Source organism: Magnetospira sp. QH-2 (assembly GCF_000968135.1).
Lineage (GTDB): Bacteria > Pseudomonadota > Alphaproteobacteria > Rhodospirillales > Magnetospiraceae > Magnetospira.
Genome location: NZ_FO538765.1, coordinates 3,409,207 through 3,464,158 on the forward strand (window position 1 = coordinate 3,409,207; position 54,952 = coordinate 3,464,158).

At 59.9% G+C, this 54,952-nt stretch carries 60 protein-coding genes (2 of these 60 running past the window's edge); 27 read left to right on the forward strand and 33 right to left on the reverse strand.

Going from position 1 to position 54,952, the window contains the following annotated elements; all coding sequences use genetic code 11:
- From MGMAQ_RS15990 to MGMAQ_RS16025, 8 genes are all read left to right on the forward strand, one after another.
- Nucleotides 1–170 carry the 3' end of a ChaN family lipoprotein gene (locus MGMAQ_RS15990; protein WP_046022336.1) on the forward strand. Its footprint begins 1,057 nt before the window's first position, so 170 of the gene's 1,227 nt are visible here — the last part of the coding sequence; the start codon falls outside the window, past its left edge; the stop codon is at nucleotides 168–170.
- A complete protein-coding gene (locus MGMAQ_RS15995) occupies nucleotides 167–2,248 on the forward strand; it encodes a M1 family metallopeptidase (RefSeq protein ID WP_052716468.1) in 2,082 nt (693 codons plus the stop codon). The genes MGMAQ_RS15990 and MGMAQ_RS15995 overlap by 4 nt, the downstream gene beginning before the upstream one ends.
- A gap of 56 nt (nucleotides 2,249–2,304) precedes the next feature.
- Nucleotides 2,305–2,895, forward strand: coding sequence for a hypothetical protein (locus MGMAQ_RS16000; protein WP_046022337.1), 591 nt, complete (start codon nucleotides 2,305–2,307; stop codon nucleotides 2,893–2,895).
- Nucleotides 2,895–3,362, forward strand: coding sequence for a thermonuclease family protein (locus MGMAQ_RS16005; protein ID WP_046022338.1), 468 nt, complete (start codon nucleotides 2,895–2,897; stop codon nucleotides 3,360–3,362). Before MGMAQ_RS16000 ends, MGMAQ_RS16005 begins: the two co-directional genes overlap by 1 nt.
- Before the next feature lie 73 nt (nucleotides 3,363–3,435).
- The gene (locus MGMAQ_RS16010; RefSeq protein WP_046022339.1) at nucleotides 3,436–4,611 is read left to right on the forward strand and encodes an ATP phosphoribosyltransferase regulatory subunit; all 1,176 of its coding nucleotides are present in this window, start codon (nucleotides 3,436–3,438) and stop codon (nucleotides 4,609–4,611) included.
- A gap of 25 nt (nucleotides 4,612–4,636) precedes the next feature.
- On the forward strand, nucleotides 4,637–5,929 hold the full coding sequence (locus MGMAQ_RS16015; protein ID WP_046022340.1) for an adenylosuccinate synthase: 1,293 nt from the start codon (nucleotides 4,637–4,639) through the stop codon (nucleotides 5,927–5,929).
- A gap of 91 nt (nucleotides 5,930–6,020) precedes the next feature.
- Nucleotides 6,021–8,072: a hypothetical protein gene (locus MGMAQ_RS16020; RefSeq protein ID WP_046022341.1), complete on the forward strand. Its 2,052-nt coding sequence runs from the start codon at nucleotides 6,021–6,023 to the stop codon at nucleotides 8,070–8,072.
- 18 nt (nucleotides 8,073–8,090) lie between these two features.
- Entirely contained in the window at nucleotides 8,091–8,606 is a 516-nt protein-coding gene (locus tag MGMAQ_RS16025) for a hypothetical protein (protein WP_052716469.1), read from the forward strand.
- 23 nt (nucleotides 8,607–8,629) lie between these two features.
- Here MGMAQ_RS16025 and MGMAQ_RS16030 read toward each other — a convergent pair whose 3' ends face one another.
- The 11 genes from MGMAQ_RS16030 to MGMAQ_RS16090 form a co-directional block, all read right to left on the reverse strand.
- A complete protein-coding gene (locus tag MGMAQ_RS16030) occupies nucleotides 8,630–9,928 on the reverse strand; it encodes an NAD(P)/FAD-dependent oxidoreductase (RefSeq protein ID WP_046022342.1) in 1,299 nt (432 codons plus the stop codon).
- A 74-nt stretch (nucleotides 9,929–10,002) separates the two neighbouring features.
- The gene (locus MGMAQ_RS16035) at nucleotides 10,003–11,541 is read right to left on the reverse strand and encodes a dynamin family protein (protein ID WP_046022343.1); all 1,539 of its coding nucleotides are present in this window, start codon (nucleotides 11,539–11,541) and stop codon (nucleotides 10,003–10,005) included.
- Nucleotides 11,542–11,583: 42 nt separating this feature from the next.
- The gene (locus MGMAQ_RS19845; protein ID WP_052716470.1) at nucleotides 11,584–12,513 is read right to left on the reverse strand and encodes a tol-pal system YbgF family protein; all 930 of its coding nucleotides are present in this window, start codon (nucleotides 12,511–12,513) and stop codon (nucleotides 11,584–11,586) included.
- Between the two features lie 50 nt (nucleotides 12,514–12,563).
- Nucleotides 12,564–13,169 carry an AAA family ATPase gene (locus MGMAQ_RS16050; protein ID WP_046022346.1) on the reverse strand — a complete coding sequence of 202 codons (606 nt, stop codon included), beginning with the start codon at nucleotides 13,167–13,169 and terminating at the stop codon, nucleotides 12,564–12,566.
- An 18-nt stretch (nucleotides 13,170–13,187) separates the two neighbouring features.
- Nucleotides 13,188–14,051, reverse strand: coding sequence for a hypothetical protein (locus tag MGMAQ_RS16055; RefSeq protein ID WP_046022347.1), 864 nt, complete (start codon nucleotides 14,049–14,051; stop codon nucleotides 13,188–13,190).
- 107 nt (nucleotides 14,052–14,158) lie between these two features.
- Entirely contained in the window at nucleotides 14,159–14,551 is a 393-nt protein-coding gene (locus tag MGMAQ_RS16060; protein WP_046022348.1) for a sulfur globule family protein, read from the reverse strand.
- Nucleotides 14,552–14,675: 124 nt separating this feature from the next.
- Nucleotides 14,676–15,242, reverse strand: coding sequence for a hypothetical protein (locus MGMAQ_RS20795; protein WP_148560996.1), 567 nt, complete (start codon nucleotides 15,240–15,242; stop codon nucleotides 14,676–14,678).
- Between the two features lie 24 nt (nucleotides 15,243–15,266).
- Complete coding sequence (locus MGMAQ_RS16075; protein ID WP_046022351.1) at nucleotides 15,267–15,797, reverse strand: hypothetical protein; 531 nt, start codon at nucleotides 15,795–15,797, stop codon at nucleotides 15,267–15,269.
- 10 nt (nucleotides 15,798–15,807) lie between these two features.
- Nucleotides 15,808–20,151, reverse strand: a complete 4,344-nt coding sequence (locus MGMAQ_RS16080; protein WP_046022352.1) for an efflux RND transporter permease subunit — start codon at nucleotides 20,149–20,151, stop codon at nucleotides 15,808–15,810.
- Nucleotides 20,152–20,196: 45 nt separating this feature from the next.
- Nucleotides 20,197–21,330: an efflux RND transporter periplasmic adaptor subunit gene (locus MGMAQ_RS16085; protein ID WP_082085484.1), complete on the reverse strand. Its 1,134-nt coding sequence runs from the start codon at nucleotides 21,328–21,330 to the stop codon at nucleotides 20,197–20,199.
- 11 nt (nucleotides 21,331–21,341) lie between these two features.
- Nucleotides 21,342–21,737, reverse strand: coding sequence for a hypothetical protein (locus MGMAQ_RS16090; RefSeq protein WP_046022353.1), 396 nt, complete (start codon nucleotides 21,735–21,737; stop codon nucleotides 21,342–21,344).
- A gap of 300 nt (nucleotides 21,738–22,037) precedes the next feature.
- Between MGMAQ_RS16090 and MGMAQ_RS16095 the strand changes: the two genes are divergently transcribed.
- Nucleotides 22,038–22,697, forward strand: a complete 660-nt coding sequence (locus MGMAQ_RS16095; RefSeq protein WP_046022354.1) for a hypothetical protein — start codon at nucleotides 22,038–22,040, stop codon at nucleotides 22,695–22,697.
- Between the two features lie 112 nt (nucleotides 22,698–22,809).
- Here the strand turns inward: MGMAQ_RS16095 and MGMAQ_RS16100 are convergent, their stop codons facing one another.
- The 3 genes from MGMAQ_RS16100 to MGMAQ_RS16110 all read right to left on the reverse strand — a co-directional run bounded on the left by MGMAQ_RS16100 (nucleotide 22,810) and on the right by MGMAQ_RS16110 (nucleotide 27,777).
- Nucleotides 22,810–23,256 (reverse strand): hypothetical protein, encoded by a 447-nt coding sequence (locus tag MGMAQ_RS16100; protein ID WP_046022355.1) that lies wholly within the window; start codon nucleotides 23,254–23,256, stop codon nucleotides 22,810–22,812.
- Nucleotides 23,257–23,419: 163 nt separating this feature from the next.
- Complete coding sequence (locus MGMAQ_RS16105; RefSeq protein ID WP_046022356.1) at nucleotides 23,420–26,782, reverse strand: efflux RND transporter permease subunit; 3,363 nt, start codon at nucleotides 26,780–26,782, stop codon at nucleotides 23,420–23,422.
- Nucleotides 26,779–27,777, reverse strand: coding sequence for an efflux RND transporter periplasmic adaptor subunit (locus MGMAQ_RS16110; RefSeq protein ID WP_052716471.1), 999 nt, complete (start codon nucleotides 27,775–27,777; stop codon nucleotides 26,779–26,781). Before MGMAQ_RS16110 ends, MGMAQ_RS16105 begins: the two co-directional genes overlap by 4 nt.
- A 116-nt stretch (nucleotides 27,778–27,893) precedes the next feature.
- Between MGMAQ_RS16110 and MGMAQ_RS16115 the strand changes: the two genes are divergently transcribed.
- Complete coding sequence (locus tag MGMAQ_RS16115) at nucleotides 27,894–28,208, forward strand: ArsR/SmtB family transcription factor (RefSeq protein ID WP_371258363.1); 315 nt, start codon at nucleotides 27,894–27,896, stop codon at nucleotides 28,206–28,208.
- A gap of 124 nt (nucleotides 28,209–28,332) precedes the next feature.
- On the opposite strand, the gene MGMAQ_RS16120 is transcribed toward MGMAQ_RS16115, so the two are convergent.
- Together MGMAQ_RS16120 and MGMAQ_RS19850 are read right to left on the reverse strand one after the other, a co-directional pair.
- Complete coding sequence (locus tag MGMAQ_RS16120; protein WP_052716472.1) at nucleotides 28,333–29,235, reverse strand: DMT family transporter; 903 nt, start codon at nucleotides 29,233–29,235, stop codon at nucleotides 28,333–28,335.
- A gap of 110 nt (nucleotides 29,236–29,345) precedes the next feature.
- Entirely contained in the window at nucleotides 29,346–30,116 is a 771-nt protein-coding gene (locus tag MGMAQ_RS19850) for a metallophosphoesterase (protein WP_052716473.1), read from the reverse strand.
- A gap of 94 nt (nucleotides 30,117–30,210) precedes the next feature.
- On the opposite strand from MGMAQ_RS19850, the gene MGMAQ_RS16130 reads away from it, so the two are divergent.
- From MGMAQ_RS16130 to rquA, 6 genes are all read left to right on the forward strand, one after another.
- On the forward strand, nucleotides 30,211–30,399 hold the full coding sequence (locus tag MGMAQ_RS16130; protein ID WP_148560997.1) for a hypothetical protein: 189 nt from the start codon (nucleotides 30,211–30,213) through the stop codon (nucleotides 30,397–30,399).
- A gap of 403 nt (nucleotides 30,400–30,802) precedes the next feature.
- Nucleotides 30,803–32,551, forward strand: a complete 1,749-nt coding sequence (gene frdA, locus MGMAQ_RS16135; protein ID WP_046022358.1) for a fumarate reductase (quinol) flavoprotein subunit — start codon at nucleotides 30,803–30,805, stop codon at nucleotides 32,549–32,551.
- Entirely contained in the window at nucleotides 32,548–33,321 is a 774-nt protein-coding gene (locus MGMAQ_RS16140; RefSeq protein ID WP_065814701.1) for a succinate dehydrogenase/fumarate reductase iron-sulfur subunit, read from the forward strand. The genes frdA and MGMAQ_RS16140 overlap by 4 nt, the downstream gene beginning before the upstream one ends.
- Nucleotides 33,318–33,710: a hypothetical protein gene (locus MGMAQ_RS16145; RefSeq protein WP_046022359.1), complete on the forward strand. Its 393-nt coding sequence runs from the start codon at nucleotides 33,318–33,320 to the stop codon at nucleotides 33,708–33,710. The genes MGMAQ_RS16140 and MGMAQ_RS16145 overlap by 4 nt, the downstream gene beginning before the upstream one ends.
- 1 nt (nucleotide 33,711) lies before the next feature.
- Nucleotides 33,712–34,059: a fumarate reductase subunit FrdD gene (frdD, locus tag MGMAQ_RS16150; RefSeq protein WP_046022360.1), complete on the forward strand. Its 348-nt coding sequence runs from the start codon at nucleotides 33,712–33,714 to the stop codon at nucleotides 34,057–34,059.
- Nucleotides 34,060–34,092: 33 nt separating this feature from the next.
- Complete coding sequence (gene rquA / locus MGMAQ_RS16155; RefSeq protein ID WP_046022361.1) at nucleotides 34,093–34,821, forward strand: rhodoquinone biosynthesis methyltransferase RquA; 729 nt, start codon at nucleotides 34,093–34,095, stop codon at nucleotides 34,819–34,821.
- Between the two features lie 27 nt (nucleotides 34,822–34,848).
- Here rquA and ettA read toward each other — a convergent pair whose 3' ends face one another.
- Nucleotides 34,849–36,528, reverse strand: coding sequence for an energy-dependent translational throttle protein EttA (gene ettA, locus MGMAQ_RS16160; protein WP_046022362.1), 1,680 nt, complete (start codon nucleotides 36,526–36,528; stop codon nucleotides 34,849–34,851).
- Between the two features lie 196 nt (nucleotides 36,529–36,724).
- On the opposite strand from ettA, the gene MGMAQ_RS16165 reads away from it, so the two are divergent.
- The 3 genes from MGMAQ_RS16165 to MGMAQ_RS16175 are packed head-to-tail and all read left to right on the forward strand — an operon-like array spanning nucleotide 36,725 to nucleotide 38,326.
- Nucleotides 36,725–37,540 carry a sterol desaturase family protein gene (locus MGMAQ_RS16165; protein ID WP_052716475.1) on the forward strand — a complete coding sequence of 272 codons (816 nt, stop codon included), beginning with the start codon at nucleotides 36,725–36,727 and terminating at the stop codon, nucleotides 37,538–37,540.
- Between the two features lie 52 nt (nucleotides 37,541–37,592).
- Nucleotides 37,593–37,856, forward strand: a complete 264-nt coding sequence (locus MGMAQ_RS16170) for a hypothetical protein (protein WP_046022363.1) — start codon at nucleotides 37,593–37,595, stop codon at nucleotides 37,854–37,856.
- An 11-nt stretch (nucleotides 37,857–37,867) separates the two neighbouring features.
- Entirely contained in the window at nucleotides 37,868–38,326 is a 459-nt protein-coding gene (locus MGMAQ_RS16175; protein WP_052716476.1) for a hypothetical protein, read from the forward strand.
- Between the two features lie 138 nt (nucleotides 38,327–38,464).
- Here MGMAQ_RS16175 and MGMAQ_RS16180 read toward each other — a convergent pair whose 3' ends face one another.
- Nucleotides 38,465–38,896 carry a co-chaperone YbbN gene (locus tag MGMAQ_RS16180; protein ID WP_046022364.1) on the reverse strand — a complete coding sequence of 144 codons (432 nt, stop codon included), beginning with the start codon at nucleotides 38,894–38,896 and terminating at the stop codon, nucleotides 38,465–38,467.
- A gap of 100 nt (nucleotides 38,897–38,996) precedes the next feature.
- Between MGMAQ_RS16180 and MGMAQ_RS16185 the strand changes: the two genes are divergently transcribed.
- Genes MGMAQ_RS16185 through MGMAQ_RS16195 form a run of 3 tightly spaced genes read left to right on the forward strand, consistent with a single transcriptional unit; the run spans nucleotide 38,997 to nucleotide 40,247 of the window.
- On the forward strand, nucleotides 38,997–39,308 hold the full coding sequence (locus MGMAQ_RS16185; protein WP_046022365.1) for an antibiotic biosynthesis monooxygenase: 312 nt from the start codon (nucleotides 38,997–38,999) through the stop codon (nucleotides 39,306–39,308).
- Nucleotides 39,305–39,784, forward strand: a complete 480-nt coding sequence (locus tag MGMAQ_RS16190; protein WP_046022366.1) for a class I SAM-dependent methyltransferase — start codon at nucleotides 39,305–39,307, stop codon at nucleotides 39,782–39,784. Before MGMAQ_RS16185 ends, MGMAQ_RS16190 begins: the two co-directional genes overlap by 4 nt.
- A 10-nt stretch (nucleotides 39,785–39,794) precedes the next feature.
- On the forward strand, nucleotides 39,795–40,247 hold the full coding sequence (locus MGMAQ_RS16195) for a hypothetical protein (protein WP_046022367.1): 453 nt from the start codon (nucleotides 39,795–39,797) through the stop codon (nucleotides 40,245–40,247).
- Between the two features lies 1 nt (nucleotide 40,248).
- On the opposite strand, the gene MGMAQ_RS16200 is transcribed toward MGMAQ_RS16195, so the two are convergent.
- Entirely contained in the window at nucleotides 40,249–40,458 is a 210-nt protein-coding gene (locus tag MGMAQ_RS16200; RefSeq protein ID WP_046022368.1) for a hypothetical protein, read from the reverse strand.
- Between MGMAQ_RS16200 and MGMAQ_RS16205 the strand changes: the two genes are divergently transcribed.
- Entirely contained in the window at nucleotides 40,457–41,143 is a 687-nt protein-coding gene (locus MGMAQ_RS16205) for an RluA family pseudouridine synthase (protein ID WP_046022369.1), read from the forward strand. The genes MGMAQ_RS16200 and MGMAQ_RS16205 overlap by 2 nt on opposite strands.
- On the opposite strand, the gene MGMAQ_RS19855 is transcribed toward MGMAQ_RS16205, so the two are convergent.
- Nucleotides 41,138–42,202: a response regulator gene (locus MGMAQ_RS19855; RefSeq protein ID WP_148560998.1), complete on the reverse strand. Its 1,065-nt coding sequence runs from the start codon at nucleotides 42,200–42,202 to the stop codon at nucleotides 41,138–41,140. The genes MGMAQ_RS16205 and MGMAQ_RS19855 overlap by 6 nt on opposite strands.
- Before the next feature lie 172 nt (nucleotides 42,203–42,374).
- Between MGMAQ_RS19855 and MGMAQ_RS16215 the strand changes: the two genes are divergently transcribed.
- A complete protein-coding gene (locus MGMAQ_RS16215) occupies nucleotides 42,375–42,620 on the forward strand; it encodes a DUF2312 domain-containing protein (protein ID WP_046022370.1) in 246 nt (81 codons plus the stop codon).
- 3 nt (nucleotides 42,621–42,623) lie between these two features.
- On the opposite strand, the gene MGMAQ_RS16220 is transcribed toward MGMAQ_RS16215, so the two are convergent.
- Both MGMAQ_RS16220 and MGMAQ_RS16225 read right to left on the reverse strand, forming a co-directional pair.
- Nucleotides 42,624–43,214, reverse strand: coding sequence for a YqgE/AlgH family protein (locus MGMAQ_RS16220; RefSeq protein WP_046022371.1), 591 nt, complete (start codon nucleotides 43,212–43,214; stop codon nucleotides 42,624–42,626).
- 40 nt (nucleotides 43,215–43,254) lie between these two features.
- Nucleotides 43,255–44,151 carry a LysR family transcriptional regulator gene (locus MGMAQ_RS16225; protein WP_046022372.1) on the reverse strand — a complete coding sequence of 299 codons (897 nt, stop codon included), beginning with the start codon at nucleotides 44,149–44,151 and terminating at the stop codon, nucleotides 43,255–43,257.
- Between the two features lie 299 nt (nucleotides 44,152–44,450).
- Between MGMAQ_RS16225 and MGMAQ_RS16230 the strand changes: the two genes are divergently transcribed.
- The 3 genes from MGMAQ_RS16230 (at nucleotide 44,451) to MGMAQ_RS16240 (ending at nucleotide 46,785) form a co-directional block, all read left to right on the forward strand.
- The gene (locus MGMAQ_RS16230) at nucleotides 44,451–44,684 is read left to right on the forward strand and encodes a hypothetical protein (protein WP_158498880.1); all 234 of its coding nucleotides are present in this window, start codon (nucleotides 44,451–44,453) and stop codon (nucleotides 44,682–44,684) included.
- A 4-nt stretch (nucleotides 44,685–44,688) separates the two neighbouring features.
- Nucleotides 44,689–45,576, forward strand: coding sequence for a universal stress protein (locus MGMAQ_RS16235; protein WP_046022374.1), 888 nt, complete (start codon nucleotides 44,689–44,691; stop codon nucleotides 45,574–45,576).
- Nucleotides 45,577–45,696: 120 nt separating this feature from the next.
- Nucleotides 45,697–46,785 (forward strand): sulfite exporter TauE/SafE family protein, encoded by a 1,089-nt coding sequence (locus tag MGMAQ_RS16240; RefSeq protein WP_046022375.1) that lies wholly within the window; start codon nucleotides 45,697–45,699, stop codon nucleotides 46,783–46,785.
- A 16-nt stretch (nucleotides 46,786–46,801) separates the two neighbouring features.
- Here the strand turns inward: MGMAQ_RS16240 and MGMAQ_RS21130 are convergent, their stop codons facing one another.
- The 11 genes from MGMAQ_RS21130 to MGMAQ_RS19860 form a co-directional block, all read right to left on the reverse strand.
- On the reverse strand, nucleotides 46,802–46,978 hold the full coding sequence (locus MGMAQ_RS21130) for a hypothetical protein (protein WP_158498881.1): 177 nt from the start codon (nucleotides 46,976–46,978) through the stop codon (nucleotides 46,802–46,804).
- A gap of 62 nt (nucleotides 46,979–47,040) precedes the next feature.
- Entirely contained in the window at nucleotides 47,041–48,696 is a 1,656-nt protein-coding gene (locus MGMAQ_RS16245; protein ID WP_046022376.1) for a hydrogenase maturation protein, read from the reverse strand.
- Entirely contained in the window at nucleotides 48,696–49,757 is a 1,062-nt protein-coding gene (hypE, locus tag MGMAQ_RS16250; RefSeq protein ID WP_046022377.1) for a hydrogenase expression/formation protein HypE, read from the reverse strand. Before hypE ends, MGMAQ_RS16245 begins: the two co-directional genes overlap by 1 nt.
- The gene (locus MGMAQ_RS16255) at nucleotides 49,754–50,107 is read right to left on the reverse strand and encodes a DUF86 domain-containing protein (protein ID WP_046022378.1); all 354 of its coding nucleotides are present in this window, start codon (nucleotides 50,105–50,107) and stop codon (nucleotides 49,754–49,756) included. Before MGMAQ_RS16255 ends, hypE begins: the two co-directional genes overlap by 4 nt.
- The gene (locus tag MGMAQ_RS16260) at nucleotides 50,107–50,403 is read right to left on the reverse strand and encodes a nucleotidyltransferase family protein (RefSeq protein ID WP_046023441.1); all 297 of its coding nucleotides are present in this window, start codon (nucleotides 50,401–50,403) and stop codon (nucleotides 50,107–50,109) included. Before MGMAQ_RS16260 ends, MGMAQ_RS16255 begins: the two co-directional genes overlap by 1 nt.
- A 4-nt stretch (nucleotides 50,404–50,407) precedes the next feature.
- Complete coding sequence (gene hypD / locus MGMAQ_RS16265) at nucleotides 50,408–51,535, reverse strand: hydrogenase formation protein HypD (RefSeq protein ID WP_046022379.1); 1,128 nt, start codon at nucleotides 51,533–51,535, stop codon at nucleotides 50,408–50,410.
- On the reverse strand, nucleotides 51,532–51,765 hold the full coding sequence (locus tag MGMAQ_RS16270) for a HypC/HybG/HupF family hydrogenase formation chaperone (RefSeq protein WP_046022380.1): 234 nt from the start codon (nucleotides 51,763–51,765) through the stop codon (nucleotides 51,532–51,534). The genes hypD and MGMAQ_RS16270 overlap by 4 nt, the downstream gene beginning before the upstream one ends.
- 19 nt (nucleotides 51,766–51,784) lie before the next feature.
- Nucleotides 51,785–52,591, reverse strand: a complete 807-nt coding sequence (gene hypB, locus MGMAQ_RS16275) for a hydrogenase nickel incorporation protein HypB (RefSeq protein ID WP_046022381.1) — start codon at nucleotides 52,589–52,591, stop codon at nucleotides 51,785–51,787.
- A gap of 224 nt (nucleotides 52,592–52,815) precedes the next feature.
- A complete protein-coding gene (locus MGMAQ_RS16280) occupies nucleotides 52,816–53,178 on the reverse strand; it encodes a response regulator (RefSeq protein WP_046022382.1) in 363 nt (120 codons plus the stop codon).
- 68 nt (nucleotides 53,179–53,246) lie between these two features.
- Nucleotides 53,247–54,152, reverse strand: a complete 906-nt coding sequence (locus MGMAQ_RS21565) for a diguanylate cyclase domain-containing protein (protein WP_046022383.1) — start codon at nucleotides 54,150–54,152, stop codon at nucleotides 53,247–53,249.
- A gap of 71 nt (nucleotides 54,153–54,223) precedes the next feature.
- Nucleotides 54,224–54,952, reverse strand: partial view of a transporter substrate-binding domain-containing protein gene (locus tag MGMAQ_RS19860; RefSeq protein ID WP_158498882.1) — the 3' end only. The gene runs 5,292 nt beyond the window's last position; the window shows 729 of its 6,021 coding nt (coding positions 5,293–6,021); the start codon falls outside the window, past its right edge — the gene reads right to left on this strand; its stop codon occupies nucleotides 54,224–54,226.

Sequence of the window (54,952 nt, forward strand, 5' to 3'; positions counted from 1 at the left end):
GCATTCTGGCCAAAGACGTGATCACCAAGGCCGCTGGACAGACCGTCCGCAAGGCCAAGGACCTGAAAGAGATTATTACCAGCCTGATCCCCGGCGTCTGGTTGCCGCTGGAAGTCAAACGCGGCGACGAAACCCTCCATATGATAGCGAAATTTCCTGCACAGCCATGATTTCAAAGACTTTACGAGCGGTCGCCTTTGTCGCGGCCGTCATCCTGCCCGACCTTGCCAATGCCCTGGAAGTCCGCGAGCATGATCTATCGGTTTCCATTGACCCGGAATCCCGGCTGATCTCGGCCCAGGACCGCCTGATCATTAATGGCAGCGGCACGGCAACATTTACGCTCGCCGATACCTTCTCCCCCGGCATTTTGATGGTGGACGGCAATCCCGGCGTTCTGCGCCGCGACGGTGAAAACTGGTCATTCGACCTGGGATCCGAGGGCTCTCACAAGGTCATCATCGGCTTTCGCGGCACTGCCCACCCCATGGACCAGCGCTCCAAAGGAGCCGTACCCCGCTCGGGCATGGCGGGGTCTCTCTTGTCGGCGGGCACCGGCTGGTATCCGGAATTCATCGATGGCGGTCTGTTCACCTATCGGGTGGAAGTGGATGTGCCCGCCCCGCACAAAGTGGTCGGCTCGGGCAAGCTGGTGGAGGAACGGGAACTGGGAAGCCGCTATCTGGCGACCTTTGAGTTCGACCATCCCACCGACGAGATTTCCCTGTTCACCGGCCCCTGGACCATCACCGAGAAGATGCATCGTGGAATCCGCCTGCGCACCTACCTGGATGCCTCGGTGGCGGGCATGGCCGATACCTACCTGGATGCGGTCGGGCGCTATCTGGACCTCTACAGCGAGCGCCTGGGCCCCTATCCCTTCTCCGCCTTTCATATTGTCGCCGGTCCCTTGCCGGTGGGCTGGGGCTTTCCCGGCCTGACCTATATCGGCTCGCGGGTTTTGAAGCTGCCCTATGTGCTGCAACGTTCCTTGGGTCACGAGATCCTGCACAACTGGCTGGGTAATGGCGTCTACACCGACTACGACCAAGGGAATTGGGCCGAGGGCCTGACCACTTATCTGGCGGATTATCTTTATGCGGAACAGGCCAATGGCGCCGCGGCCCGCGCCATGCGGCAGGGCTGGCTGCGCGACTATGCCGCCCTGCCCGCCGAACGGGACATGCCGTTGACGGACTTCCGGTCCAAGCTGCATGCCGCCTCCCAGGTCATCGGCTACAACAAGTCGGCCTTCGTTTTCCATATGCTGCGCGGCGAAATCGGCGATGCGGCGTTTGACGCGGGCCTGAAGAAATTCTGGGCCGACAACAAGTTTGCCATCGCTGGATGGGACCATCTTCGCGATGCCTTCGAAGCGACGTCAGACAAGGACCTGACCGGCTTCTTCACCCAATGGCTAACCCGATCCGGCGCACCCTCCTTACGTTTGATCGAGGCCCACGCGGAGCCCCCCCGGGATGGACGCTATCCGTTGAGGATCACCGTGGCTCAGGAAGGCGGCTATGCCTTGATCGCGCCGCTGGTGGTCACCACCGAAAAAGGTATCCAACGGCATCGCTTGACCCTTGGCTCAGAACCGGAGACCACCGTTTTAACCCTCGACAGCAAGCCGGAAAGCCTGGCCGTGGATCCGGATTTCGATCTGTTCCGCCGTCTCGATTCTTCGGAATCGCCGCCCATTCTGCGCGATGTCACCCTCGACAAGCAGACTCGCGTGGTGCTGCTCACCGAGGGTGAGGAGGGCCAACGCAATGCCTTGCAACTGGCCTGGCGGATGATGGAAGGCTCACCGAAGCTCATGCCGTCCAAAGGCGATGGATCAACCAGTACCGACCCCTTGATGGTCATTGCCATCGGACGCGGCCAGGCCGCCGCCTATTTGCAAAAGGCCAAGCTGCCGCCCATGCCCGAAAAGCTCACCGACAAGGGTACGGCCCGGGTCTGGGTATCGCGCAGTGACAAGGGGCTGCCGGTCATGAGCATTGAAGCCGACGATGCCACGGCCCTGGCCTCGTTGCTGAGGCCCCTGCCCCACTACGGACGACGCAGTTTTCTTGTATTTGAAGGGGCGAAGGCGGTGGAAAAGGGCATCTGGCCCGCCGACAAGGGCCCCTTGTTCCGGGACTTCACCACCGCTGATCCGGTCATCGATCCGGCGCCGCCGCCAACCGATGCAGGTGCCACACCCGAACCTCCGAAGAGCGGCGCAACCGAGGGCACGCATTGACAAGGCCTCGGGGAGTGCTCATCATCCCCTTATCCGGCCTAATCAAAGGATCTGCCATGCGTTTTTCCGTGCTCTTACTGGCCGTCGCGGTCACCCTTTTCCTGACGGGAACGGTGCGGGCGGAAGGCTTGATCAACAGCCAATCCTATCGGCAGATTCCCTATGCCACCCCCATCGAGGTGCGCATGGCCGACGATTCGGGCGACAATCCGATGCTACGCGAGGAATTCATCCACCATCTTCAATCCACGGGCCATCGGGTGGCCAACGGCGCACCGATGGTATTGACCTTTGGACGCCATGGGGCGCTGGGTACCTGGGGTTCGAATAAACGGTACTTGGTGGAAATGCATGCGCGCGGTGGCGAGGAAGGCGGCGAGGATGCCGCTGTCCGCCTCAACCTGTTCAATAGTGCCAAGGGCGGGCTGTTCAACGAAGGCAAAGGGGATTCTTCCGGCTCCCCGACCCGCTACCGCCTGGACGCGGTCCTTGAAGACCGCAACACCGGTAAACGGCTCTGGCACGGCTGGGCCACAGCCAGTCTCAAACGGGCCGACCAAACGGCGCTAACCCTTTCCATGGTGCCGCCGCTGGTTTCCGCCTTGGGGCAAACCGTCCGCAAGCAGGCCTTCGAGACTCCGCAGTAATGCCATTTCGTCTCGTTATTTTGCTGGCGGTTTTGCTATTGGCGACAACGACGTCGGCACAGGCCAATGACATTTCCGGGCGGGCCGAGGTGATCTCCAGCAATATGTTACGCATCGGTCAGGCAAAAATCGTCCTATGGGGCATAAAGGCCCCGGAAAAAGGACAGGTTTGCACGCCCTTTGCCGGGGGTCGAAAGATCCCCTGCGGCAACATGGCTTTTCAGGCTCTGAAGGCATTGGTTCCCGATGCGCCCATCACCTGCACCCCGAAAAGCAAGACAAAGACCAAGAAACGCCTCGTGGCCCATTGCCGCTATCAACAAAAAGACATCAACAAAATGATGGTCGAGGGTGGCTTTGCCCGGGCTATTCCCGGCGAGAGCATGAGCTATGTCCGACTGGAACGCATGGCGGCAGAGAAGCGGGCCGGACTGTGGCGTCTGTTGATCGCCGCCCCCGGAAAATGACGATTTCCTTTGCCCGACGGCCCAATTCTCGGTACTAACGGCAGGTTTTTTCTTCGATTTGGCGAACCATTCCATGAACCAGAGCGTCAACAAGGCCCTGCTGCCCGCCGGTCTGCGGGACATCCTGCCGCCCAACGCGGCCCACGAAGCACGCGTGGTGGAGACCCTGGTCTCGACCCTGGAAAGTCATGGCTATGACCGGGTCAAGCCACCGCTGATCGAGTTCGAAGACAATTTGCTGGACGGCAGCGGCGCGGCCCTGGCCGAACGCAGCTTTCGGCTCATGGATCCGGCCTCCCATCGTATGCTGGCCGTGCGCCCGGACATGACCCTGCAAATCGCTCGCATTGCCGCCTCGCGCCTGGGCAAGGAACCGCGCCCACTGCGTCTGGCCTATGCCGGGGAGATTCTCCGTATCCACGGCTCGCAACTGCGCCCCGAACGGCAGTTCGGCCAAGTGGGAGCGGAATTGATCGGTGCCGATGGTCCGCAAGCCGACGCGGAAATGATTTTGATGGCCGTCGAAGCCCTACAGTCCGTGGGGGTCACGGATCTATCGGTGGATCTGGGTCTGCCGACTCTGGTGCCGCTGCTGGGTCGCCATTTCGGACTCGATGAACAAACCACCGATGCCCTACGCTTCGCCCTAGACCGTAAGGATGCCGGAGAGGTCGCGGATTTGGTGCCGTCTTTGGGCCAAACCCTGGAGCCGGTGCTGCAAGGCCTGCTGACCGCCGCCGGACCGGCCCACCGTGCGCTGGAAATCCTCAACGCCCTGGACCTGCCCGATGAGGCCGCCGAGGCGCGCGCGGCCCTATCCCAGGTCGTGGAACGCCTGCAAGCCGGGGCACCGGATCTGACGGTAACCATCGACCCGGTGGAAAACCGGGGATTTGAATACCATACGGGCGTCACCTTTGCCTTTTTCGCCCGCCAGGGGCGCGGCGAGTTGGGGCGCGGTGGCCGCTATATTGCCGCCGGAGCACCGGATGGAAATGGAGAACCGGCCACGGGCTTGACCCTGTTCATGAACGCGGTGCTGCGGGTGCTGCCGGACCCGGAGATGGACCGACGGATCTATGTGCCCTTGGGCACCGATGCCGCCACGGGACACGACCTAAGGGCAACCGGCTGGATCACCATCGACGGCCTGGAAGATACGGGGGATGTCCACGGCGAGGCTCGGCGACTGCGTTGTAGCCACGCCTGGACCAACGGGCGGGCAACCGCCCTGGACAACAATGAATGAATGATTTGAGTAGAGGGGAAACATCATGGCCAACGTAGTTGTCGTCGGATCCCAATGGGGTGACGAAGGAAAAGGTAAGATCGTTGACTGGCTGTCGCGCCGGGCCAATGTGGTGGTGCGCTTTCAAGGTGGCCATAACGCTGGACACACGCTGGTCATCGACGGCGTTACCTACAAGCTGCACATGCTGCCGTCCGGCGTGGTGCGGCCCGGCACCCTGTCGATCATCGGCAATGGCGTGGTCCTCGACCCTTGGAACCTGTTGAAGGAAATCGACGCTCTGCGCCAACAGGGTATTGAGCTGGGTCCGGACAACCTGAAGGTTGCCGAGAACGCGCCGCTGATCCTGCCTTTGCACCAGAACCTGGACATGGCCCGCGAGGAAGCCCTGGGCAAAGCCAAGATCGGCACCACCGGTCGCGGCATCGGCCCCGCCTACGAGGACAAGGTGGCCCGCCGCGCCATCCGAGTCGGCGACTTGGCCGAAGATTCGGTGATCGAGGAAAAAGTCGACCGGCTGCTGTTCCATCACAACACCTTGCTGCGGGGCTGGGGCTTCCCGGAACTGGAAGGGGATCAACTGATCGCCGACCTGAAGGAACTGGCGCCGAAGATCCTGCCCTATGCCGATACGGTGTGGAAGCGTCTGGATGAAGCCCGCAAGGCAGGCAAGCGGATCCTGTTCGAGGGCGCCCAGGGCATCTTGCTGGACATCGATCATGGCACCTATCCGTTCGTCACCTCGTCCAACGTGGTGGCGGCTCAGGCGGCCAGCGGATCGGGCCAGGGCCCCAACGCCATTGACTATGTGCTGGGCATCACCAAGGCCTATACCACCCGCGTTGGCTCCGGCCCCTTTCCCACTGAATTGGAAGACGAGGACGGCAAGCGCCTGGGGGAACGGGGCCATGAATTCGGCACCACCACCGGGCGGCCGCGGCGTTGCGGCTGGTTTGATGCCACCCTGGTCCGCCAAACGGTCAAGGTCTCCGGCATTACCGGCATCGCCCTGACCAAACTGGACGTGCTTGACGGATTCGAGCAGCTCAAGGTCTGCGTCGGCTACACCATCGACGGCGAACCTTACGACCACCTGCCTGCCTGTCAGATCAAGCAGGCCAAGGCCAAGCCGGTCTTCGAGACCATCGAAGGCTGGTCTGAAAGCACTCAGGGGGCCCGTTCCTGGGCCGATCTACCGGCGCAGGCGATCAAGTACATCCGCCGCATCGAAGAGCTGATCGAGGCGCCCGTGGCCATGCTTTCGACCAGTCCGGAGCGGGAAGACACCATCTTGGTCCATGACCCCTTCGCAGATTAATCCGAGGGCGCATATCCCGCCGATTGCATCCGGGCGCGCTGCCGGATAGGATCGGTAAGCATTTTGCGCCTTCCGGAGAACTGTGAACCGCATGGCCGCCGAAGACCTTGAATCTGAAGACGATGGCGTCATTGACGTGGAGGCTCAGCCCTCCGGCGGCGGCGGCGGCGGCGGCGCGCCTAGTCTCCTCAAGGGGCAGTATCTCGTTCACCACAACAATCCGGCGCCGGAGTACAACTGTCCGACGGCCAAGGCCTACAATGTGGAAGACCGGCGTGAGCCGGACCGGACCCTCTTTGCCCTAATCTCTCCCCCCAACCTGCCAGACCGGGTGGCCCGGGCCGAGAGTCTGCGCGTTTCCGGATTGACTGGCGTTCTCAAGCCCGTGGATTGGGGCGTCATTCATTGGCCCCCCATCGGCGAAGACACCATGGCCATCGTCTATGCCGTACCCACGGGGGGGCGGGTTATTCCCCTGGGCGAAACCGTCGACCCCATTCAGGAAGTCCAGACACTTCAAGACCTGGTGATCGCCCCGCTGCTCAATACCATCCGCGAGCTGAATGCCATGGGATTCACCCACCGGACCATCCGCCCGGACAATATGTACTGGTCCGACCCAACCAAAAAAGTCATTTTGCTGGGAGACTGCCTGACCACCCCTCCCGGGCATGATCAGCCGGTTTTGTTCGAGACCATCGAACGGAGCATGTGCCAACCGGAGGGCAGGGGTATCGGCGATATCCGCGATGACCTTTATGCCCTCGGCGTATCCTTGGTCATGATGCTTCTGGGGTACGATCCCACGGTCCGCTATTCGGATAATGAACTGATCGAGCGCAAGATCTGTGACGGCACCTATGCCACGCTGTGCGGGAATGAGCGGGTCCCCATGGGTCTGGTGGAAGTGCTGCGGGGACTCCTCAGCGACGATCCCACCGAGGCATGGGGTCTCGACGAGTTGCAAGCCTGGATCGACGGCCGCCGCCAAAGTCCCATTCAGCGTAAGGCAGCCAAAAAAGCCGACCGGGGATTCGTGTTCGAAAACCATGAGTACGACAATCTGCGCACCCTGGCCCATGCCTTTGCCCGGAATCAGGAAGCCGCCCTGAAAGCCCTGAAGGAAGGCCATGTTATCCGGTGGATCAAACGCAGCTTGGAAGACTCCGAAATGGCCGGCTACCTGGAACGCTCCATGGAGGACCTGGAGGCGACCAAGGGTAATCGACAGCGCGCCGAGGATGCCTTGATGGCCAATATCTGCATCGCCCTGGATCCGGAAGGGCCGATCCGCTATCGGGGATTGTCGTTCGTGCCCGAAGGCATTGGTCCGGTCTATGCGAAAGAAATGATCGATGGCGATATCAACAAGGTCATTCAGGTTATCGCCCGTGGTATTCATCGCAATTGGTTCCATGCTCAACCGGGGTCTTCAGCCTTCGAAACCCGCATGAAAGCCATGGAAAAATGGCTGGCCTCCACCGATGCCGGGATGGGGTCGGAACGGTGCCTCTACGAATTCAATTTCACCTTGCCTTGCCAGAGTCCCTTGTTGAAAGGCAAGCATGTCACGGACCTGCCCATGCTCATGCGGGCCCTGGACGATGTGGCGAAGGAAAAGAACCCGGGCGGGACCCCCGCCGATCGCCATATCATCGCCTTCATCGCCACTCACTTGGGCGAAAAGGCCGAGGCCCATTTGGACGTGATGAATGATGAAACGGCAGACCGCAACGTGCTCGGCACCCTGTCCCTGTTTGCCCAGGTACAATGGCGGACCGGCATCGAAACCCTGTACGGACTGACCCGCTGGATGGGAACGACCGTTGGTCCGGCCCTGGAAGCCTATCACAGCCGTAAGGTCCGCAAGGATATTGAGCGGGACCTGCCGAAATTGGTTCGCAAGGGCAGCCTCACCGAACTCTATAACCGGATCGAGGACCCCGAGGCCTTGTTGCAAGACGGCAAAGCCTTCGAAGAAGCGCAGAAGAAATTCATGGTTGCCGAGGAAGAAGTCAATCGATTGGAGAGCAAATCCGTGGACCGCAAGGCCATGGAGGAGGCCGCCCAAAGAGTAGCCGCGGTGACCGCTGTTGTGGCGACGATCTTCATTTCAGTTATGATCTTCATATCCAACTTGTAACGGAGTCACAGCCCCGTCATGGCCAAGACCGCCGCCCCCAGGAAAAAAGGACCCAACCTCATCGTCATGGCCGGGCTGGCCGTGGTGCTGTTGGCCGTGGCATTGCCGCAGGTGTTGATCTTGTTCTTCGGCATGCTGCCCACCTGGGTGGCCATATTTTTGATTGATCGTTCCAAGGAGAAGTACGCCTCGTTCTGCGTCGGCGGACTGAACTTCTGCGGCACGCTACCCTATGTTTTGGATTCGTGGTTTGGAACCAACACGCCGGTAGCGGCTTTCAAAATTCTGACCAATGCTTTTTCCCTGCTGGTTATGTACGGTTCGGCCGCTCTCGGCTGGGTGATTTTCATGGTGGTTCCGCCGGTGGTCGCGGTGTTTCTTCAAGTACTCAACGAGCGCCGCGTTCAACAGCTCAGATCCGAACAGAAAAAGCTGGTCGATGACTGGGGCGAAGAGGTCACGGATACCGCTGATGCCCAAAAAGCGTCTTCAGACGGCGAAACGCCGTCGGCACCCGAGGCACCGGCGGCGTAATCACATTAAAGTATCCTTCTTGATCAATCGTGCACGGTCGGTTCCGTGTACTTGTCTTTCAGCTTGGTCACGCCCAGGGCTTTCAAGGTGTACTTTTCATAGATGGGCTCGGAGGTGCCCTTCTTGATTTTGCGAATGAAGTACTTCTCAAAGGCGACTTTGGCCAGATGCACCCATTTGCCGCCGGCGAACCAATTGACGTTGCGCGGCGGGATCTGCGGCAAGGCCACGAAGGCGGCGCCCCGATCACCGAAATCGGCGAGACAGATGGCATTCCAGGTGGCCTCCTGATCGGGTGATTTGCCATCAATCATATTGCGCACGTTATGGGCGGTGGCCGTCACCATGGACTCGATCATGTACCCAGTCTTGGGCGCGCCGACCGGCAAGGCACAGGCTTCCACCGGCGGAATGGCCACCACGACGCCAACCGCATAGATATTCTTGAACTTTTCGTTTTGCTGGAACTTGTTGACGGTCACGAAACCGCGCGGATTGACGAGGCCCTCGATGCCTTGAACCGCCTCGATGCCTTTGAAGGCGGGCAGCATCATGGAGTATTTGAAGTCGACCTCATGCTTCTGCTTTTCGCTTCCGTCGGGGTTCATCTCGGCCACATGCATCTTGCCGTCTTCGACTTTTTCGACCTTGGCATTGCAGATCCATTTGACGTGGGCGCCGCGGAACTCGGATTCCAGCAACCCCTTTGAGTCGCCGACACCGCCCAGGCCCAGATGGCCCACGTAGGGTTCCGCCGTGACAAATGTCATCGGTACCTTGTCGCGGATCTTGCGGCGACGCAGGTCCGTATCCATGATCATGGCCATCTCATAGGCTGGTCCGTAGCAAGAAGCACCTTGCACCGCACCGACCACGATGGGACCGGGATTCTTGCAGAATTCTTCCCACTTCTCATAAGCCTTCACCGCATGGTCCACATGACAGACCGACTGGGTGAAGCCATTGGGGCCCAGACCTTCCACTTCCTCGAAGGCCAAATGCGGGCCCGACGCGACCACCAGGTAGTCGTAGTCCATGGACTGACCATCGGCCAGTTCAACCTTGCTATCATCGGGATGAACTTTTTTGACCGGGACCGGGACAAAGTCGATACCTTTTTTATTCAGGTATTTCTCGACCGGGACCACCACATCCTTGCGCTTGCGCCAGCCCACCAAGACCCAGGGGTTGGAGGGCGTAAACTGGAAATCGGGGCCATTGCCGATGACCGTGATCTTGTCTTCCTTGCGCAGGGCGTCGCGCATTTCATAAGCCATCGGCATGCCGCCGACGCCCGCCCCGATAATCACCACATGTGCCATTTTTCTCTCTCCCAAGTGTGAAATAGGCCAGTGGCATATTTTTTACCGCTTCACCGCCCTTTGTTTGTGGATGGTTACTTCTCCACCATGACTGGCGGCACCTCTTCCGGGGCCGGGACCGTTGGCGGTGCCATTTCCTGTACGGCTGCCAGCTTTGGCGGTTCCGGTTGATTGAGGCGCCCCGACGGATCGGCATAACAGTCGTTCAGACGCTGTACATGCTGGGCCGCGGTTTCGCGCAGAGCCTGGAACTTGCGCAGGGCTCGCTTACCCCATCCCGCCGGATCCTTGGCAAAAATACTGCGATAGAATTTGGTGTTTCGAAGAAAAGCCTGCTTGAGGTTCAATTCCACCTGACCGACCACTTCAGGCAGTTTGGCGGCAACCCTTCGGGCCATCACCCCGCGCAGCCAGAAATGGAAGCCCAGGCCCATGGCAACCACCGCGCCGACCCCGACACCGATATCCAGACTATGGGCTCCCAGCCAGGCCAACAGGCCGTCCTCGGGGCCGGGCAGCCAATCCATGCCGATGACCAAGGCAAGGGCCCCAATGATCAATAAGGCATAGGCCACCAGATCACCAATCACCACACCCCGGCGCCATTTATCCACCGCCGCGCGCAGTTTCGGAACAATCTCCGTTTCCACCTCATTGACGACGGTTTCCAAGACCCCGACGATGCGGTAGCTGCGTTGAATTTCCACCTCGCCCATCCGACCAAGGATGGCCCGCATGTCTTCGTCGCGCTTGCTTTCGAAACGCTGTCGAAGCGCGGCATCCTCGATGGGAACGGCGGCTTCCGGATTGTAGATGCAATAGAACCGCCCGGTGGTCAGCCCGGCCTGCGCGATGGCTCGTTGCCAGGCGCCCACGACGGCTTCGGGGTTGTCCTCCTTGGCCGTCGTATCGATCTGATTGAGGATATAGAGGAACTTGCTGGCATCGGTGCGCTGCCGGGTGGTGGTCACCAGATGCTTGAGGGTATCTTGCATGGCGCCCGGCTCTGGATGACGGGCATCGAAAAACACCAGGACCAGATCCGACAAATCAATAATATGGTCGGTGATGCGCAAGGTTGAACGGCGCTGATCATCGGCATCGAAGCCAGGGGAATCGATGACGATCTTGCCGCGCAGGTTCTCCTCCGAGGTGGTCTTGAGCTGTAGATAGCTCTCGATATGCTTGCCTTCGCCCTCGTGGACTTTTTCGATTTCCCGGCTCATGCGGAAGAACGGAAAACGCGGGTCGGCATCCAGGGCCGTTCCCGGCAGGGTCAAATTCTGACCCTGGGTCGGGGTGCGATAGCAAACCACGGTGAATTTGTCGTCCACGGCCTGATTGCCGGTTTCTTGAAGCTTGTCGCCAATATAGGCATTGATAAAGGTGGACTTGCCGGAAGAGAACGTGCCCAGCACCGCCACCACCGGCCACCACGAAATGCGGGTGGCCAGGGATGAATCCCGGTCCAAAAGCCCCATCCGGTGCAGCATCTTGTCGAGCCGGTAGAACGTCGGCAGAAACTCGACCAAAATCGGGTTCTCGCCTTGCAGATGTTCTTCCAGGCTGCGGAGCCGCTTGGACAGAAATTTCGGGCTATGGGTCTGTAGCATGCTTACTCTCTTTCTCTTCCGGCACCGTGATGGTGAGCGGGATCAACGACCGTGGTTCTGTAGTTCCTTACGCAGCTTGGCGGCCATGTCCGGTGCCAAGCGTTGCAGAGCCCCAATCAACGACGAGGCGAGCCCCAGCTGGTTGCTTTTCAGCGCCCGCATACCGGTTTCCAAGTAGGCCTCCGCTGCTTTGTCGTGTTGCTGTTGGTAGTAGTAGAGGTTGCCCAATTCACCCATCACGTCCGGGAGGTCGGGATTGGCCTCGGCCAGGCTTTTATACTGGGCTTCAGCCTTTTCGTAATCCCCTTCATAGAAAGCGAGACGGGCGGCAATCCATCCGTCGCGCACTTCAGGCGCCAAATCGGCTTCCGAAATGGGTCCCCGGCGATGATGCTCGGGCAGCTTGCGCGGTTCCGGACGCTTCGGCGGCTCCATACGGGCAGGGGCGGCCTGGTTGGCGGGAGCTGCTTGCGGCGCCGGAGCGGCGCCGGGATGGCGGGCCATGGACATTTCCCGCATGGTCATCTGGGCGGGCGCGGGAGCCGCGTTTGGCGCGGGCGCGTCCTGGGCGGCAGGCTTCGGCGTCGGCGCGGGTTGTGGTTTGGCTTCGGGGGCGGCCTCGACCGGCGCGGCGGGTGTCTCGGCGGCCGCTGCGGCGGGTGCATCCGCCTTGGGCTCTGAAACAGGCTCAGGCGTTGGTGCCGGTTGCGGTTTGGCTTCGGCGACGGCTGGCGCCGGGTCCTCGGCTTTGTTGTTGCCCTCGGCCTTGTCGTCGCCCTCGGCTTTCGCCTCCTCGGCTTCATCCTTGTCGTCTTCTTCGCTCAGCCCGACCTCGCGACTCAGGTCCTCGGCGGTCTCCTCGATATCGTGCCAGGCCCCGTTCAACATGGGCATCACTTCATCTCGCTTGAAGTATCCGTAAATCCCCAAGCCGACCAGTGCGTAAAGCACCAACAAACGCATCAAAGCCATGACTTCTATTCCCCTCTTGAATCTCTTGACGACAGGCTTCCCCCGGTAACTTAGGAGAAGATTTCCTTCCCAAGCGCGTTCAGTTCCTTGGCCCCCTTTCCTGAGGGCTCCAATTCAAAAACACCCAGCCCCTCGGAGAACGAGCGGCGGAAGACCATGCGTTGCGTCAGCCGGGAAGACAGGAACTCGATCTGTGGCAGCGACTGAAGCGCCTCCAGAGTTTCCCTGTTCTCGTGCGACAGCGGATGCGGGTCGGCGCGGTTGATGAAAGCCCGCATACGCGGCTTTTTCCGGCCGGCATGTTTCTTGACTAATTCAATGAATCGCTGGGTTGCCCAGACATCCGCCTGGCTCGGCGCCACCGGAATAATGATCTGATGGGCGCGCTTGATCCCTTCATGCACGCCAATCATGTCCGATGTTCCCACATCAACAATGACCTCGCCGGTTGCCCGGTCTGGGAGATCCCGTTCGTTCTTTAGCTGCGGCTCGTAGCCTTCGTCGCCGCGCAGCTCGAGCACATCGCGCAAGGTCGCCTGCGGATCCAGATCGCAGACGGTGACCTTGTCGCCCCGGGCAGCCAGCCAAAGAGCCAGATTGAAGGCCGCGGTGCTTTTACCCGTGCCACCTTTGAGATTGCCGACCAATGTAATCATTCAGCGTCTCCTTGTTTTTTAACGGCCGTAGGGAGAGGGATAGCGATACTGCCCACCTTGGGCCGGGTATTGCTGTCGTTGCGGCATTTGCCGGGCTCCCCCTTGCGGCGCCCCCCCTTGTCGCATCCCGGCTGAGGGTGCCTGTTGCGGCTCCACTTTGCGATACCCTTGCGGGACTTGGAATAGATTCGTGTCCACCGGTCCCACGGCCAGATTCCGCAATTCGCGCAATTCGCCATTGGGCAGCTGTTCCCGGATACGGACTCCCAGGTCGGGATCCAACCACCATTCGCCAATCTGCGGCTGTTGTTCGGGCTCGGTATAGGTGGCTTTCCAGTGCAGGGTATCGCGACCAAGCACGGTTTCCTTTGCAACAAATTCCACCTGCATGACTTTGCCGTCGCTGCTTTCCCGCCGAACCACCTGCTTGCTTTTCGGGTCCCAGTAAACGGTCATGGTCCCCTGGGTCTTGCCCCCGCTGATCCGATAGGCTTCGGCGTTGATGGTCCCAGCCATCTTGGCCCCCAACGGCGTGCATGTCATCCCCGAGGGCGGTGCCGCACAGGGATTGGCCTGGGTTCCCGCACCCTGTGCGGGGGGAACCTTGCCTTTGAACTGCAAAAAGGTTTTGGTCGCGGGATCCAATACCAGCATTTCGCCCGACTTGGGTTTCATGATCTGGATCAACTGCTTTCCCTGCCGCGCATACTCCAAACGAATGGCGTCCTGGTCGCGCAGAATTCGGGCTTTCTGGATCACTTCCCCGCCAAGCTGACTGACCGCATCGGCAGAAAATGGCAACTCGGCGGCTTTGGCCCCCGTCACCGTCCAGACCATGGGCACTGTCAACAGGGCCGCCAAAGCCATGAACCCGAATCTCATTTCTTTCCCCCTACGCTGAGTCTCAGCGGTATTCCCCCAGAACGCGCGGAGCCGACACCGTCGCCCAATGGCGAACGGTGCCGACATCCATACGTCTAGGTCCAGTCTTACTGGGCCGGAGCCGGAGCAGCCGGAGCCGGAGCAACCGGGGCGCCATAGGGAACGCCATACGGGGCACCATACGGAGCACCATAGGGAGCGCCATAGCCGTAACCCGGGTGACCCCACGGGCCGCCGCCGTAGCCGTTGTAGCCATTGTAGCCGTTATAGCCGTTGTAGCCATTCCAGCTATTGTTGCCACGACCGCTGCCGCTCATACCGAAATTGAAGCTGCCGGAGCCATCACCAAAGCCGGAACCGGAGCCATCGCCCCAACCGTTGTTGTTGCCCCAGCCGTTGTTGTTCCACGGACCGCCGCCCCACCAAGCGGAAGCGTCGGAAACCGCGATACCGGTGCCCAGGGCCAAAGCCAGGGCAGAGGTCAAAAGAACTTTCTTCATGAACGTCGTCTCCTATGCATAGTCAGGTCCCTTGATTAAAAGGGCCGAATACCGGTCTAAGGGACCATTACCTGCATTCGACTAGTTCCGTTCAACCTCGTTGGGTCGAGCGAAATTCTCTATATTACCAATTCGAGTACCCCGGCCAGACCTGACCAGCCCCGCCATTATACGGCCAAGCGCCAAAGCCAAGTCCTTGGCTACCACCGCCATAGGGGGAGAATTCATGAGGTCCGAAGTAATTATCAACCGTCGGGTTGTCCCAATATCGGCGCGCGGGCTGTTCATAGACATAGCCGCTTGAGGATGATCGAGGATCAGGCTGATAGCGGGGGTAGGCGGGAGCCTGTTGTTGCCCATAGCTGCCGGGACCAAAGCGCCGGTTATTCTGATCATCAAGCCGATCTTCAAGGTCGTCAGGCGGATACTCCAGACCCTGAGGTGCCACCGGATAGGCTGGCTGTTGGTGAAATCCACCTTGATGTTGCATCAATGGCGCTTTCGGCAGGTTCTCCATGTACGGCGTCTGGGACAGGGGGGCCGATGGCTGCTGCTGTTGATAGTTTTGCTGAGCGGGTGGCTGCTGCTGCCATCCCGGATTGCTTCTCCAGGGATTGTCACCAACCGCACCTCGCTCCGAAAGGAGGAGGATGGCGGCGGTCCCGAGAAGGCATACCGTGATGGTTTTCATGGAGTGGTTTAGGTCCTTGCCTGGTTAACGCGGATAGCCGTACGGCGCGCCATAGGGCGGCGGCGCATAGCCGTAGCCGGGCGCCGCATACCCATACCCATAGGGCTGTGGCCATGCCGGACGCCATATGGCCCGGGGTGGCGCTGCCGGAGCCGGCGCTTCGCTCGTGGTTGCCGGTTCCTTGGGCTGCGGTGCCATCGCTTCATATGGGGTGGCTGGCTGCCCAACGCTACCCTGCCAATAGGGTTGCTGCGGCATGGCCCCATAAGGCGCCGCATAGGATGTTGCCGGGGCGTTTGAAGTCGGCGCGGCAGGGGCCTGTTCCGGTTGCGCCGCAAACGAGGGCAGCGGCGCGGCAGGCGCGGTCGATGCCTTGGGCATTTCCGGCTGTCCTGGACGGGCCATCAGCACCGTGGAATGAAACAATCCCGGTGGTTCCGGCGGAACTTCCTTGGTCAAGTCAAGCCGGGCACCCGTCTGGGCAGCCTGCTGGGCCATGGCCGGAACAGCCAACATCAAACATGTCAGGGCAAGAAAGCTATGGATCACGCGCATGGTCGGGACCTCACGTCTGGTCGTCCGAAGATTCGTTTATGGATGTCTTCAATCGGATGCCTCGACGCTTGCGAGCCTTCGAGGCGGCCGATGAAGCCGGTTTGGTTGCCGCCTTGGCGGCAGATTTCGGGCCTGCCTTTGACGCTGTCGCGGCCTTGGGTTTCGCGGCTGGAGCCTTGGCCGTTTTTGGGGCCGCAGGCTTGGCGGTCGCGGTCTTCTTGGCAGCCGGTTTCTTAGCCACCGCCTTCTTGGCATCGGGTTTCTTCGCCGGAGCCTTCTTGGCGGCAGGCTTGGCAGCCGGAGCCTTCTTGGCGGCAGGCTTGGCAGCCGGAGCCTTTGTCACTGCTGATTTCTTGGCGGCGGGCTTGGCAGCCGGTGCACTCTTGGCCGCCGGTTCTTCTTCCGGTGTCTTGTCACTGGTCGCGGCAAGAACCGCGGCACCGGTGGCCGCCCCCATGGCGGCGGCGGCAACGACCTTCGTATCAGACGCCGTCCCGGCGGGTGCTTCCTTGGCTTTGGGAGCCTCCGGTTCGGCTTCGATAATCGTCGGCTTGACCGGTTCTGGTTTGGCGGCCTCTTTGACCGCCGGTTCCGGCGCGATGACTTCGGCTTTCGGGGCAGGTTTCGGGGCAGCTACCGACTTCGGTTCCGACTTAGCCTTCGGCTCCGGCTTGGGCTCGGGCGCCTTGTCCACCGGCGGTTTGGGTGGTACCGGCGGGGTCGGTGGGGTTGGCGGCGTGTAGGGCGGTGGTGTCGGCGGCGGAAGATCATCCACATCCGATCCCCGTCCAAACAGGTTGCGCACGAACCCAAAGACGGATTGAAGCCCCATCCAGACGAACATGGCCATGGCCCGAATGACATAGAACGCCATGATCAAGCCGGACCAGATCTTCATCCACAAGGGGGTCTTGAACTCGTCCTCGTCGTCATCCTGAGCACCGATACCCACGTCGCGGGATCCCTCGAGATGGGCGCCAGCGGCACAAGGAGAATGAATGTGGCCCTCTTCGGTTGGCACGCACATGGCCTTGCGGAAGCTGACGCAGCCCAGGGGAATCACCACCAGGGTCAATACCGTCGAGACCAGAACACCGGCCATCAATGAAATGGCCATGCCTTGGAAAATCGGGTCGTCGAGGATGACAAAGGAGCCGCCGACCAACGCGAAGGCGGTAATGATGATCGGTCGGGTACGGGTGCGGCAGGCGGAAATGACCGCGTCTTGCACATCCATGCCTCCGGCCACGGCATGCTTGGAGAAATCCACCAGCAAAATCGAGTTTCGCACAATGATACCAGCAAGGGCGATGAACCCGATCATGGATGTGGCCGTGAACTCGCCACCGCCGATCATGGCGCCGATGATCGCGTGACCGGGAATAATACCGATCAGGGTCAAGGGAATGGGAACCATGATGATGGCGGGCAGGGTGAAATTGCCGAATTCCCAAACCACCAGGATGTAGATCAGGATCATGGCGGCGCCAAAGGCGATCCCCATGTCGCGGAAGGTCTCGTAGGTCACCGTCCATTCGCCGGTCCATTCCATGGCCGACGCCTGACTGGAGGCAGGCGGCCCCATGTACTCGGTGGCCACGCGAACGCCGTCGGGGGACTCATACCCGTCGAGCAGGTCTTCCACTTCGAGGATGCCGTATATGGGCGCGCCCAGGCGTCCGGACACTTCACCGGTCACGTATTCAAGCGGACGGAGATCCTTGTGATAGACCGGATCGTCAATGGTAAAGGCTTCGAAACGGCCCAATTCTCCCAGCGGGATCATGTTGCCTTGCGCCGACGGCACCGGCAATTCGCCCAGATGCCCAAATTGGCTGCGGAAGGCCATCGGCATTTGCAGCACGATATAGCGCGGTTCAAGGGCATGGCCGACCTTCACGTCGCCCATCTTGAAACCGCCCATGGCCATTTCCAACTGCCGATTGATGTCTTCCACCGACACGCCCCGACGGGAAGCCTTCTCCCGTTCGACCACGAAGCGCCAGGTATCGTACTTGGACTGCAGGAAATTATCCACGTCGACCACGGACTCGGCTTTTTCAAACAGGCGCGTAATGTCCTTGGCCACTTGACGGCGGGTTTCCGGGTCGGGGCCATAAATCTCGGCGACCATGGTCTGCAATACCGGCGGTCCCGGAGGCATTTCAATGATCTCGATCTTGGCGCCCATTTCCTTGGCGATGGGAGTCAGCAGATCACGCGTATAGCCGGCCAATTGATGGCTGGTGCGGTCCCGGTCGGACTTGTGCACCAACTGCACTTGAATATCGCCCATCCACGGCATGCTGCGCATGTACGTATGGCGGACCAAACCATTGAAGTTAAATGGCGAGGCGGTGCCCGCGTAGGTCTGAACCGACGTTACCTCGGGGATCTTCAACAACTCGTCGGCCAACCGGCTGGCGACGTTGGCGGTGACCGGCAGGGCCGTCCCGTCCGGCATGTTGATGGAAACGTTGAACTCCGGCTTGTTGTCGTGTGGCAGCATCTTCACCGTCACGGCGGTGGTCGGGAACATATAGCAGCTGAGCAACAGAGCCCCAATCAGGAAGGCGGCAAAGGTCCAGCCCTTGACTTTGCTTTCCAGTAACGGGTTCAAAATATTGCTGAACAGCTTCCCCAGCTTCTCGTTCTGGGAATGCTCCTTTTGCTCCATCTTGTGCAGCTTGGCCATGCTCGGCCGAATACGCTGGGCCAGCCAGGGCGTAAAGATGAAGGCGGCGAACAGCGAAAACAGCATGGCTACCGAGCCCAAGGCCGGGATCGGTTCCATATAGGGACCCATCATGCCGGACACGAAGCCCATGGGCAGCAGTGCCGCAATCACCGTAAAGGTGGCAAGAATGGTCGGGTTGCCCACTTCGCGCACCGCGTCGATGGAGACGGACACATCAATCGTGCCCTCTTCCAGCCATCGCCGGTAAATGTTCTCGATCACCACAATGGCGTCATCCACCAAAATGCCGATGGAGAAGATCAACGCGAACAGGGACACGCGGTCGATGGTATAGCCCATCAACCAGGCGGCAAGCACGGTCACCAGAATCACCACCGGGATCACGATCAACACCACGATGGCGGCCCGCAGACCGAGCGCCAGGAAGATGAAGATGGTCACCACACCGGTGGCCACGAACAGCTTGAAGACCAGGTTGTTCACCTTGTCATTGGCGGTCTGGCCGTAGTTGCGGGTGACTTCCACATGAACATTGTCGGGAATCTGACTGCCCTTGAGCCGTTCCACATGTTCCAAGATTGCCGAGGCCACGGTCACGCCGTTGGTGTTCGGCTTCTTGGCCACGGCGATGGTCACCGCAGGCGCGCCCACGGGCGCCAGATCCTGTTCCGCCGCGCGCTGGCTATGCGCTTCCTCGTCGGCCAGATCGGTCTCGCCATCATCGCTCACGAAGACTTCGCCCCGGGGAATGCCATAGGCCGGGCCGGTATAGTATGAGACCACGCTCGTCGCGTCTTCGGTGGCTTCCGTCACGACGGCCACGTCGCGCACATAAACCGGGCTGCCATGGTGGACCCCCACCATCAGGCGCTCGATATCCTTGGCCCGGCGCAAGAAAGAACCGGTATAGAGGGTAAAGCTCGTTTCACCGATTTCCGCCGTGCCGACACCCCGCTCGGCATTGGCCGACGTCACGGTTTGCGCCAATTGATCCAGACCGATGCCAAAGCCGGACAGGCGCTCCGGATAGACCTCGACCTTGATGGCCTCGGAACGGCCGCCAACAATGAAGCTTTGCGAGGTATTGGGAACCTCTTTCAAGCGCTGCATCACATCTAGGCCGAGAAGCCGGAGAGCCGCCTCGTCCACTTCGTGGGACCACAGAGTCAGGGTCACCACCGGAACATCGTCAACGCCCTTTGGCTTGACCATGGGCTGAGAGACTCCGGGCGGGACCTTGTCCATGTTGGACATCAGCTTGTCCCAGAGCTTGATCAGCGAAGGCTCCATGGCCTCGCCGACCTCGAACTGGACCGTCACCATGCCGCCATCGCGCTTGGACATGGAATAGACGTGTTTGACCCCCGGGATTTCACTCATCAATCGCTCGAGAGGATCCGTGGCCAGACTGGCGACCTGTTCGGCGGACGCGCCTTGGTATTGGAAGAAAATATCGACCATGGGCACGGAGATTTGAGGATCTTCCTGCCGTGGCGTGGACATAAGGCCCAGGATACCCAGGGCTAAGCTGGTAAACAGGAACAACGGAGACAGAGGCGAGTTGATAAACGCCTTTGCCATGCTCCCGGCCAGACCGAGATGTGCCTCCGGCTTGCTCTTGCTGTCTTCGTTGGTGTTTTCGTTTTCCGCAGTCATCGTTCCCCCTTCCCTATTCTCCGATTTCGGAGCGGCGGCCTTGGCCTACCGTCCGCCCGAGACCAGATTGGCGGGAGGATCGACGATGACCTGCTCCCCGCCACTAAGGCCGGAGAGCACGGATACATTGCCGTTTCCGAGCGGATAGCCGACCCGCACAACGCGAAGCGATGGCTGACCGTCCTTGAGGACGAACACCGAGGGCAAACTGCCTCGCCATACGAGCGCGTTTTCGGGGATCGACGGTACCGCGCGCAATGGCACGGAACTGTCTGGAATGGTGACTTCCACATACATACCAGGTCCACCCGGCACGCCCTTGGGCAGGTCGAACTTGACCTTGACCGTGTGGCGTTGGCGATCGGCCATGGGGAAAATCTGAGCCACCTTGGCCTGAATTTTGGCGCCACCGATATCAAGCCGGGCCGGAACAAACATGCCTTTGGAAAGGCCGTTCACCAACCGCACCGGCACATCGGCGATGATGCGCAGAAAATCCGTATGGGCAAACTCGATCAGCGGCGTTCCCGGTTGCACCGTGTCACCGACTTCGGCCAGCTTCTCGACGATCACGCCATCAAAAGGCGCGGTCTGCCGGGCATCCTTCAATTTCGCATCAAGGGATTCAAGATTTGCCCGCGCCGTGGTGATGCTGTTGCGGGCCTGATTGACCCCGGCACCCTGAGCATAGAGATCGGCATGCCGTTCGAGGCCCGGATAGGTCCGGCCCATCATCTCGCCCATGGGTCGGGTGAACATCTGATCAAACATGTTGGGCATTCCCATGCCCGGCATGCCCGTCATGCTGTTCGTCCGCGGCGAGATCAATTCCCGGGAATACTGGACCTGCGCGTTGCGCAAGGCCGTCTCCGCGTTATAGATCTGCGCCTGGGCGGCTCGGCGTTGCGCCTGAATGTCGTCATCGTCAATGGCAACGACCACATCCCCCTTCTTGACGCTATCCCCTTCGGAGCCGGCGATGAATTCCACCCGCCCCGGGATCTGCGCTGTGAAGGTCGCTTCCTTGAAAGGAATCACCGTACCACCGACCGTCGCCGTTCCGCCCACTTGGACGGATTGAACGACCATCGTCTTAAAATCTTGCGCCTGCGCGCTGCCCGCCACGAAGGCGCCAAGCACCAACGCGGCGACCGCACTCTTCCAGCCCGAACCGTTCATTTTCTAAAACCTTAGACTTTCCCCATGACTTCGAAGCTCTTGATAAAGGGTCCGGCCATACGCGGATCCTTGACCATCGCTCCGTAGTCACCGACCACGAACTGAAGCTTACGAGAGGTATAGGCCATGCCGAGGCCCATCATGCCCGGAGGCTTCTTCATCCACTTTTCCCAGTCCTTGGCGGACGCGCGGATGTCCCAATTCAGCTCCTGTCCTTCGTAGGCACCCCCAGAGATCGCCTGGCCATTTTCGACCACCAGCACACCTCGAGGATTGTCCTCACCCACGTAACCATAACCAATTGCCGAGGCGAACCCGATCTTGGCCAGCGCGCTCGCCAAATCCGGCATCGCATTCCACTGGTCCTTAAAGGTGTCCATCCATTCGGCTGAAAAAACTTCAGACATGCAAAGCCCCCCGTCTTGTCTTGTGTCCCAGTTCCGGACAGGTCATCCGAAACATGTGCCTATGTTGATTCCCTTAATTCCGTCCCCGGTGCAACTGTTGTCGCTGTGTGGTTCGGGCCTTCCAAGCAGGGCGCGATCTTTTATTGACCGGGTGGGTCAAGGGATGGGCATCTTAGCACAAGACCCCGCACAATAAAGTGCTTTGTGCGACAATTTCGGGTCATGGATGAGCAAATGCCGACAATCGGCTGATTAGTTGCGCGATTCCGTCTCCGCGTGGTAGCCTGATGATAATCTAATATGAAAATTTCGGCGGATTCCAAAGAGAATCAACCCACTAAACAGGGTAACAGCCGGGAAAACAACGAGCGGGGAAACGCTGGAATGCTAGATACTGAAGGGGTCTGCGACGATCCCGAAGGCCGTTGCGACGACCATGCCTATCGTCTGGCGGTCTATCAGGCGGGACACGCGCTTGTGGCGCGTGCCTTGGGGCATCGAATCATGACCGTCCGGCTGCTGCCGCGACCGCCCATCACCATCACCGACAAGAGCTTTTTGCACAATAACTGGGATTCCTTCATGGATATGTTGGAAGCTCGGGTCATTGAGTTGTTTGGCGGGCAGATGGCGGAGCACATGATCTGCGGCTCCCATACCTGTTGCACCGGCGACATTTCGCGTATCGACGAGTTGACCCGGCTTCTGGCCGGTCTAAACGAAGATACTGATTATGAGGATGTTTTCTTCCATCTGGAAGAAGTCGCGCAGAATATTTTCACCGATTCGCGAACCATAGACGCGCTCCTGCCTTTGGCCGAATTCCTCTACGAAAAGGAGTTGGCCACGGAATACGAGATTCCGGGCGAGGAACTGGACGCGATCATCGACCAGTACGTCGACCCCATACCCCAGAACAACTCGCGATTCTCAAAGCTTTTTAAAATGATCAGTAAATAAAGCCGAATCGGGCGTTATCCCATTCAAACCTGAAGGGGGCTAAACGGTCATCTCATGAAGGGGACGACCTTCAGATTCGGGACACTAAAACCAGATTTTGGGAGTCGCTTCCCTAAAAGGGAAACATATTCCCCCACATGTAGGACATGGGCTGCGAGAACGCATGTGTGGCACGCCCCACATCCCGGCCCATATATCCAACGATTGAGGTCAAACCGGTCACCGCCGCCGACATGTTGTGAACGTTGGAGGTCATGGTCTTCACGTTGGTATTCAACTGACCGACGCTCGAATCCAAGTTGGCCACCGATTCGTTCATACCGCTAACCGATTCGTTCATGCGGACCAGGTTGTTATGCATACCCGCCATATCGGCCGCCATGCGTTCCTGGATCACCGTCATGCGGACCACCGAGGCATTCATTTCCAACATGACATCGGTCATGACGTAGACCTTCTGCGCCATGCCGTACATCACCCAGGTGAAAACGCTCATGACCACAACGATTCCCGCCGTGGTCAAAACGATAAAGCGTCCGCTTGTTTGTCGCCGGTACATGACTTCCCCCGTCGTCCCCGGTTCAAGCTCATTCTTGAACGTACTGTTAATTATCCGCCGGAGCCCTTTGGGGGCCCGGCGAATACCACTACCTTAGGCCTTTTCTCCGCCCTTGTTAAGCCAAAAAATTAGCACATGCTTATATACATTCACTTTCATGCACTTACCCATCCTTTTCGCCCTCTCCGAAGCCTCGCCCGTCATCCCGCAGCCAGACATATATGGCCGGAATCACCAAAAGGGTGAGTGCCGTCGAGGACATCAGGCCGAAAACCATGGAAATGGCCAACCCCTGGAAGATCGGATCGGCAAGAATGAACGCCGCGCCAATCATCGCCGCCAACGCGGTGAGGAAGATCGGCTTGAAGCGCGTGGCTCCGGCATCGATCAGGGCCTGACGCAAGGGAATCCCTGTTTCCCGTTGATGATTGATGAAATCCACCAAGAGAATCGAATTCCGCACGATAATGCCCGCCAAGGCGATGAAGCCGATCATGGAGGTGGCGGTAAAGGGCGCATTAAACAGCCAATGGCCGATCACAATGCCGATTAGCGTCAGGGGTACGGGCACCAAGATCACCAGCGGGACCTTGAACGAGCCGAACTGACCGACCACCAACAGGTAGATGGCCATGATGGCCACCGCGAAGGCGGCCCCCATATCGCGGAAGGTCACGTAGGTGATCTCCCATTCGCCGTCCCACAGCACGGAAACCTTGGATTCGTCCTCCGGCTGGCCGTGATAAAGAAATTCGGGCGGCCCCACCGATCCCCAATCCATGCTCGCCACCTGATCTTCCACGGCGAACATGCCGTAGACCGGGGCTTCGAATCGCCCGGCGGGCTCGCCCATGATCATTTCGGCAAAATGGCCGTCACGACGAAAGATCGGGAAAGAGGCCTGTTCACGCACGATTCGCACCACATCGCCCAGTTCGACGATTCGCCCTCCATCGCCCGCCGGACCCGGTGCAGGCAGCGGCGTGGCCAGCAGGCGCTCTGATGGGTAGAGATCGCTTTTCGGCAGCCGCACGGCAATTTCGATGGGATCGGCTCCCCGTCCCCGCTGGGAATGACCGACCGTGACCCCGCCCAACAGCACCTGTAGCGAATCGTACACCGCCTGTTCCGAAACGCCATGGAATTCCAGGGCTTCCTGATCGATGACAAACCGCAAACGCTCGGTGGGTGCCCCAAAGGAATCGTCCACATCGACGACAAAATCCACCGCTTCATAGGCCTGGCGGATCTTTGCCGCCGCCGCCCGGCGCGATTCGGCGTCGGGCCCATAGACCTCGGCCAGCAAGGTGGAGAGCACCGGCGGTCCCGGCGGCACTTCGACCACTTTTACCGAGGTCCCTTCGGGCACCTCCAGGTCCGCCAGCTTTTGCCGCACGTCCAAGGCAATGTCGTGGCTGGTCCGGTCGCGGTGATGCTTGGCCGTCAGATTGACCTGCAAATCCCCCAGTTCCGGCTTTTCACGCAAATAGTAATGCCGCACCAGGCCATTGAAGTTGAACGGCGCCGAGGTGCCCGCATAGGCCTGGATCGATACCAGCTCCGGCAGGTCACGGATGCGCTCGGCAGCCGCCTTCAGCACCCTTTCGGTATCTTCCAGCGCACTGCCTTCGGGCAGATCCACCACGATCTGGAACTCCGACTTGTTGTCGAACGGCAGCAGCTTGACCGTCACGTCCTTGGTGGCGAATAGCACCATGACACCGATGGTCGCCACGGAGGTCACGGCCAGCAGCAGCTTGGATCGTCCCCGTCCTTCCAGCACCGGACGGGCCACCCGGCGGTAAAAGGCACCGAGCTTGCCTTCGTGTTCCAGATGATCATAGGACGTTGAATCGGGTTCGAAGATGTCGAACTCCTCGCGCAGGCGGTCATCTACCTCTTTCTCCGAGCAACGCAAAATCGGCGAGAGCAGCTTGCACATGGAGGCGCGGAAGCGGCCTTTGCCCTGGGTCGTCTTGCCGGAAACCTTCATCAAAAGCCACGGCGTCACAATCACCGCGATGAAGAAGGAAAACAGCATGGCCGCCGAGGCGTTGGCCGGAATGGGGCTCATATAGGGCCCCATCAGACCGGAGACGAACATCATCGGCAGCAGGGCCGCGACGATGGTCAAGGTGGCGATGATGGTCGGATTGCCCACCTCGGCCACGCCTTCCACGGCGATCTGAATGGGAGTCTTGGTCTTGTCGCCTTTTTTCATGTGGCAGTGACGGACAATGTTCTCCACCACCACGATGGCGTCATCGACCAGGATACCGATGGAGAAGATCAAGGCGAACAGGCTCACCCGGTTGATTGTGAAGCCCATCAGGTGCGCCGCGAACAGGGTCAGCAAAATGGTGGTGGGGATCACCACCATCACCACCAGACCTTCCCGCCAGCCGATGGTCAGGGTGATCAGAATGACGATGGACACCGTGGCCAGGGCCAGATGGAACAGCAACTCGTCGGCCTTTTCCAGGGCCGTTTCGCCATAGTTCCGCGTAACCTCCACGGAGACTCCGGGCGGGATCAGGCGACCCTTGACGGACTCCAGGCGTTCTTCGAGCTTTTGGGCCACGGTTACCGCATTGGCCCCAGCCCGCTTGGCCAAAGCAATGGACACGGCGGGAACCGGACCACCGGTCTCGGACTTGCCGATCTGCCAGACCCGGTGTTCGCCGGGCTCTGCGCCGACCACCACATTGGCCACGTCCTTCACATAAACCGGACGGCCATCGCGGCTGGTGATCAGCAACTGGCCAATATCGCCGACCCCTTGCAGGGTCTGGCCGGCCACGGCGGGAACGGAATGCCCGCCACTGCGCAGGGTACCCACCTGGAACGACCGATTGGCGTTGCGGATTTTATCGACCACCTGGTTGAGGGTCAGCCCATGGCGGGACAACAACTCTGGATCAGGCTCGACGCGAATCTGGTTGGCCCGACCACCGACGATCAGGGTCAGCCCCACGTCCGGCACCTTGACCAATTCCGGCAGCAGTTCCTCGGCCAGATTATAAAGTGCGTTGTCGTCCCAACGATCGGCCACCTTGGCCTCCGGCGACAGGGTGAAGACGACGATGGGCACGTCGTTGACCCCGCGACCGACGATCAATGGCATGGGAATCCCATAGGGAATGGTATCCAGATGAGCCTGGATGGTTTCGTGGATACGCACGATTGCCACATCCTCGTCAGTGCCCACGTCGAAACGGGCCGAGACCATGACGAAATCGTCCATGCTCTCGGAATAGACATGCTCCACGTTGTCGATGCCGTTGACGATGTCTTCCAACGGCTTGGTCACCAGTTCGACCACGTCCACCGCCTTCAGGCCGTCCACGTTGACGATGATATCAACCACCGGCACGGAGATCTGCGGCTCTTCCTCGCGCGGCAGCACCGCCAGGGCGATCAGGCCCACGGCAATGGAGGCCAGCAGCAACAGCGGCGTCAACGGCGAGGTGATGAAGGCCCGGGTGATATTCCCGGAGATGCCCAGCTTCGGCTCCTGGTCGCTCATGGCAGTTTCACCACGTCGCCGTCGCGCAGGCCGGACAGGATCTCGATTCCCCCGGTCACCGGACGCCCCCGTTCGACGACCACTTCGGTCCCATCGGTCAGGGTGACGAACGTCAGGCCGAAGCGGTCATGCAGCGCTGCCTCGGGCACCACGAAGACTTCCCTTGCGCCGGTTTCCACATAGACCAAGGTCCGCTCGCCGACCAGATAGCCTTCCAAGCCATCGGCCTCCACATCGGCCACGACCCGGCCCTGTTCCATGCGCGGATAGACCTGAACCACCTGGCCTTGGCGTAAATGCTCGTTGGATGCCGCCTGCACGCCACGCGGCCCGACCAATACCATATCGCCTTCCTTCAAGAAGCGGGCGTGGCGTTCGGGCAGGCTCATGCGCAGGAAATAGGCCTCGGCGGCAATGGTGGCGATGACCTCGCCGGGCAGCACCACCGCCCCGGTGGTGGCCTTGACCTCCAACACCCGACCGGAGCCCGGCGCCAGAACGGCGCCCTCGCGGGCCTGTTGCTCGATCACCTGACGTTCGGCCTGCAAGGAGGCCAGATTGCGATCCACGACCCGAAGCGCCGTTTCAGCCGCATCCAATTTGGCCTGAGCAATGGTGCCGGAGCGTTTTAGCTCGCGTGCCCTGTTCAGGTCCGTGTCGGCCTTTTTGCGTTCCGCCACCAAGGACTGCACCTTGGCCTGGATGGCCTGGATCTGGAGCGCCAGTTTGGCGTCACCGACAACGGCGATCTCCTGATCCGCCTCGACCATCGAGCCTTCATCCACCGACAATGCGGCAAGGGTGCCACCGATACGGGCCCGGGCAAGCAGCAAATCAGCGCTTTCCACCGTGGCGAAAACCGCTTTGCGATCTTCGATCATTTGCTTTTTGACAGTGAATTCACCCGCCGATGCGCCCATTTCGGCACCCATCAGGCCCAGAGCCAGAGCAAAGACGCCCCCGAGGGAAGAAAAAATTACATTGTTTTTCAGCATAATAGCATCTCCTGGACCGCTCACGGTCGAATTCCTCAACGAAACTTGCTGACAGATATGGGTGTTTTTCTTATATTAGCAAGATCAAATATAAAAATAACGGAGTCGCGGTGATCATGATGGACGTTGACGTATTGGAGCGCAATGTTCGCGAAGCGTCTGGTTTGCTCAAGTGTTTGAGCAACGACCGGCGGCTGATGATCGTGTGCGAATTGAGCAGCGGCGAGAAGTCCGTGGGGGCGCTGGAAGAGCGCGTGGGCCTGACTCAATCGGCCCTATCCCAGCATTTGGCCCGGTTGCGAAAGGACGGCATCGTCCGCACCCGTCGCGATTCCCAACGCATATACTACTCACTGGTCGATGCCAACGTCACCCGCATGCTGGAAACCCTGGCCGAACTGTATTGCCCGACGGGTTCCGAAGAGGCGTAGACGCTCCGGGCGGGCTGGGAGCCCTGATCCCCGGTCCAGGCAGGGCACTTTTCCACATTGACCGGTTTGATGGACAGTTCGGCCTTGGAATGCAGGCGGATTTCAATGCTGTGCTTCATGCCCGTCACTCTGTCATTGGCGCCACGCGTCGTTCCCGCTCCAGAATATACAAGCCCGACACCGCCACAAGGGCCACTCCGATCCACACCAACGGGTCTGGCACTTCCTGCCAGAACCACCAGCCGAACAGGGTTGCCCAAGCCAGAGCCGTGTAATCCATTGGCGCCAGCAGCGAGGCCTCGGCGATGCGGAAGGCCTGGGTCATGGCCAGCGCCGCGCAACCGCCAACCACGCCCATGATCATATAGAGCCCCATATCCGCGCCGTCGGGCATGCCTTGCCAGACGAATGGCAGGGCGATCAATCCGCCCAGTCCGGCCACCAGGCTGGCCCACAGGGTCATGGCCATGGCGGAGGACCCCACAGCATAGACCCGCGCGGTCACCATGGTGGCGGCATAAAAGAAGGCAGCCGCCAGGACCAACAACGATCCCGGCGCCAAAATGCCGCCGGAAGGCTGGGTGATCACTGCCACGCCGACGGCCCCGATGCCGATGGCCACCCAGCGGCGCGGACCAACCTTTTCGCCCAGCAACAGGATCGACAGGCCGGTCACGAACAAGGGCGCGGCAAATACCAGGGCGATCCCTTCCGCCAGAGGCACCAAGACGATGCCGGTGAAGAAGGTGACTTGAGCCAACAAGATCAAGAGGCCGCGAATCAGGTGCGGCTTGAAGGACGGCCCGGGATGCAAGGCCTTCAGCCGCTGCCCTTTCGGGTTCAAGAGCAACGTCGCGGCCAGAATGGGCAGGATACCGAACATCGCCCGCATGACCATGGTCAGCGGCACCGGATGAGTCTCGCCCATCCATTTGACAATGGCGTCCATGACGGAAAAACCAAATACCGCGAACAGCATAAAGGCGATTCCGGCGGCAGGTCGATGCTGGCGGCCGGTGTCGACCATGGGGCGGGTTCCGTTCTGGGTAATGAAAGGCCTTTGGCGGGTCGATCGACCCGCCGGGTCGGGTCGGCGATGCCAGGCTTGGTGTAGAATTCAAGATCTGGCGTGACGCTTCAGCCGCCGACCGCGTTGAGCCGGGTTTCGAACCGCCGCCTCTCCGGGATCCAGCGGTGCAACTGGAACAAAGGTCGGTCTTCCCACCCGGCCGGATACTCGCCAAGGCGGTTATCCGGCGGCAAGGACGGCGTGACCGATGCGGAACAGGTGGCCAGGTCCACAGCATAGGGCCGGTGCATATGGCCGCAGAACAAGTGCACGACCTGTTTATGTTCCGCGATCAACCGCAGGAACGCGTCTGCCAACACGGGATCGTCGAACTGAAACGGATACTTGGACGTGGTGACCTCGAACGGGGGATGGTGCATGAACAGCGCAGTGGGCCTATCAGGCTGTTCCTTGAGCAGTTCCTCCAAAAGGCACAGCCGGACCGAACAGGTGGTCCCAATGCGGCTTTCCCGGTTCTGGGTGTCCATGGCGATCAGTCGCACAGGGAAGCCTTCCACGCTGTAAATCAGGAACCCCTCGACCATTTTTGCCTGACCAAGACCCTCGAGCCCTTCTACCAGGTTGGCGCCGCGATCACGGTTGCCCAGGGCGAAATGCACCGGAATATCGAGGTCACTCATCATGGACCTGGCGGCCTGGTATTCTTCCGGTTTGCCGTCTTGGGTCACGTCGCCGGTATGCAAGATCAGGTCGGGCTTTTCATCGATCTCGCCCATATGGGCAACAAAAGCCTCCAACGCCGCAACGCGCCCAAGGGTTCGAGACTCGTCCCCTTCGGGTTGGATCAAATGGGTATCGGAGATTTGAGCGATCAGCATCGGGTTCCAAACATTTCTTTTTTGGGCCAGAGGCCGCAAAGCATTTTCCTGCGCCGGGACCATCGCTATATACACAGGATCGCGACGGGAGGAAATGATGCCGTATGTTGAAGTCAGAGATGCCACCGGGACCCTGATCCATACCTATGAGATGGTGGTCGGTGAATATGGCACGCTGGTTACGGACGAGGATCTGTTCGAAGTGGCGAAACAGAACGTCATCGAGGATGAACTGGTGAGTCCGGATCAGGCTGACAAGCTGTCGTTTCGGGTGACCGGATAGTCCGATGAGGGGCGGTGAGCGGTTCGGGAGACTCGCTTATCCACCGACGGCGCAACGATCCCGCGGCCAAAAGGCCCAGGAAGGGAACCTATCCGTGGTAACGCGGAGCAAGCTCCCTCGACAGGTCCTCCGCCCCCGCCTTGCGCGCCAAAAGTGAATTTTGATCATTTGGTCCAATTTCATGACCCCTTATGGATTTGAATGGAAACCAGACCTGCCGATCCCTTTGCGTTCATACAAATAACCGGGAGTTGATGAAATCCCCATTTCCTCGATTTTCTCCTTCCAATCCGTAAGGTGATGGAGAACAATACCAAGGGGCAGATGTCTGATTTTCACCGAGAGATTTGGGTCTGGTCATGGCGGCACGGACAAGCCGACCGAACAAGGGGGGCGTATCAACGTGGAAATTATTGAGACGGATATTGCCATCATCGGGGCCGGAGCGGCGGGCATTAGCGCCGCCATTGCCATTGCCGAAATCGATCCGAACGTAAAAATTTCTTTGATATCAAAAGTATACCCGATGCGCAGCCACACCTGTGCCGCCGAAGGGGGGGCCGCGGGCGTCGCCAAACCCGAAGACAGCCTGGATAAGCATTTCGACGATACGGTTGCCGGCGGGGATTGGCTTTGCGATCAGGATGCCGTCGAATGGTTCGTCGAACAGGCGCCGAAGGAACTGGCTCGGATCGAGCGCTGGGGATGCCCCTGGAGTCGCGACAAGGATGGCAACGTCGCGGTGCGACCGTTTGGTGGCATGAAGGTCGAACGGACTTGGTATGCCGCGGACAAAACCGGCTTCCACATATTGCATACCTTGTTTCAGACGTCCCTCCAATATCCATCCATCCAGCGTTTTGACGAGTACTACTCAACGGATCTGATTGCCGATGATGGCCGCTGCCAAGGGGTAACGGCGATCGATATGCGCAGTGGCCAGTTGAAGGCCTTCGCGGCGAAAAGCGTTATTATCGCCACCGGCGGCGCCGGACGGGTATTTCCGTTCACCACCAACGGGGCAATCAAAACCGGTGACGGCATGGCCATGGCCTATCGGGCCGGGGTCCCGCTCAAGGACATGGAGTTCGTTCAATACCATCCAACGGGCCTGCCGGGCACCGGGATCCTGATGACGGAAGGGTGCCGAGGCGAAGGCGGCATTCTGGTCAACAAGGACGGCTATCGGTACCTACAGGATTACGGCATGGGGCCGCCCGACCCCTGGCCGCGCAAGAAGGCCATGGAATTGGGACCGCGCGATATTCTGTCCCAGGCATTTTGGCATGAGCAGCAAAAAGGCCGCACCATTCAGACGCCCCATGGGGATGTCGTTCATCTGGACATGCGTCACCTGGGCGAGGCCTTGATCGATGAGCGCCTGCCGTTCGTTCGCGATCTGGCGCGCAGCTATATGGGCGTCGACATGGTCCATGATCCGGTGCCGGTCCGTCCCGTGGTCCACTACACCATGGGGGGCATCGATACTGATCGCTCGGCCCGGACTCCTTTGGACGGCTTGTTCGCCGCCGGTGAATGTGCCTGTGTCAGCATCAATGGCTCCAATCGGCTGGGCTCCAATTCCTTGACGGAATGCTTGGTCTTTGGGCGGGAAGCCGGCAAGCACGCGGCGGAGCAAGTGGCCAAGACCGCGTCGCCGAATGCCGCGCTAGTGAAAGAAAAGCGGGATCAATCCCAAGCGGCATTGGCCGAGCTGTTCATGCGAACGAATACCGGTGAAAGCGTTTCTGGATTGCGCCGGGAAATGAACGATACCATGGAAAGCGGCGCGGGGATCTACCGCAGCGCCGATTCCCTGAGCGAGACCTGTAAGACCGTTGCCCAGCTTCGCGACCGCTTCAACGCGATCTCGCTCGAAGACAAGAGCAACGTTTACAACACCGACCTGATCCAGGCCCTGGAATTGAAGTCGATGATCGAAGTTGCCGAAACCATGGCGCACTCGGCCCTTCAAAGACGTGAATCACGCGGCTCGCATCAACGTCTCGACGTCACGGAACGAGACGACAAGAACTTCCTCAAACACACACTGGTACAATACCAAGGCGCCGACGCTCCCAGCATTGATTACCGGGATGTGGTCATTACCAAATCACAGCCAGGACAACGGGTCTATGGAGGTGAAAAGTGAGCGAGCGGCAGATCACGCTGGAAGTCTTGCGCTATCGGCCGGAAAGCGATTCCGAACCGGTGTTCCAATCCTACAGCGTTCCTTGCCAAGAGGAATGGGTGGTGCTGGATGCGCTCAACTACGTCAAGGACCATCTCGACCGCACCTTGAGCTATCGATGGTCCTGCCACATGGCGGTCTGCGGGAGCTGCGCCATGGTCATCAATGACGAGCCCATGTTGTCGTGCAAGGCGTTTCTGCGCGATTTGCCGGATCATATCCGGGTGGAGCCGCTTCACAACTTCCCGATCGAACGGGATTTGATGATCTCGCTCGACGATTTCATGGCCAAGCTCAAAAGCGTCAAGCCCTACCTGGTCCCCAAACAACCCGTGACCGAACCAGATGGCACCTACAAGCAATCCTCGGCGCAGTTAAACAAGTTCAAGTCCTTCGCCATGTGCATCAACTGTATGGCTTGTTATTCCGTCTGCCCACAGTATGCGCTGAACGAAGGATTTGCCGGACCGGCGGCGCTGGCCCTGGCACACCGCTACAACGCGGATAGCCGGGATGAGGGGCGCTCTGTCCGCGAGGATGTGGTGGCCAGCAACACCGGCATCTGGGAATGCACATTCGTCGGCGCCTGTTCCGAGGTATGTCCGAAACACGTCGATCCTGCCGCCGCCATCCAGCAGACCAAGATCGCCAGCACCGTCGATTACTTCAAGTATTTGCTGTTGCCCGGCAAAGGCCGGGTGGGCAAACAAGGGACGGGAAACGGGAAATGAGCAATCAACCTTATATCCGGCCAATACCGTCGTCATGGTGGATGCGCCAAGGGCGCTATGTGCGCTACATGATCCGCGAGGCGACCTGCTTGTTCATCGGGCTGCAGGCATTTGTCCTGATCGTCGGCATCTATCGATTGTCCCAGGGCCCCGAAGCCTACGACGCCTATCTGGCCGCTCTCTGGAGCCCCATGGGCCTGCTCATGTGTCTGGCAATTTTGGTGGCGGCGGTGATCCACTCGATCACCTGGTTCAATCTGACCCCCAAAGCCATGCCGCTTTGGATCGGTGACAAGCAAGCGCCGGGATGGATCATCGTCGGCGCCCATTACGGCGGGTGGTTCGTGGTCTCGGTGGCCTTTTTATTGCTGGCGGGGGGGATTTTCTGAAATGGCCCGTTCAAACAAACCCATTGTCTGGGGAATGTTCGCCGCTGGCGGAACCGCAAGTGCCTTTCTGGTGCCTGTCGTGATGGTGGTATTAGGCTTCGCCGTCCCCTTGGGCCTGTTGCCCGCGGAGGCGCTTTCCTTTGACCGCGTTTACGCCATTGTCGCCCATCCGCTGGGCCGTTTGGTGATGATGGGCTTTATTACGGTTTGTCTCTGGCATGCCGCGCACCGAACAAGGACAACGGTACACGATTTGGGCATTCACAATGATCGCGCAACGATGACGGTCTGTTACGGCGTTGCCGGGCTGGGAACCGTCCTGACCGCAGTTTTTCTAATTCTCTTGTAATCCCCCCCGCACAGGTTCCGTAAAGGTATTGCAATGGACCAAATCGTCATCGACCCGGAATCCGGTACCCCTCCTGCTGTCTCCCCTCCATCCATCCCCAAATACCTGATCGATACCTATGATTGGGCTTATCTAAACCCGACCGGCGTTCGCCTGTTGGACCGAGATATCATGGTTCGGACGATCCTGTGGGGAAATGCCAATCGACTCATGCAGGCGGCATTCAAGGAATTCAAACCGGGGGAAAAGGTTCTTCAGGCGGCTCAGGTCTACGGTCAGTTCTCTGCCAATTTGGCCCGTCACATCGGCCCCGAAGGCCAGTTGGATGTGGTTGATATCGTTCCGCTGCAAGTCAAAAATTGTGGTGAACGCCTCAAAGACTTCCCCTGGGCCCGGGCTCGTCTGGCCGATGCCGCCGAGCCGGGCGGGGGACCCTATGACGCCATTTGTTGCTATTTTTTACTGCATGAAATGCCGCACCAAAAGAAGGTCGATGTTGTTCGGGGATTGTTGGAGAGTGTGCGCCCGGGGGGCAGGGTCTGCTTTGTCGATTACCACAAGCCCGCGCGCTGTCATCCCTTGAGAGGTCTCATGGGCCTGATCTGGCGCAAACTTGAACCCTATGCCATCGAGCTGACGGAAACAGACATCAAGACATTGGCGGGCGATTTCGAGAGGGTCTCATGGTCGAAGGAAACTTTTTTTGGCGGATTGTACCAAAAAGTCGTGGCGACGCGTTCTGCGGGTCAATCCGTGGCGTAGCAGACCGCCTCGCGACACGCGCGAGCGCTACCGCGTCAACGGCTTGTATTTGATCCGATGGGGCTCGATGGCGTCGTCGCCCAGGCGGCGTTTTTTGTCTTCCTCATAGGCGTCGAAGTTGCCCTCGAACCATTCGGCATGGCTGTCGCCCTCGAAGGACAGAATATGGGTGGCGATGCGGTCGAGGAACCAGCGGTCATGGCTGATGACCACGGCGCAGCCGGCGAATTCCAATAGGGCGTCTTCCAGGGCTCGCAGGGTTTCCACGTCCAGATCGTTGGTGGGCTCATCGAGCAGCAGCACGTTGGCGCCGGAGCGCAGCATCTTGGCCAGATGCACCCGATTCCGTTCACCGCCGGAGAGTTGACCGACCTTCTTTTGCTGGTCGGCACCCTTGAAGTTGAACTGCGACACATAGGCCCGGGATTGCATGCTGCGCTTGCCCAATTCGATCTCGTCCAGGCCGTCGGTGATTTCCTGCCACACGGTGGCGTCGGCCTTCAAGGCGTCGCGGGATTGATCCACATAACCCATGACCACGGTCTCGCCGATTTTCAGGCTGCCCGAATCAGGCTGTTCCTGTCCGGTGAGCATCTTGAACAAGGTGGTCTTGCCGGCGCCGTTGGGGCCGATGACCCCGACGATACCGCCTGGCGGCAGGCGGAAGGCCATGTCTTCGAACAGCAGCCGATCACTGAAGCCCTTGGTCAGGCCTTCGGCCTCGATTACCAGGTTGCCCAGGCGCGGACCGGGCGGAATGACGATCTGGGCATGGCTGATCTTGTCGCCCACGTCCTGATTGAGCAGATCCTCATAGGCGGCAATCCGCGCCTTGCTCTTGGCCTGACGGGCCTTGGCACCCTGGCGGATCCATTCCAGTTCATGGGACAGGGTACGCTGCCGGGCGGATTCTTCTTTCTCCTCTTGTTGCAGGCGCTTTTCTTTCTGCTCCAGCCAGGCCGAATAGTTGCCCTCGTAGGGAATGCCCCGGCCGCGATCCATTTCCAAAATCCATCCGGCCACGTTGTCGAGGAAGTAGCGATCATGGGTGATGGCCACCACGGTGCCTTCGTACTGATGCAGATGCTTTTCCAGCCAGCCGACGGATTCCGCGTCCAGGTGGTTGGTGGGCTCATCGAGCAAGAGCAAATCGGGCTTGGACAGCAACAACTTGGCCAGAGCCACCCGGCGCTTTTCACCGCCCGAAAGGACGGACACATCGGCATCGCCGGGCGGGCAGCGCAAGGCGTCCATGGCAATCTCGACCGTCCGGTCCAATTCCCAGCCATCGGCGGCGTCGATCTTTTCCTGCAAGTCACCTTGTTCGGTCAGCAGGTTGGTCATCTCGTCGTCTTCCATGGGCTCGGCGAAAGCCATGGAAATCTCGTTGTAGCGGTCCACCCATTGCTTAACCTCGCCCAGACCGGCGGTGACGTTGCCTTGCACATCCAGGTCCGGGTTCAATTCCGGCTCCTGTGCCAGGTAGCCCACTGTCGCCCCATCGGCGACCCAGGCCTCGCCGCCATAATCCTGGTCCAGTCCGGCCATGATCTTCAGCACCGTCGACTTGCCGGCGCCATTGACACCCAGCACGCCGATCTTGGCACCTGGCAAAAATGACAAGGTGAGCCCCTTGAGGATCTCCCGCCCGCCGGGAAAGATCTTGGAGAGGTTCTTCATCACATAGATGTACTGATAAGCCGCCATGGGGAGTCCTCGGAACGCGGATGGGAAATTGCTGTGCGCTTTGTACGGCAGCGGGACCGGAAGGGCAAGCGTAGGGGGAAGACCACCCGCCGGGCCCCCTCAACGGACCGGTCGGGTTTAGGGTTCTCTAATACGGTCCCTTCGCATAAGATCAGCGGCGGATTCGGATATTGGCGGGAAAACAACGGCTAACGCTATGGAATTGGACCTGGATGGCGGGCGCTTGCTGATTTTCCTTGGCGGGTTGTCGCTGTTTCTCATCTTGGAAACCCTCCTGCCCGCTCGCTCATGGCAGGACAGCCGCCTCAAGCGCATCTTCTTTCACGCCTCGGTCGCGGCCTTCAACACCGTTCTCGTGCGTGTGCTGATCTACGTGCCATTTCTGCTGTGGATCGTTTACGTGGAACAGCAAGGCTGGGGCCTTTCTCGTTGGCTGGGGCTGGATGGCTGGCTGGAGATCGTGCTCTCGCTCATCATGCTCGACCTGTTCGACTATTTCTGGCATCGCGCCAACCATCGCCTTCCCTTTCTCTGGCGGTTCCATAAGGCGCACCACGCGGATAACGAGATGGATGTTTCCACCGCCCTGCGCTTTCATCCGGGAGAGCTGTTCCTGTCCTCCCTCGCCAAGGCGTCGTGGGTGCTGATCTGGGGGCCGACGGCCATTGCCTGGTTCGTGTTCGAAGGGTTGATCAGTCTCTGCGCCCAGTTCCACCACAGCAATATCGATCTGCCCGATTCCGTCGAGCGGATTCTCGCCCGCGTCATCGTCACGCCCCGTTTTCATACCTCTCACCATGTGGTGGAGCGGGCCCATGGCGATGCCAATTTCTCGACCATCTTCAGTTTCTGGGATCCCCTGTTCCGAAGCTACAACCAGGTCACCCCGGGTCCGAACGGCAAGCTGGCGGCGGATGCCATCGGGCTGCCCGAAGCCCGGGACCTGACGCTTTCGTACCGGGCCTGGTTCTCGGAACCTTTCATGCGTCGGAACACCGGCTTGCCTGAGTAGGCCGCTAGTGATAATGCGATACACAACCAATCAACCCGGAGGAAAATGAACCATGAAAAAATTTCTGACCCTGTCTTTGCTGTCTTTGGTACTCGTGCCGTTCGTTGCCAATGCCGCCGAGCATGGGGGCACCCCCATGACCAAGAAAGCCACCGCCAGCGAGCATGCGGGTGAAGCGGCGAAGAAGAAGGCCGACGAAGCCTCCGAGCATGCGGGCGAAGCGGCGAAGAGCAAGGCCTCCGAAGCCTCCGAGCACGCGGGCGAAGCGGTGAAGAAGAAGAAGGTCGATGAACATGCGGGCACCCCGGTGAAATAGGACTGGGCGCCATGTCGCGATGCATTGGAATTCTTTTGACTCTGGCCTGGCTGTCCGGCGCCTTTGCCTTGGCGACCGGACCGGCCATCGCGGACGAGGAGAAAAACACGTACTACGCCGAAGACATCAAGGCATCGATGAAGAAACACATCCAAGCCAAGGTAGATGACGACGGCGTATTCCATATGCTCGATGATAAAACCGGGGAAACGCTGGCGTTGAAGTTCGTCCAGATCCATGACCCGGTGAGACAGATCGGTACTGATATCTATTTTGCCTGCACCGATTTCCACGTGGTAGGCGAACCGGACAAGCTCTACGATCTCGATTTCTGGATGAATGACAAGACCGGAGAATTGAAGGTCTTCCAATCCAAGGTCCATAAGGAGCCTCGGAAGTCGTGGCTTTATGGGTGGTACAAGCAGCCGCGCTATACCTTCGTCAATGACGAGATCGAGTACTTGTACTGATCATGACATCCGCCCCTCGTTGCGCAAGGCCCCGCCAAACGGTGGGGCCTTTTTGCTTAATGCGGACAATGGAACGAAAGGCTCTCCCGCTTTCCGCCTCAACCCTTGTCAGGAACGACGATTGCCGCCCATTGGGGGCTATAAATGGCCCTCCACCCAAGCCAGCAAATGGTTCAGGCTCATGGCCCCCGCTTCCCGAGCGATTTCTTTTCCGTCCTTGAAAAGCACCATGGTGGGCAGGCCGCGGATGCCATGGCGCCCGGCCAGGGCCTGTTCCTCGTCGGTATCCACCTTGGCCAGGCGGACCCGGGGCTCCAGGTGCCCGGCGGCCTGGGCAAACAGGGGCTCCATGCGGATACAAGGAGCGCACCAATCGGCGAAGAAATCCACCAGCACCGGCAGGTCACAAGCCTCGATATGGGCGTCGAAGGAATCGCCGGTGAGAAGAATGGGCTTGCCAGGAAACAGCGGCTTGTCACAGGCGGCGCAGACATTGCCCTTGGCCGGTTTATGGTGCAGTTGAGTGGTCTCCCCGCAATGGGGGCAAACGATGCGATGATGGTCGGACATGGGTGCCTCTGGTTCCTTTTTTCGCCGATGGTGCTTATATGTGTCCCAACGGCGCCCGGTAAAGGGCCATCCTGATTCACCTAGGCACGGAGATCCAACCATGTATATCGCCATGAACCGCTTCCGAATCGCCCTCGGGCGCGGCGCCGACTTTGAAAAGGTCTGGGCCGAACGGGACAGTCATCTGAAAGAGGTGCCCGGATTCGTCGAGTTCAACCTGCTCAAGGGCCCGGAAGCCGAGGATCATGTGCTTTATGCCTCCCATACCATCTGGGACTCCTATCAGGCGTTCGAAGACTGGACCAAGTCGGAAGCCTTCCGTCAGGCCCATGCGGGCGCTGGAGGCAATCGCGATCTTTATTTGGGGCCGCCGCAGTTCGAGGGTTTCGAGTCGGTGCAGAAGGTGAAATGAGCCGCCTGGACAGCTTCATCCGCCGCATGACGGCCCAGCGCGACTGCCTGAACCGGGCGGCGGCGCTGATCGCCGACATCCCCGGGCCGGTACTGGAACTGGGCCTGGGCAATGGTCGCACTTATGATCATCTGCGGACTTTGTTTCCCGAGCGGGAGGTTTTCGTGTTTGAGATCAAGGTGGCGGCACATCCGGACTGCATCCCCGACGCCGATCACCTGCTGTTGGGGGATTTCCGCGACACTGTCCCGAGAGCGATCCTCCCCTCTCCGGCTGCCTTGGTTCATGCGGACGTGGGATCGGGGCGCCCGAAGGAAGACGGGGAACTGGCCCGCTTTCTCGGCGAACACCTGCAACCGTTGCTGCGACCCGACGGCCTGATTGTCTGTGATCAGGATCTGGCGCCGCAGGGATGGCGGAAACAACCACTACCCCAGGGCATCGCCCCCGACCGCTATCATATTTACCAACGCTAGGAGACAGTCCATGGCCGGATGTGCCGGACCCTATACCCGGGTCTTTTTTGAAGAAAAAGACGCCGCCCGCTGCCAGAAACTGGCCAGTTCCCTGAGTGATCATGGTCTGGAAGCCGCCGACCTGCGACTGCCGCCGGGGGATGCCGGTCTCGATGACTTGGCTTGCGATATCGTCTTCCGTGACCCGGAGACGCCCGGCGAAAGCTGGACCTTGCGCGTGGCCAAGTTCCTTGGCCCAAAAAAAATGCTGCGCTGGACCCATGTGTATGAAGTCACCTTGCAACGACGCGGTGATGATGATGACGACACCGCTTGGCAGGGCCACCTCTACGCCGATAAGCTGGACCGGCTATTCAAACGGCTGTGGGAAGCCTATCCCCTTATCAAACACGGGCGCCCGGTGGCCGATCTGGTCGCCCCCGAGGATTCCCACATGACCCGCATTGACCTCTGTAATGAATGAGTTAGTTGGGCAGCAATCCGGGCCCTGGTTTCCGGTACGCCAGCTCCCGAACCGCATCAAGCACCGCTTTCCAAGTGGCGCTACCCTCGAAATCCCGGGCTTCCAACAGTTCGTTGGCCCGCTTCTGGGCATGGCGCCGCGCCTCCTTCGGCCCCTGTTCGTCGATCAGCCGCGCGGCCGTGCGGTAAGCTTCGCCGGGTAGTCTGGTCATGAATGCTCTGTCCTCTTCCTTCGATCCGGCGGCCAGGGTGCTCTATCAGGATTCCCTGGTCATGGTGCTCGACAAACCGGCGGGCCTGCCGGTGCATGGCGGCCCCGCGGGCGACGACAACCTGGAGTCCCATTTAGGCCTTCTGCGGTTCGGATACAAGGAGACACCGGCCCTGGCCCATCGTCTGGACCGCGACACCGCCGGATGCCTGATTCTGGGCCGCAATCACCGGGCCCTACGCAAATTGGGCAGGCTGTTTGAGCAAAGAAAGATCCGCAAAACATACTGGGCCGTGGTGACCGGCGCCCCCACGCCGCCGGAGGGCATTATAGATCGACCGATCAAAAAACTCTCCACCAAGGGAAGTGGCTGGCGCATGGTGACGGCAGCCGATGGTCAACGGGCCGTGTCTGCTTACCAAACTCTGGGCAGATCCGATGATGGCCTGGCCTGGCTGGAACTGAATCCCCGCACGGGCCGCACCCACCAGATCCGCGTCCATTGCGCGGCGGTGGGTTGCCCGATCATGGGAGATGAGCAATATGGAACCCCGGGTCCGACCCTCCATCTCTTGGCCCGGGCCATCGAAATACCGTTGTTCGAGGATCGTCCGCCGATCCGCGTCAGCGCCCCGGCGCCGCCGCATATGCAGGACGCGCTGAAGGCCTGTGGCTGGAAATCATGAGTTTTTGTCGATGGCGGCCTTGAGCCCCTTGAGCAACTGCCGCCCCACATCACCACCATCGCCCGAGATCTTCTCGCGGATCACCGCCCGCATGGTATCGATATGGGCCTTGACGATCTCCACCGCCTTGTCGTCCTCGTTGCAGCCCGCGCCGGTGGTATTGAACAGGCCCTTGGCAACAATGGTCACCAGCGGATAGCCGAAAGTGCCGCCTTGCCCGCGCAATTCCAGCGCCAACAGGTTGATCTTTTCGAAATGGGCGGTGCGGCCGCCTTTCTGTCCCAGGGCCTCGGCGCACAGATCCGACAGCTGGGTCAGGTAGTCCAAGGCCCAAGTGGAAAAGTCCAGCTTCGCCCGTTCGAGCTTTTCTTCCGCCTTGTCCAACAGGTCCGCCGGGAACTCGCCCGGTCCCGAATCACCCATGCCGCCCGCCTTGTCCTTCAGGCTATTGGGCAACTTGAACATCCAGACTCCGGAGTCTTCCTTCTTTGGCTGACGCATGTCCTTGGCGCCATAGACCATGGTAATATCCGATTCCTCGGTGGCGCGCCGCTCATCGCCGCCCGGCGCCGATCCGTAGCGCTGCCGCCGCCGGTCCGGTCCGAAATAGGTGTTGGTCATGACAAACGGGCGTGGATAGTCAATCACTTCAAGGATTTTTTTGTAGACCGATCCCACCGAATAGGGCTTGGCAAGAAACTCTGTCACCCCCATGTCGCGACAGGATTCCACGTACTTGCGGTCCGCCGCGCCGGAAATCATCAGGACGGGCATGAATCGATTGGGGGATTCCTTGGCCGAGCGCAGCCAGCGCAACAAAAGCAGACCATTGATCGGGGTCATGACCAGATCGGTAATGACAATATCCACATTGGTGCCGCCGACGGCCTGATGCCCGACCCGCATGGTCTTGAAATACTCGATGGCTGCTTCGCCGTTTTTGGCCGCGACGATATTCCTGAAGCCCAGCTGACGCAAAAGGTCTTCCATGGTGAAACGCATGAAGTCGTTATCTTCCACAAGGAAGACGCTAACCGTTTCGAGGTCGTATACAGCCAATTCAGGCTCTCCCAAGCAATTCCATTGCCGGCGACTTTTTTGAATGCCACACTCTTGTAGCGCAGAAACACGCGTATTGACAACCGACCTCAGGCTGTGTCCACCCCTTGCACCAGACCTTTGGGGGCGCTATTGTCCGTCCCCTATCCGAGCTTTGAGGGAGTGATCGAGAATGTCCGACACCGGAGGCATCGCCGCCGACCGCCTGCGCAGTTTCGTGGAGCGCATCGAACGGCTGGAAGAAGAAAAAACGGCCCTCGCCGCGGACGTCAAGGAAGTCTATTCCGAAGCCAAAGGCTCGGGCTTTGACACCAAGATCATTCGCCAGATCATCCGGCTGCGAAAGATGGACCAGTCCGACCGCCGCGAAGCCGAAGAGCTTCTCGATCTCTACAAAGCTGCCCTGGACATGGAATAGACGCTACTTCAAAACCTCCCACAGAGCGGCGGGATCCTCGGTAAACACCCACTTGGGCCGGGCTGGACGAATAGCCCAGAAACCCTGCTCTATTTCCGCCTCCAACTGTCCGGGGCCCCACCCGGCATAGCCAAACAGCAATCGACTCGGCTTTGGCGGCTCCCGCCGTGTCAGACTCTGTAGCGTCAGGCGATCCTTGCTGAGGTAGACCCCGGGAATGATCCGTTGCGAGCGCACGGTTTTCGCATCCGGAGAATGCAGCATCATGACCAAGCCCGGATCCACCGGCCCGCCGAACCATCCCTGGATTTCCGAATTCTGTTCCGATTCGTCGATACCCAGCTCGGTCAAAAGCGTCGATAGCGGTATGGGTAGCCCGGGTCGGTTGACGATCACCGCCACTGCTCCGTCACTGTCATGGGCGACCACCAAAAGCACCGTCCGCCCGAATACCGATCCTTGAAGGTCCTCCTTGGCCACCAGCAAATGGCCGACCAGGGAATCCACCGGATCGGGCGGCACCGCGACCGGCAGGCCGCGACCGATGGAAACCGGAAGCCCTAGAAATAGAACGACAACCAGAACCCGGACCAACAGCTGCCTCTTGTTAGTATGCCTGCGTTATTCTACCAGATTACAGGTCCCGGATCACCGAGATGAAGGCATCGGCCACCGGATGGTCGATGTTGGCGCGATGGCGGGCGATCCACAGGGTGCGCATGATGCGAAATCCACCCACCCGTATATGACGCAACCTTCCTTGGGCCACGAAATCCTCCACCGCAAACCGGGGCAGGAAACTCACATGGGACCCGGGCATCAACACATTCATCAAGGCATCGGTGGCCCCCACCTCCAAGGCCACGTTCAGCCCGCTGAAACCGATACGGTCCAGTGCCTCGTCCAGATCCAGGCGGGCCGAGGACCCGGGCTCGCGCAGCACATAGCTCAGATCATGCAGCATGGCGGCCGGAATCATCTCCTCGTTGGCCAACGGATGACGCGGACCGCAGACCAGCAACAGTTCGTCATCCATCCATTTCTGTACCAGGAGGTCCGGATGGTCCGGCGCCCGTTCCAATAGCGCCAGATCCGAAATGCCGTTGGCCAGGTTGGTCTGGATCTGTCGGCCATAGATCAACCGACTGTCCACCCGGTATTGCGGATGACGCTCGGAGAAAGCCAGCAGGAACCGGGGCAGGAAGTGCTCCCCAATGGCGATGGTCACATCCAGGTGCAAGGTTGTCTTTCCCTGCGCCATATCCAGCATCTCATGCCTGAGAGACAATTGCCGGTCGAGAGTCTGTACCGCCAGCAAATAGACCTTCTCCCCGGCTTCGGTCAGGTGCAGACGCCCGCTACGGCGCTCGGTCAAAGGTAGGCCATAACAGGCCTCCAGGGCCCGTAAACGTTTGGTCACCGCGGGCTGGCCGACACTCAACGCCTCGGCGGCAGCGGAGACACTGCCCCGTTCGACCACCGCCCGAAGGGCCGCCCATCCGCGAATATCCGGTAGATTTTTGTATTCCATACAGGAATATTAGAGTAAAATAATTCATTAGCCAAGGGCTGCTTTTCACCCAATACTCCCGTCCGAGCCGATAGAGACAGTCACTTGGTTTTCAGGGCTTCCGGGCCTTCACCGGACCTTTCACCATAGACTCGCATCGCACCCAATCCATCGGAGGAAATTCCGGGTTGGAATGGGTTGGCCACAACGTTATTTGATCTTGGGAGCAAAGGATGACCTCAACCATGGTCACGCACGCAGATGGACTCGCCCTTCCGGCTTCTTCGACCAAACGGTCGCGCCGTCTTCGCAATATGTTGATGATCCGCAAGTCCACCCGGACCGCCATCGGCCTGGGCCTGCTGAGCGGAATGCTTTATGCCGCTTTGTTCTATTACAGTGACGACATCCGGCACATGGCCGAGATGACCAATCGCGGCGAGAGCAAGCTCTACTTCATGGCCCCCATTGGCATTGCCTTCGTCTTCTCGGTTGTCCACGGCATGTTCACGGACAAGTTCTGGGAAGCTTTGGGCCTCAAGGCAAAGCGCTGATACAATGTCCCTTTCAAACGCGCTTCCGGAGGATCAGTCGGTGCAAGCCAGCCAGTTGTCGCCCATCGGGCGGTTCGAATCCATTCTGCTAGCCACCGACGGGTCGGAATACAGTGTCGGCGCCGAACGGGTCGCTCTCGGTTTCTGTGCCCAGCACGGCACCAAACTGCATGTGCTCTCGGCCATGGCCAAGCCCGGCGAATCAGGCTTCATGGGCCCGTCCGCCAGTGCCGAACAGCAGCAGAAGACCACCGAGAACCTGGAGCGCATTGCCACCTTGGCCAGCGAACAGGGGATCGAGTGTGAAACGCATCTGATGTCCGGCGATGATCCTTATGAAGTCATCGTCAAGGCCGCGAACCAGCTGGTGGTCGATATGGTGGTCATGGGACGGCGCGGTCGGCGCGGGCTGGCCCGAATCATGCTCGGCGACGCCACCGCCAAGGTCATCGGCCATGCCCCGTGCGCGGTGCTGGTGGTTCCCGGGGAATCTCAGATGTGGTCCTCCATTCTGGTGGCCACCGATGGCTCCCGCTATTCCGACATGGCCGCCGTCACGGCGGGCGAGTTGGCCAAGACCGGGAACGTGCCGTTGACCGTTTTATCGGTGAAAGTGCCGATCCACAGCGAACGTCGCCAAGCGGAAGCCCAGCCGATCGTCGATCGGGTTCTCGACTTCCTGAAGGACTCGGGCGTTCAAGCGCGCGGCCTAGTCGAAGAAGGCGCCGCTGACGACACCATTGTCGAAGTGGCCGCCGACCGGCAGGCTGGTTTGATCGTACTGGGAAATTTCGGCCGAACCGGCATTGGCCGGGTGCTGTTCGGATCTAAGGACGAGCGGGTTATCAATCAGACCACCGTGCCGGTGCTGATCACTCGCGGCGGAGGCTGAACGACCGGGCTCGTCCCGCAAATAGCTTCTAACACCAACCCTATTGAAACAACGCCGCGCCCAGGTCCTGGGCGCGCACAGCCCGGCTTTTTGCCGGATCCATAGCGAGGAGACCCTGTCATGGAAGCCATTAACTTCCTCGATCTCACCCCCGGAATGGTGGCCATCCTGTTTCTGGTCGGCTTCATCGGCGGCATGGTCAGCGGCTTCATCGGCTCCGGCGGCGCCTTTGTGCTGACGCCCGCCATGATGAGCCTGGGCGCCCCGGCCATCGTCGCGGTGGCCTCCAATATGGCCCACAAGTTTCCCAAGGCCCTGGTGGGCTCCATCAAGCGCGCCCGATATGGTCAGGTGGACGTCAAATTGGGGATTATCATGGGGATCTTCGCCGAAATCGGCGTGTTTATCGGCAAGGGCTTCATGACCGACATCCGCAAGCAGTTCGGCGACACCGGTACCGATCTCTATGTATCGGCCATTTTTGTGGTGGTGCTGGCGGTGGTTGGTGGGTTCGTCATGCGCGATGCCCTGAAAAGCCGCATATCCGCGGGCGACGACGACCAGGAGCACAAAACCCCGAAGCTGGCCCAATGGGTTCAGTCGGTGCGTATCCCGGGCACCATGATGCGGTTCAAATCCATCGGCAACAAAGAGGTCTCGGTGCTGTTCATCGCGCCGCTGGGAATCGCCACGGGTTTGTTGGCGGCCTCCATCGCCGTCGGCGGTTTTATTGGTGTCCCAGCCATGATTTATGTGCTCGGAGTCCCGGCCATCATGGCCACGGCCACCGAGTTGGTGGTCGCCTTTGTCATGGGCGCAGGGGGCAGCGCGCTCTATGCCTGGGATGGTTTCGTCGACATCCGCCTGTCCATGATCATCCTCGCCGGTTCCCTGTTTGGCGTGCAGATTGGTGCCATCGGCACCACCTATGTGAAGGACTGGGTTGTCAAGTTGATCATGGCCATGATCATGCTGATCGTGCTGGTCAGCCGCTTCTTCAAACTGCCGGTTTATCTGTCCAACCTGGATATGATCGACAAGCTGCCCGCTGCCACCAGTTCGCTGCTGTCCAACATCAGCTTCGCCACCTTGGGACTGGCTTTGCTCACAGGCGCCTTGGCCATCATCATCGCCCTGATCAAGGGGATGGCCGATGACCGAAAGGCCAAACAGGCTGCCGCGGCAGTGCTGGCGGATGCGTCATCCTGACGCATGGAATCAAAGCTCACCGAGCGTCCTTGATGACCTCTACCATGCTTTCGGCGAGGGTCCGGATGTTCTGCCTGAGAACTTGATCGTCGGTGCCCTTGGCGGCCACATGCAAAGCGTTGAGCAACACCTGCACTTCTTCAAGGGTCAACTGAAACCAGAAATCCTGGGCATCCTTTTGCTGGATTCTCATGCGGCATGTCCCGAATCATCGACGTCGAGGCGCATGATAGTCCGCTCATTCCGAAGGCGAAACTATCCGATGGGAGCAGATGATCCCCGCGCCCGCCGATGCGGGGCAATGGTCAGCGGCGTGCGGGACTTGGGTACCCGGTTGACGAAATTGTATCGTGCCACATGATAGCTCGGATCGAAGCCGTAGAAGTTCAGCTTCATGCGTTCCAGTTCCTCGGCCCGGAACTGGGCCAGCGGTTTTTCCGCTTCATCGGCCGCACGACGCGCGGCCTTGTCGGCCAGCAGTCTCTCCAGATCGGGAGATTCGGCCAAAGCCTCTGCCTTGGCCATCAAGGTGACCTCGAAATCATCAAGTATTTCGTCCAATAGCCCCAGCCCCAGGGCCTCAGTGGTGCCCATGGGCAGGCGCGCCTCGGCGATGGCCGCCGCCTGATCGGCGTTGGTGCGTCGGGGCAGCAGATAGGTCCAGAATTCGGAACCATACAGATTGCCCATGCCCTTGTAGTGCGGGTTGAGAATTACCCCCCGCCGCGCCCAGACCCGGTCGGCGGCCAGGGCCAGAAACACCCCGCCCGCTCCGGCGTTGCCCCGCAGGGCGGCAACGACCAGTTTGTCCGTCCGGCGGATGACCGCTTCGGCCAGATCATCCATGGCATTGATGTTGGCCCAGGACTCATCGGCGGGACGCTCGGTGATTTCGATGAGGTTCAAATGAATACCATTGGACCAGAAGTCCGGCCCGCCCATCAGCACCACCACATTCTCCGGCCCAGCACAGGCCTCGTCAAAGGCCTCTTTCAGGGATCGGCATTGACGAGTATCCATGGCTCCATTGTGGAACGGAAAATGGAGAGCCACGACACCGTTTTGCCGCTCGATCCATATTTCTCTATTATGTCCCTCTATCATGGGGAGCGTACCGATTTGATCCGCCAGGACCATGGTCGCGGGAAGCTTGATGGCTTCCTCGGTCTCCCAGTCCCGCAGGCGCCCGATCCAGACCGCGCCGTCAACCGTTGCCCGGCAAACCGCCGGGCCGCTATGGGCGATCAGCGCGCCAGGGCTGCCTTTAAGCTCCGATTCCCGATGGGCATCAAACAAAGAGAGATCCCGACCCAGACTGCGATCCCGCACACCGGGAAAACCGTCGGCCGCGCGGATCTTGCGCAGGACGGTCTCGGTGGTGTCTTGCGACCAATCAATGGCCCGGTCGGCCTGCGTCATCGCCGGGCGGGTGACATGGCGGGTCTGGGGAGTCCCCGGACCATCCATAGATTCCAGCGCTTCCTGCAGGGCCTCGACGGCCGCCTCGGTGACCTCATTTCGATAAAGACTGGACTTGGCGGCGGCGCGCAGGGGGAACGCCAACCCGGCGCGAATGTCTCCGGCATCAAAGTCGGCGGCCGCCTCCAAGATGGTCACGCCCCAGACCGCCACCCCTTCTTGAATGGCCCAATCCAGCGATGATGGCCCCCGGTCGCCCACCGGACCGGGATGGATGATCCAACAAGGCAGCCGGGCATAAACATCTTCTGGGATGGCCCGCTTGAGAAACGGCGCGACCAGCAGGTCCGGTTGAAACAGGTCCACGGCCTCGCGGGTCACGGCGTCGTTGACATCGAACTCCACCGCCACCTCGTGCCCCCATTGGCGCAAATCGACAAACAAACGTTGGGCCAGGGAATTGAAGGCATGGGTGAGCAACAAAATCCGCATCAGCAGATCCTCGGCAGCTGTTCTCCGTGCAGCCAGTCCACCACCCGCTGGCCGCCGAACAGGGTCTCCATGCGCACGAAATGGTGCGGGTCCTCGACCACCTCGCCGATAATCGCCGCGTTTTCTCCCAGGGGATGGGCGCGCATGGCGGCCAGCAGAGCCTTGGCTTGGTCGGCGGCGCAGATGGCAATCAATTTTCCTTCGTTGGCCACGTTGACCGGGTCCAGGCCCAGCAATTCGCAGGCACCCTTGACCTCGGGCCGCACCGGAATATCCGCCTCGCGCAGGGCCATGCCGACGCCCGACTGCCCGGCGATCTCGTTCAGGGTCGCCGCCAAGCCGCCCCGGGTCGGGTCGCGCAGGCAACGGATGCCCTCGGGTGCCGCCGCCATCATCGCGTCGATCAAACCGTTCAGCGACGCCGCATCGGAAAGGATATCGGTCTCGAAGGTCAGGTTCTCGCGCTTGGACATGACCGCCACCCCATGATCCCCCATGGTACCAGAAACAAGTATCCTGTCCCCTAATTGCGCAAGGTCCCCCGAAAGGGTTGGTGCGCCCTCCGGCAATAAGCCGACCCCGGCGGTATTGATGAAGATGCCGTCGCCGCTGCCTTTCTCCACCACCTTGGTATCGCCGGTGACCACCCACACCCCGGCTTCCCGGGCAGCGCGCCCCATGCTTTCGATGATCTTTTTCAGATCCGCCAGGGGCAATCCTTCTTCCAGAATAAAACCGACGGAGAGATAGAGCGGTTTAGCCCCGGACAAGGCCACGTCGTTGACCGTGCCATGCACCGCCAGCGAGCCGATGTCGGCCCCGGGGAAGAACAGCGGCCGCACAACGAAGGAGTCCGTGGACATGACCATTCGCCCGGCGGGCACCTCAAAGGCCGCCTGATCATTGCCCTGGCGCAGCAGGTCATTGTCGAAGGCCTCGACGAACAGCTCCTCGATCAGCTGCGCCATGGCCCGTCCTCCGGCGCCGTGGGACATTTCCACCCGCCCCTCCTTCAGGTCCAGCTTGCGGGGGAATTTCTTGCGGGGTTTGGTGTTGGTCATGGCTGCTCATCCAATTCTGCAAGCATACGTTGGACGGCATTTTTCAAGGGTGGTAGGTCGGTACGAACCGTTTTCCAAACGCGCTTGGCATCGAGTCTTTCATAGGCATGCCTTAAGACATTTCCGATATCGGCGACCTGACGCCAAGGTATGTCTGGGTACTCGCTTAACCTGTCTTGGGGGATATGACGCGATGCTTCCGAAATAATCTCCAGATACCGTTCAACCGCCGCGGCTTGGTCTGGAGCCTCTTGGTATTCCGTCAGAGATTTCCCAGTTGTCAGCCGCTCGATGCCTTCCATCGCTTTCAGCATGTGCTGAAGACGGTCTTTGGCGGAAGAGGAGGCCATCAAAACACCTCCAACCGGTCTTGCGCGATCCGAGCTTTGAACTCGAAGTCCAGGTCTTCTTCAATGACCAAATCCGCGCTTTTTCCTGTTAGGTCGCAGAGCATCAGGCGAATGCCGGCCATATCAACGAGGGAAAAATCGGCGTCAGGCATCAGGTCGATCACAACATCCACATCGCTATCCACACCTCCGTCACCCCGGGCCAATGACCCGAACAGGGCCAAGTGAGCCACACCACGGTGACGGAAATCTTCCGCATGCCGTCGGAGAAGGGAGATGGTCTGTTCGCGTGTCATTTGATTAAGCCGCCCCCCGGAATCGTCCATAGGTCCAGTGCGCCGCGCAAGCCCCTTCCGAGGACACCATGCAGGAACCCATGGGGGTTTCCGGCGTGCAGGCGGTCCCGAACAATTTGCAGTCGGCGGGCTGTTTGACCCCGCGCAGGATGGCGCCGCATTCACAGGCCTTGTGGTCTGGCGCCGCGTCGTCGGGGACGGTGAAGCGCTGTTCCGCATCCCATTTGGCATAAGCGGTCTTCAGCCGCAGGGCGCTGTAGGGCACCAGCCCCAGGCCGCGCCATTCGAAGCTCTTGCGCAACTCGAAGATCTCCGCCACCAGGGACTTGGCTTTCTCGTTCCCCTCGCGGGTGACGGCGCGGGTGTACTCGTTTTCCACCTCGAAGCGGCCGTCGTTAACCTGCCGTACCAGCATATGCACCGCCTGCAACACGTCCAGAGGCTCAAACCCGGCGATGACCACCGGCTTGCGGTATTCCTCGGCGAAGAACTCATAGGGCGCCGAGCCGATCACCGTGCTTACGTGAGCCGGGCCAATGAAGCCGTCCAGGGGCACCGTGCCGATCTCGCGCACTTCGGGGCTTTCCAGGATGTTCTGGATGGCCGCCGGAGTCAGCACATGATTGCAGAACACGCTGAAATTCTCCAGGCCCAGGGCCTCGGCCTGCTTGATGGCCAGGGCCGTGGGCGGGGTGGTGGTCTCGAAACCGATGGCGAAAAACACCACCTGGCGATCCGGGGTTTCCTGGGCGATTTTCAGGGCATCGAGGGTCGAATAGACCATGCGCACATCGGCCCCGTCGGCCTTGGCCCGCAGCAGGCTCTCGCCGCCAGAGCCGGGAACCCGCACCATGTCGGCATAGGTACAAAGGATGATGTCCTCGCTCTTGGCCAGGTGGATGGCGGCGTCGATGCGGCCCATGGGCAAAACGCAGACCGGGCAGCCGGGACCGTGGATCATGCGCACCGCTTCGGGCAGGACATCCTCGATGCCGTAACGGGCGATGGCGTGGGTATGGCCGCCGCAGAATTCCATAAAGTGATAGCGCTTGTCGGGCCGCACCTCGGCACGGATGGCCGCCGACAGGGAGCGGGCCAGATCGCCGTCACGGAATTCCTCGATATACTTCATGGGGCCGCCGCCACCAGTTCCCCGGCTTCGGCGAACAGGGCCAGTGTCTTTTCCGCTTCTTCCGGATCCAGCTTGGACAGGGCATAGCCCACATGGATGATGACATAGTCACCCACCCCGGCGCCCTCCACCAGGGCCAGGGAGACCTCCTTGCCGACACCACCCACCTCGACGCGGGCCATGTCATCTTCAAGCATGTCGGTGATCTTGCCGGGAATGGCCAGACACATGGGGGAAAGTCCTCGTTGGTTATTGGGCTGCGTCGGAGGCAGAGCGCGCCGCGCCCAGACCATCGCGCAGCCATTGATACCATTGATCCATGCCCTCGCCGCTGGTGGCCGAGACCTGCAAGACCTGGAGATCCGGTTTGACCCGCCGGGCATAGTCGATACAGCGCGCCACATCGAAGGTCAAATAGGGCAGCAGGTCCGCCTTGTTGAGCAGCATCAGGTCGGCGGCATGAAACATGTCGGGATATTTGATCGGCTTGTCCTCGCCTTCGGTCACCGACAACACCACCACCTTGTGCGCCTCGCCCAGATCAAAAGCTGCCGGACAGACCAGATTGCCGACATTTTCGATGAACAGCAGGCTGTCTTCGGCGGGGTTCAGGTCTCCCACCGCATGGCCGACCATATGGGCGTCCAGGTGGCAGCCCTTGCCGGTATTGACCTGCACCGCCGGAACGCCGGTGGCGCGGATGCGGTCGGCGTCGTTGTCGGTCTGCTGATCCCCCTCGATCACCGCCATGGGCAGGGTGCCTTGAAGGTCGGTCAACGTACGGGTGAGCAAGGTGGTTTTGCCCGAGCCTGGCGATGACACCAGGTTCAGCGCAAACACGCCCCGTTGGGCGAACAGATCACGGTTTTGGGCGGCGTGATGATCATTCTTGGACAGGATGTCCTGCTCGATCTGCACGATGCGCGAAGTCTCGGTCTCTGGGGCATGGCTGTGGTGAGCATGGTCATGATGAGAGTGGCCATGGTCATGGGCGTGATCGAGGGCTTTGCCTTCGACGCGGGCGCCGCCGCCGCCGCATCCGCATGTGGTACACATCAGCCGGTCTCCTATCTTTTGGACGGATCGACCATGGGGTCCGGCTAAACGGAACGCAGCGGACATACCACGGAAGATCGGCGCCTATTCTGCGCTTTCGGGTACTGGGTTTTCAAGGGTTTCTGAACGTTGTCGCAGTGATACCGCTACGGACCGAGTGGAAATCTTGTTCATGCCGACAAAAATAAAAGACTCTACCTGTGGTCATCCGATCAAGCGCTGCCTCAAGGCAACAGTTCCTTGACCTTTTCCAGGAGCATGTCCGGCCGGATGGGCTTGGACAGATGGCGGTCACAGCCACTTTCATACAGCTCGTCCAAATCCGCTTGGGTATCGGCGGCGGTCACCGCGAGAATCGGTATTCTCCGGGTCGCCTCATCCCGTTTGAGTCTGCGCACCACTTCGAAACCGGTCATTTGCGGCATGGCCATATCCAACAAGATCAGATCCGGTCGCAGTGTCTGGGCGGCTTCAAGCCCCTGCTTGCCGTCATTGGCGGTATGCACCTTGAATCCCTCATCAGAGAGAATATCCGAGATCAGCAGCCGGATGACCTCTTCGTCGTCCACAATCAATACGGTGGTCATCACACTGCCCCTCTAGTTTGCCCCATCCTCGGCGGCTCCTGTTACCCTATGGCGAGGACGCGCCCGGCTCAACCCAAATCGAAGGCGCTGACCATGACCCGATCCCGTCCGCCATCCTTGGCTTCGTAAAGCATCTTGTCCGCCGCCTTCAGCAGCGCTTCCGGCGTCGTGCGATCCGTGGGCACGCAGGTCGCCCCGCCCACGCTGATCGTCACATGATCGGCGGCCGGGGAATGGGCATGGGGGATATTGAGCGCGGCGACCGCCCGGCGAAAATTCTGCCCCATGACTTCCGCCCCTTCCACATTGGTATCATTGAGAATGGCGACGAACTCCTCGCCCCCATACCGGGCCAGACTATCGCCTGGTCGGTGAATACAATCGGCCATGGCCTTGGCCACTTTGATCAGGCATTCATCCCCCGCGCCATGGCCATAGTTGTCATTGAAAGGCTTGAACAAATCCACATCGATCATCACCAATGACAGGGGACACTTGGCACGGGTTGCCCGGGCCCATTCCCGTTCGCTGCCTTCATCGAAGGCCCGGCGGTTGGGGATCCCGGTCAGACCATCGCGAACCGCCCATTGTTTGATCAGATTGCTCTGCCTTTTAAGCCGCAAATGGGTGCGCACCCGGGCGATGACCACCGGCGGTGAAATGGGCTTGCCGATATAGTCAACGGCACCCAGATCGAATCCCTTGGTTTCCTCTTTGACATCGGTCAGACCGGTGATGAAGATCACCGGGATTTCATGGGTGATCGGGTCGGCCTTGAGGCGCTTGCAGACCTCGTAGCCATCCATGTCCGGCATGATGACATCCAGCAGGACCAGATCTGGCGGTTGGGTCGCGTTGGCCGCTTTCAAGGCCTGCTCGCCGGTGCGGGCCACCATGATCTCGCAATAGGGGTCCAGCAAGTCTGCCAGCATATCGCGGATAATCTTCTCGTCATCCACGATGAGCACGGTCATTTTCTCATCGGTACGCAATGGCTTTACCCTGATCTTATCTTGAAGATCGTTATTCTAAACCATTTTACCGATCAAGTGTCTCGCAAACCGGCGCGGAGCGTTGCCAAGGTTTCTTCAGCCGCATCGAAATCCGCATCCTCGATCTGAGCCACCAGGGCTTGCACCTCGTCCGGCGCGTCGTCTCCCAACCGTTGCTGCAATTCGAGAGTTGTTTCCTCGGCCTTGGGAGACATCTTGCCAATTTCCCCGGCCAGTTGGTCAAGCAGCGGCGCCAAGTCCGAATCGGCCTCGACCGGCTCAGACGCTTCCTGATCGCTTTCGGTCAGGGTCCGCAACCCGTCCAACACAGGCGCCAAAGCCTGTTCCAAGGCCCAGAGCAAGTCATCGTCCCGGCGGTCTTCCTTGAGCACGGCGTCCAGAGCCTTGGCCGCCTCGAACAGCGCCATGGCGCCCAGAGTGCCGGACAGGCCCTTTAGGGTATGGGCAATGCCTTGCGCCCGCGCCAGGTCCCCCGCATCCAAGGCGGCGCGCAACGTCTTGGCGTCGTCCCTGTGATCCCGATAGAAGGTTAGGAGCAGTTTGTGCAGCAGCTTTTCCTTGCCCGCGACGCTAGCCAGAGCCTGTTCCATATCAATGCCCGGCAGTTCCGCTGGCAGAACCGGTGCCTGTTCCGCATCGGCGCCGGACTTCTCATGGTCAGGCAAGGGGGTGAAGGAAGGCTGGTCATCGGGATCCCGGGGTCCGACCCATTTGGTCAAAACCTCGTAGAGAGTATCGGGATTGATGGGCTTGGCCACATA

Bases quoted from the DNA above. Each gene is read 5' to 3' on its own strand.
- MGMAQ_RS15995 (WP_052716468.1), top strand. From the start codon at position 167: ATGATTTCAAAGACTTTACGAGCGGTCGCCTTTGTCGCGGCCGTCATC.
- MGMAQ_RS16000 (WP_046022337.1), top strand. From the start codon at position 2,305: ATGCGTTTTTCCGTGCTCTTACTGGCCGTCGCGGTCACCCTTTTCCTG.
- MGMAQ_RS16005 (WP_046022338.1), top strand. From the start codon at position 2,895: ATGCCATTTCGTCTCGTTATTTTGCTGGCGGTTTTGCTATTGGCGACA.
- MGMAQ_RS16010 (WP_046022339.1), top strand. From the start codon at position 3,436: ATGAACCAGAGCGTCAACAAGGCCCTGCTGCCCGCCGGTCTGCGGGAC.
- MGMAQ_RS16015 (WP_046022340.1), top strand. From the start codon at position 4,637: ATGGCCAACGTAGTTGTCGTCGGATCCCAATGGGGTGACGAAGGAAAA.
- MGMAQ_RS16020 (WP_046022341.1), top strand. From the start codon at position 6,021: ATGGCCGCCGAAGACCTTGAATCTGAAGACGATGGCGTCATTGACGTG.
- MGMAQ_RS16025 (WP_052716469.1), top strand. From the start codon at position 8,091: ATGGCCAAGACCGCCGCCCCCAGGAAAAAAGGACCCAACCTCATCGTC.
- MGMAQ_RS16030 (WP_046022342.1), bottom strand. From the start codon at position 9,928: ATGGCACATGTGGTGATTATCGGGGCGGGCGTCGGCGGCATGCCGATG.
- MGMAQ_RS16035 (WP_046022343.1), bottom strand. From the start codon at position 11,541: ATGCTACAGACCCATAGCCCGAAATTTCTGTCCAAGCGGCTCCGCAGC.
- MGMAQ_RS19845 (WP_052716470.1), bottom strand. From the start codon at position 12,513: ATGGCTTTGATGCGTTTGTTGGTGCTTTACGCACTGGTCGGCTTGGGG.
- MGMAQ_RS16050 (WP_046022346.1), bottom strand. From the start codon at position 13,169: ATGATTACATTGGTCGGCAATCTCAAAGGTGGCACGGGTAAAAGCACC.
- MGMAQ_RS16055 (WP_046022347.1), bottom strand. From the start codon at position 14,051: ATGAGATTCGGGTTCATGGCTTTGGCGGCCCTGTTGACAGTGCCCATG.
- MGMAQ_RS16060 (WP_046022348.1), bottom strand. From the start codon at position 14,551: ATGAAGAAAGTTCTTTTGACCTCTGCCCTGGCTTTGGCCCTGGGCACC.
- MGMAQ_RS20795 (WP_148560996.1), bottom strand. From the start codon at position 15,242: ATGAAAACCATCACGGTATGCCTTCTCGGGACCGCCGCCATCCTCCTC.
- MGMAQ_RS16075 (WP_046022351.1), bottom strand. From the start codon at position 15,797: ATGCGCGTGATCCATAGCTTTCTTGCCCTGACATGTTTGATGTTGGCT.
- MGMAQ_RS16080 (WP_046022352.1), bottom strand. From the start codon at position 20,151: ATGACTGCGGAAAACGAAAACACCAACGAAGACAGCAAGAGCAAGCCG.
- MGMAQ_RS16085 (WP_082085484.1), bottom strand. From the start codon at position 21,330: ATGAACGGTTCGGGCTGGAAGAGTGCGGTCGCCGCGTTGGTGCTTGGC.
- MGMAQ_RS16090 (WP_046022353.1), bottom strand. From the start codon at position 21,737: ATGTCTGAAGTTTTTTCAGCCGAATGGATGGACACCTTTAAGGACCAG.
- MGMAQ_RS16095 (WP_046022354.1), top strand. From the start codon at position 22,038: ATGAAAATTTCGGCGGATTCCAAAGAGAATCAACCCACTAAACAGGGT.
- MGMAQ_RS16100 (WP_046022355.1), bottom strand. From the start codon at position 23,256: ATGTACCGGCGACAAACAAGCGGACGCTTTATCGTTTTGACCACGGCG.
- MGMAQ_RS16105 (WP_046022356.1), bottom strand. From the start codon at position 26,782: ATGAGCGACCAGGAGCCGAAGCTGGGCATCTCCGGGAATATCACCCGG.
- MGMAQ_RS16110 (WP_052716471.1), bottom strand. From the start codon at position 27,777: ATGCTGAAAAACAATGTAATTTTTTCTTCCCTCGGGGGCGTCTTTGCT.
- MGMAQ_RS16115 (WP_371258363.1), top strand. From the start codon at position 27,894: ATGATGGACGTTGACGTATTGGAGCGCAATGTTCGCGAAGCGTCTGGT.
- MGMAQ_RS16120 (WP_052716472.1), bottom strand. From the start codon at position 29,235: ATGGTCGACACCGGCCGCCAGCATCGACCTGCCGCCGGAATCGCCTTT.
- MGMAQ_RS19850 (WP_052716473.1), bottom strand. From the start codon at position 30,116: ATGCTGATCGCTCAAATCTCCGATACCCATTTGATCCAACCCGAAGGG.
- MGMAQ_RS16130 (WP_148560997.1), top strand. From the start codon at position 30,211: ATGATGCCGTATGTTGAAGTCAGAGATGCCACCGGGACCCTGATCCAT.
- MGMAQ_RS16145 (WP_046022359.1), top strand. From the start codon at position 33,318: ATGAGCAATCAACCTTATATCCGGCCAATACCGTCGTCATGGTGGATG.
- frdD (WP_046022360.1), top strand. From the start codon at position 33,712: ATGGCCCGTTCAAACAAACCCATTGTCTGGGGAATGTTCGCCGCTGGC.
- rquA (WP_046022361.1), top strand. From the start codon at position 34,093: ATGGACCAAATCGTCATCGACCCGGAATCCGGTACCCCTCCTGCTGTC.
- ettA (WP_046022362.1), bottom strand. From the start codon at position 36,528: ATGGCGGCTTATCAGTACATCTATGTGATGAAGAACCTCTCCAAGATC.
- MGMAQ_RS16165 (WP_052716475.1), top strand. From the start codon at position 36,725: ATGGAATTGGACCTGGATGGCGGGCGCTTGCTGATTTTCCTTGGCGGG.
- MGMAQ_RS16170 (WP_046022363.1), top strand. From the start codon at position 37,593: ATGAAAAAATTTCTGACCCTGTCTTTGCTGTCTTTGGTACTCGTGCCG.
- MGMAQ_RS16175 (WP_052716476.1), top strand. From the start codon at position 37,868: ATGTCGCGATGCATTGGAATTCTTTTGACTCTGGCCTGGCTGTCCGGC.
- MGMAQ_RS16180 (WP_046022364.1), bottom strand. From the start codon at position 38,896: ATGTCCGACCATCATCGCATCGTTTGCCCCCATTGCGGGGAGACCACT.
- MGMAQ_RS16185 (WP_046022365.1), top strand. From the start codon at position 38,997: ATGTATATCGCCATGAACCGCTTCCGAATCGCCCTCGGGCGCGGCGCC.
- MGMAQ_RS16190 (WP_046022366.1), top strand. From the start codon at position 39,305: ATGAGCCGCCTGGACAGCTTCATCCGCCGCATGACGGCCCAGCGCGAC.
- MGMAQ_RS16195 (WP_046022367.1), top strand. From the start codon at position 39,795: ATGGCCGGATGTGCCGGACCCTATACCCGGGTCTTTTTTGAAGAAAAA.
- MGMAQ_RS16205 (WP_046022369.1), top strand. From the start codon at position 40,457: ATGAATGCTCTGTCCTCTTCCTTCGATCCGGCGGCCAGGGTGCTCTAT.
- MGMAQ_RS16200 (WP_046022368.1), bottom strand. From the start codon at position 40,458: ATGACCAGACTACCCGGCGAAGCTTACCGCACGGCCGCGCGGCTGATC.
- MGMAQ_RS16215 (WP_046022370.1), top strand. From the start codon at position 42,375: ATGTCCGACACCGGAGGCATCGCCGCCGACCGCCTGCGCAGTTTCGTG.
- MGMAQ_RS16225 (WP_046022372.1), bottom strand. From the start codon at position 44,151: ATGGAATACAAAAATCTACCGGATATTCGCGGATGGGCGGCCCTTCGG.
- MGMAQ_RS16230 (WP_158498880.1), top strand. From the start codon at position 44,451: ATGATCCGCAAGTCCACCCGGACCGCCATCGGCCTGGGCCTGCTGAGC.
- MGMAQ_RS16235 (WP_046022374.1), top strand. From the start codon at position 44,689: ATGTCCCTTTCAAACGCGCTTCCGGAGGATCAGTCGGTGCAAGCCAGC.
- MGMAQ_RS16240 (WP_046022375.1), top strand. From the start codon at position 45,697: ATGGAAGCCATTAACTTCCTCGATCTCACCCCCGGAATGGTGGCCATC.
- MGMAQ_RS21130 (WP_158498881.1), bottom strand. From the start codon at position 46,978: ATGAGAATCCAGCAAAAGGATGCCCAGGATTTCTGGTTTCAGTTGACC.
- MGMAQ_RS16245 (WP_046022376.1), bottom strand. From the start codon at position 48,696: ATGCGGATTTTGTTGCTCACCCATGCCTTCAATTCCCTGGCCCAACGT.
- hypE (WP_046022377.1), bottom strand. From the start codon at position 49,757: ATGACCAACACCAAACCCCGCAAGAAATTCCCCCGCAAGCTGGACCTG.
- MGMAQ_RS16255 (WP_046022378.1), bottom strand. From the start codon at position 50,107: ATGGCCTCCTCTTCCGCCAAAGACCGTCTTCAGCACATGCTGAAAGCG.
- MGMAQ_RS16260 (WP_046023441.1), bottom strand. From the start codon at position 50,403: ATGACACGCGAACAGACCATCTCCCTTCTCCGACGGCATGCGGAAGAT.
- hypD (WP_046022379.1), bottom strand. From the start codon at position 51,535: ATGAAGTATATCGAGGAATTCCGTGACGGCGATCTGGCCCGCTCCCTG.
- MGMAQ_RS16270 (WP_046022380.1), bottom strand. From the start codon at position 51,765: ATGTGTCTGGCCATTCCCGGCAAGATCACCGACATGCTTGAAGATGAC.
- hypB (WP_046022381.1), bottom strand. From the start codon at position 52,591: ATGTGTACCACATGCGGATGCGGCGGCGGCGGCGCCCGCGTCGAAGGC.
- MGMAQ_RS16280 (WP_046022382.1), bottom strand. From the start codon at position 53,178: ATGACCACCGTATTGATTGTGGACGACGAAGAGGTCATCCGGCTGCTG.
- MGMAQ_RS21565 (WP_046022383.1), bottom strand. From the start codon at position 54,152: ATGACCGTGCTCATCGTGGATGACGAGAAGATTATCCGCGATATGCTG.